Genomic DNA, 57671 nt, shown 5'->3' with positions numbered 1-57671 from the left:
GCGCGGCCAACGCGGCCTGCACCTCACCGAGTTCGATGCGGTAACCGCGGATCTTGACCTGATCATCGGCACGCCCGAGGTATTGGAGCTGCCCATCGGCACGCCAGCTCACCAAGTCACCGGTTCGGTACATGCGCGCACCGGATTCGCCGAACGGACAGGCCACGAAACGCGACGACGTCAGCCCCGACCGCCCGAGGTACCCACAGGCCACGCCCTCACCGGCGACGTACAGCTCGCCAACCACGCCAACCGGTACCGGTTGCAACCACTCATCGAGTACGAACAGCGCCGATGTCGGGACGGGTGCCCCGATGGGCGCGGCTCCGGACCCCGGTGCCAGTGGCGCACTCATCGATGCGTAGACGGTGATTTCGGTGGGCCCGTAGGCGTTGATGACCGTTCGCCCCGGTGCCCAGCGATCCACGACCTCGCCCGGGCAGGCCTCACCGCCCAGAAGCAACGCCACCGCTTCCAGTCCTTGCGGAGACAATGCCCCTGCTGCCGACGGGGTCTGGGTGAGCACATTGACGCGCTGGCTGAGCAGCAGCGCATGGAAGTCATCGGATGAACTCGCGACGGCCTCCGGCACCACCACCAGGCGTGCGCCGCCCAATAACGCGGCCCAGATCTCCCACACCGAGAAGTCGAACGCGTAGGAATGGCATTGCGTCCAGACCTGATTCGCGGGCAGGTGTTCCGGGGTCGACCGGGCCAGATGCGTCAGATTATGGTGGGTGACGGCCACTCCCTTGGGAACGCCGGTGGTTCCCGAGGTGTAAATAAGGTACGCGATGTTCTCGGGATCCGGATCCTGGATCACGTTGTGGCGCACACCGTTCAACCCCGAGTCAGCCATGTCGCCGACATCTCCGATCTCGACGATCGCCAACCCGTGGCCGTCCAGCCGCCCAGCAAGACCACTGGTGGTGATCGCGGCGACCGGGGCCGCATCGGACAACATGAATTCGATCCGGGTCGCGGGCACCACCGGGTCGATCGCGAGATACGCCGCACCGGTTTTCAGCACCGCCAGCATGGCGACGATTGCCTCCGCGGATCGTTCCAGCAGTAGGGCTACGCACCCTCCGGGACCTGCACCCAAGCCGATCAGCTTGTGCGCCAGCTGGTGTGCAGCACCGTCGAGTTCGCGATAGGTCAACGTCCGTTCGCCACAGCTGATCGCCACCGCATCGGGCGCACGCATCACCTGTTCGGCGAACAACGCAGGCACAGACACCGGCGTGGTCGCGCGCCGGCCGAGTATCGCTCGATTACCCATAGCGTCGAGGCGGGCGTGTTCCTCGGGATCAACCACGTCGATCGATGACAGTTTCCTATCGACGTCGGCGGTCATCGTCACCAATATCTGCTCGAAGCGGCCGATCAATCTTTCGATGCTTGCCGGGTCGAAGACGTCGGTACGGAATTCCACGGTCCCGTCGATCCCGGCCGGATCACCAGTGCGAGTTCGACGTTCGGCAAGGGAGAAGCTCAGGTCCATGCGAGCGGTCTGGGTTTCCGCGGCCATGGGGGCAACCTCCAGGTCACCGAGGGCGAGCCTAGGACCGGAGGAATTGCCGTCTTGTCCGGGGACGTTCTGCCAGCCCAGTGCCACCTGGATCAACGGGTGATGAGTCAGCGATCGAGTGGGATTGATCCGCTCGACAAGCACCTCGAAAGGCACATCCTGGTTTTCGTAGGCGGCCAGGCTGCGTACTCGCACCTGGGCAAGTAGCTCCGCGACCGTCGGGTCACCGGCCAGATCCAGCCGCAGCACCAAGGTGTTGACGAAGAATCCGATCAGCTCGTCAAGAGCGGAGTCACGGCGCCCTGCGATCGGGAATCCCACGGCCACATCGGTATTACCGCTGAGCTTGCCCAGCAGCACTCCCAGCGCAGCCTGCAGCACCATGAAGCTGGTCGCGTTGTGCTCGCGGGCCACCCGGGCAATCTGCTCCTGCAACGCTGCGGACCAGTCCAGTGCCATGGTGGCGCCGCGCTGGTCGGCAGCCGGCGGGTAGGGCCTGTCGGTCGGCAGCTCCACACGTTCGGGCATTCCCGCCAGCGCTTCCTGCCAATAGGTCAGCTGGGTCGCGATCCGGCTGTCACGGTCGTCGAGATCACCGAATTCGGCACGCTGCCACAGGGTGTAGTCGACGTACTGCACCGCCAGCGGTGCCCATCCGGGCGCCCGTCCCGCGCACCGGCTCACATAGGCCACGCCAAGATCGGCCACGAGCGGGGTGATCGACCAGGCGTCGGCGGCAATGTGGTGGACCACGGCCGCCAGCACATGTTCGTCGCCGGTGATCCGGAAAAGCCGTGCTTTCAAAGGTATTTCATTGGCCAGATCAAATGTGTGCCGCGCGGCCTCCCCGACCGCTTCCCGCACCTGCCCGGCCGTCCACCCAGTGGCATCGACCACATCCCACCCAACGTGGGCATGCTCGGCGGGCACGATCAGCTGCCGTGGCACACCGTCTGCGGCCTGGAACCGGGTGCGCAGGCTTTCATGACGGGCCACCACGTCGGCCAGCGCCGCGGCCAGCGCATCAACGTCCAAATCCCCGCTGATGCGAAGAGCTGTCGCCATGTTGTAGACCGGTGACGGTCCTTGAAGTTGGTCCAGGAACCACAATCTGGATTGCGCGAACGAGAGCGGGATCTCTGCCGGCCGCTCGCCGGCCACCAACGGGCTGAGCGTGGTGGATTCGCCGCCAAGACGAGGCGCCAACTGGGCCACCGTCGGTGCTTCGAACACCGTGCGCACCGACACAGCGGCATTCAGGTCCGCGTTCACCGCCGCGATCAGCCTCATCGCGGACAGCGAATCCCCACCCAGATCGAAGAACGAGTCATCAACCCCGACTCGCTCCACACCCAGCACCCGCGCGTAGATCCCCGCCAGGATCTCTTCGGTGAGGGTGCCCGGCGCGCGGTATCGATCAATGTCCTGATACTCAGGACTCGGCAACGCCCGCGTGTTGAGCTTGCCGTTCACGGTCATCGGCAACGCCGCCAATACCACGACCGCGGCGGGAACCATGTAGGCCGGCAATTGCTCGGCCAGCTGTGTGCGCAACTTGGCGGGGTTTGCCGTCCCGGTCACATAGCCCACCAGACGCTGATCGCCGGGACGATCCTCGCGGGCGATCACGGCCGCCTGCTCGACCCCGTCCAGCCCCGCCAATACCGTTTGGATTTCTGCGACTTCGATGCGATACCCGCGGATCTTGACTTGCTCATCGGCGCGCCCCACGTACTGCAACTGCCCGTCGGCGCCCCATCGCACCAGATCACCGGTGCGGTACATCCGGTGCCCGGACGTACCGTCATCGGCGAACGGGCACGCCACAAAGCGCGAGGCGGTCAAACCCGTGCGGCCCAGGTAACCGACACCCACGCCGTGGCCGGCGATGTACAACTCGCCAACTACGCTGGGTGGCACCGGACGCAACAGCCCATCCAGTACGAACATCGCCGCGCCCGAGACCGGGACGCCGATCGACGGCGCGCCCGACCCGCACGCTAGCGGCGCCGTCCTGGAGGCACAGATGGTGGTCTCGGTCGGCCCGTACGCGTTGACCATCAACCGTCCCGGCGCCCAGCGATCTACTACCTCGGCCGAGCACGCCTCACCCGCCACCAACAACGACACCGATCCCAAGGACTCGGGCGCCAGCATCGCCACCGCCGAGGGAGTTTGACTCAACGCACTGACCTGCTCGGCAACCAGCAGCGCGGTGAGCTCCTCGGGTGAATGCGCCGCCGACTCCGGCACCACCACCAACCGCCCCCCGTGCAGTAGCGACCCCCAGATCTCTTCGACCGAGGCATCAAACGCATACGAATGCCATTGCGCCCAAACCTGTCCCGCCAAGAAAGTGTCTGGTGTTCCCATCAGCCGCGTCACATTGTGGTGAGTGATCGCCACGCCCTTGGGTACGCCGGTCGTGCCGGACGTATAGATGATGTAGGCGATATCGTGCGGGCTCGGCAGCCCCAGGGTGGACTCGTTGGCAGGGGCCGTGACGTCCGCGGTATCGCTGACATCGATGACCGACAGGTCGTATCCGGCCGCCCGGCCGGCCAGACCTGCCGTGGTGATCGCCGCAGTCGGTGCGGCGTCGCCAATCATGAATTCAATCCGCGCATCGGGCAGCGCAGCGTCGATCGGCAGGTACGCGGCTCCGGTCTTCAGAACCGCGAGCATCGCCACAACGGCTTCCGGACAACGTTCCGACAGCAGCGCGACGCACGTTCCCGGCCGTACACCGTGCGCTGTGAGTCTGTGCGCCAATCGATCTGCGGTCTCATCTAGTTCCCGATACGTCATGTGACGACCGCTGAAGCTGATGGCGACCGCCTCGGGCGCCCGGGCGACCTGTTCGGCGAACAAGGACGGTATCGACACCGGGGCAGCCATCGGCCGGCTCAACACCGCCCGGTTACCCCATGTGTCTATGCGCGCGTGTTCTGCCGCATCGAGTACGTCGATGGTCGAAAGGCGCTGGGAGGTATCGGCAGTCATCGCCGTGACTATGCGCTGCCATCGCGCGATCAGCGTTTCGACGCTACCCACGTCGAATACATCGGTGCGGAATTCCACGGCACCGCCTATGCCCGCGGGCTCTCCGGCCCCGGTCCAGCGTTCCCCGAGAGAGAAGGTCAGGTCCATCCGGGCGGTCTGGGTTTCCACCGGCAACGGAGCAACCCGTAGATCGCCCAGGCGCAATCCATCGGCTGGACCCGTGTCCTGCCAGGGGAGGTTCTGCCAGGCCAGTGCCACTTGCACGAGCGGGTGATGGGTCAGGTTGCGGATCGGGTTGAGCCGCTCGACCAGAACTTCGAAGGGCACGTCCTGATGTTCGTAAGCGGCCAGACTGCGCTGGCGCACCTGTGCGAGTAGCTCTGCGACAGTCGGGTCGCCGGCCAGATCAACGCGCAACACCAAGTTGTTGACGAAGAAGCCGACCAACTCCTCCAATGCGGAGTCGCGACGCCCGGCGATCGGGAACCCAACGGCGACATCGGATGTCCCGCTGAGGTTGGCCAGCAGCACCGCGAGCGCGGCCTGCATCACCATGAAGCTGGTCGCACCATGCTCACCTGCCACCGCACGCACGCGCTGTTGCAATTCTGTCGGCCACTGCACCTCGACGGTGGACCCGCGCTGATCGGCGACCGGAGGATAGGGCCGATCGGTGGGCAGCGCTACGCGTTCAGGCAGACCGGCCAGCGCGTCTTCCCAGTAGGCCAGCTGCGCGGCGATGGGGCTTTCGCTGTCCTCGAGATCGCCCAGCTGCGCCCGCTGCCAGAGCGTGTAATCCACATATTGCACCGGCAAGGGCGCCCAGTCGGGAGCCTGGCCCCGGCACCGGCTGGCGTAGGCCACGCTCAAATCGCGTACCAACGGGGTCAGTGACCATCCGTCCGCGGCGATATGGTGCACCACCGCCACCAGCACATGCTCTTCCTCGGCGACACGGAAAAGTTGTGCGTACAAAGGTATTTCGGTTGCCAAATCGAAGCTGTGACACACAGCGGCAGCAATGGCCTCATCCAGGCGACTCGCCGGCCAGCTCATCGCGTCAACAACGGTCCAGCCGAAATCAACAGCGTCATCGGGCACCACGATCTGCCGAGGGGCTCCGTCGGGTGCCTCGAAACGGGTGCGCAGACTTTCGTGGCGGCCGATCAGGTCGGTCAGTGCCGCACCCAACGCATCGGTATCGAGCCGCCCATACAACCGCAGACCCACCGGCATGTTGTAGACCGGCGAGGGCCCCTGCAGTTGATCGACGAACCACAAACGGTTCTGCGCGAACGACAGGGGAATCACCGCGGGGCGCTCCCCCGCAACCAGCGGCTCCAGGCCGCCCGCACCCTCACCGACACGTGGCGCCAGTAGCGCCACGGTGGGTGCCTCGAACACCGCACGTGCCGAAAGGTCGGCATTCAGCGTTGCGTTGACGGCGGCGACCAGGCGCATCGTCGATACGGAATCCCCACCCAGATCGAAGAAGGAGTCATTGACTCCGACCCGCTCCACGTCCAGCACTCGGGCATAGATTCCCGCCAGAATCTCTTCGACCGCACCGACCGGCGCACGGTAATGGTCGACGTCCTGATAGTCCGGCGCCGGCAGTGCCCGAGCGTCGAGCTTGCCGTTCACCGTCATCGGCAGCGCGGCCAAGGCCACCACTGAGGCGGGAATCATATAGCCCGGCAGTCGTTCGGCCAATGCGGTACGCGCGGCGGCCGGGTCGGCACTGCCGGTGATGTACCCGACCAAACGCTTATCGCCGGGGCGGTCCTCGCGCGCGATCACCGCCGCGTTCTCGACTCCTTCCAATGCGGCCAGTGCCGACTGGATTTCGCCCAGCTCGATGCGATAGCCGCGAATCTTGACCTGCTCGTCGGCCCGACCGAGATAGTCCAGCTGCCCGTCGGCGCGCCACCGCACCAGATCACCGGTGCGGTACATACGCGTGCCCGGTTCGCCGAACGGACACGCCGTGAAACGCGATGCGGTCAAGCCTGAGCGGCGCCAATAGCCGATGCCCACTCCCGCGCCGGCCAGATACAACTCACCGACCACGCCTGCGGGTACCGGACGCAGCCACTCATCCAGTACAAAGAATGCCGCCCAGGCCGTCGGTGAGCCGATCGGTGGCGAGCCCAAACCGGGTGCTAATGGCGCGCTGGCGCACAACCACATCGTGGTCTCGGTAGGACCGTAGACGTTGACCATCACCCGCCCCGGGGCCCAACGGTCAACCAATTCCGGCGAGCAAGGCTCGGCCCCGATCACCAGCGCCGCCGCATCCAGACCATCGACCGACAGCATCGACACCGCAGACGGCGTCTGCGTCAGCACCGTGACCTGTTCGCGTACCAGTAGATCGTGGAAGTCCTGCGACGAGCGGGCAATTGCCTCGGGCACCACTACCAGACGGCCGCCGTGCAGGAGGGCACCCCAGATCTCCCACACCGAGAAGTCGAATGCGTACGAATGGAACTGTGTCCACACCTGCCCCGGCTCCAGCGGCACGCCGATCTGCAGCGAGTCGAACAACTGAGTCACGTTGCGCTGGGTCACCGCCACGCCCTTGGGTAAACCGGTGGTACCCGAGGTGTAGATGATGTGCGCCATGTCATCCGGTGCCGGCGGCGCCAACGCCGTGCTGGGCGCGGCGGCGACGGCCGGATCCTCCACGTCGACAACCGCCAGGCCATGACCGTTGAAGCGATCGACCAATGCGGTGGTGGTGACGGCTGCCATCGGGGCCGCGTCGGACAGCATGAACTCGACGCGCGCAGTCGGCAATGCCGGATCGATCGGCAAATAGGCCGCACCGGTCTTGAGCACAGCCAGAATCGCCACAACTGCCTCGGCCGAGCGGGGGAACATCAACGCCACTCGTTGGCCCGGGCCCACCCCGCACCCCATCAGCACATGCGCCAACCGGTTGGACGCATCGTCGAGTGCCCGATAGGTCAGCGAACGGTTTCCACAGACCAGCGCCACCGATTCTGGGGCGCGCGCCACGTGCGTGGCGAACAGTTCCGGTACCGATGCCGGCTCCGGCAGTCGGGTGAGCACTCCCCGATTACCCCACCGCTGCAAGCGATCACGCTCGGTCTCGTCGAGTATCTCTATCGCCGAGAGCGGCCGATGCGGGTACGCCGTCATCGCCGTCAATACCGACTCAATCCGCTTGACGAAGGTTTCGATGCCACACACGTCGAAAACCGTGGTGTCGTATTCGATCCGCAGGCGCAACTCGTCACCGGGTATCGCCTGCATGGTCAGTGGGTAGTCGGTGGATTCGTGGCTCGTGATCTCACTGATGGCGAATCCGTCGACACCCGACAACGCACCGGCATCCACCGGGTAGTTCTCGAACACGAACAAGGTGTCGAACAGTCGGTCCTGGTCGGCAATGCGATGGATATCGCTCAACGAAACATGTTGATGATCAAGTGTTTTAGCGTGCCATTGGTTCAGCTGATCGAGCAGACCCACGGTGGTCGTCGATGCGGTGATGTCCGCGCGCACCGGCACCGTATTGATCAACAGGCCGACCATCGATTCCGCGCCCACCACATCCGCGGGCCGCCCGGAAACCACAGAACCGAAGACGACGTCGTGCAGTCCAGTCAGCGAGGTGAGCAGCAGGGCCCATGCGCCCTGCAGCACGGTATTGACCGTGGTGCGCTGCGATCGCGCCAGCTCGCCCAGCGCCCGCGTGGTCTGCGCGGACAACTGATGCGTTCGCACACCACGCCGCCCCATATTCGACTTTTGTTGCGGTCCAACCAGCGTGGGGGTGGCGAAACCCTTCAGCACCTCACCCCAGGCCGTCGCGGCGGCGGCCATGTCACGGTCGGCCAGCCAGCCGACAAAACTCCGGAATGGCGTTGCCGCCGGTAGCCGTTGCCCCCGATAGCTGGCGAAGATCTCCTGCAACAGGATCGGCAGCGACCAGCCATCCAGCACGATGTGGTGATTGGTGAGCACAAACCGATGCCGATCAGCCGCGGTGCGAATCAAGGCCACCCGGAATGCCGGCGGATGAGACAGGTCGCAGACCGCGGCCCGCTCCGCGGCGCACAATCGTTGGATCTCGTCACCCATCTCGGTGCTGTTGAGTTCGGCACCCATATCGACATAGCGCCATCCCGCCGTCGGATCGGCGGGAATGATCTGTACGGGCTGCTCGAACTGTCCACAGAATCGAGCTGCCAGATGCGGATGGCGAACGGCCACCGTGTGCACCGCGTCGCGGAGCCGATCCGCGTCCAGCGGACCGTCAACCGTGATGTCGAGTTGCACCACGTAGAGGTCATCGTCGGGGCTACTTCCCGTTCCGCTGTGGAAGATCAGGCCCTGCTGTAATGCGGTCAGCGGCAGCACATCCGCGACGCGGTATTGCTGCTGCAGTTCATCGAGCTGCCGTTGACTCAGACGGGCAGGCGTGATGTCGGACGGGGTCAATCCGCCCCCGCCCATCTGCACGTGCGCGCAGATACCAGTCAGGGCGTCGAACCACAGTTGGCTCAAATGGCCGATCTGCGCGCGATCGAGTGCCGAGCCGGCCCAGGTCCAGTTGGCCTGCAGCGCAGGGCCCTCATCGGTCTCGACAGCCCCGGCGTTGAGCGACACGGTGTGCGTCAACGGCATCGGCGTGGCCGTCGCCGCAGTTATCGCCGACATGCCCTCGGCGGGAATCCGCCACAGATCATCGGACGACGCGGCCGCGCCGCCGCCCAATCGGCCGAGATAGTTGAACGCTACCGTCGGATCGGCCGTCTCGAGGTCAACGTCGGAATTCAGGTAGCGCAGCAGACCATAGGTCAACCCGTCTGGCTGAGCCCGAAGCTGTTCCTTGGCGTCCTTGATCACCGCACCCAAGACCGCGTTTCCGGCCGCCACGTCAGACCAGTCCACCCCCTGAAGCGCCAATGACACCGGGTATTTGGCGGTGAACCATCCCACGGTGCGTGACAGGTCGACTTCCGCGGCGAGCTCCTCATGCCGGCCGTGACCCTCGACGTCGATGCCGACCGGCATGGCGCCGGCCGAGAACTCGGCCAGCGCCAGCCCGAAGGCGATCAATAAAATGTCTTGTGGCCCAGCGTGAAATGCCGTGGGCACTTCACCGAGCAGCATGCGGGTGGTCTCGGTATCCAGCGATACCGAGAGTTGTCCCGCGGTCTCGTACGTATCCACCTCGGGTTGTACCGCAGGGAAGATCGCCGGGGCCGCCGAGACGTCCCGCCACGCCCGCGCCTGCCCGACGATCTCAGGACGATGCGCGTGCTCGGCCAATAACTCCGCCCACCGCTGAACTGACGTGCCTACTGCCGGCAGCACGATCGGTTGGCCGCCGCGATGCTGTGCCCACCCAATATTGATATCTTCCAACAACACTCGCCACGAAACACCGTCCACCACCAGGTGGTGCACGATCAGCACCAGCTGCGAGGTCGAGGCCACCCACAGTGCATTGAGCATTGCCCCGGCCGCCGGATCCAACCGTGACCGCGCCGCCACCAATTCCTCATCGGAAAGAGCGTCCACCGTCCGCAGGCACTCGGCGGCATCGACAGAACCCGGCTCAGGTGCCGTCAGCGACCACCCGCCCACGCCGTCATCCGTCGCACGCACCCGGAGCATGGCATGCCGATCCAGCAATGCCTGCAGCAAAATGACAGCATCGCGCTCGGAGGCGCCATCCGGTGCCTGTACCAAGACGGTCTGATTGAACTCACCGATCGGGCCGTCAATTTCCTTCAGCCACCGCATGATCGGAACAGGCAACACCGGTCCGATGCCCTCATCGAGCGGGCCGCGGGAACCTGCGGCCACTTCGACTATCCGTGCCAAACGAGCCACAGTCTGCTCGACGAACACATCCCGCGGTCGGCACACCAGGCCCGCGGCCCGGGCCCGGGCCACCACCTGCATGGAGAGAATGCTGTCGCCGCCCAGGTCAAAGAACGAGTCGTCCACGCCAACCCGTTCCATTCCAAGAACCTGTGCATAGATGTCGGCCAAGACCTCTTCCACGGCATCCGCGGGGGCCCGATAATGGTCGTGATCGTGATAGTCCGGAGCCGGGAGAGCTCGGGTGTCGAGCTTGCCGTTCACTGTCAACGGCATCACATCCAACCGGACCACGGCGGCGGGCACCATATAAGCGGGCAACCGCTCGGCTATCGCCGCTCGCAGCTCGCCGGAATCGGCTGTCCCGGTGATGTACCCGACCAAGCGCTTATCGCCAGGACGATCCTCACGCGCGATCACCACCGCCTGGTCGACCCCATCCAGGCCGGCCAAAGCTGCCTGCACTTCGGCAAGTTCGATGCGATGGCCGCGGATCTTCACCTGCTCATCGGCGCGGCCCAGGTAGTGGAGCTGTCCGTCGGGTCCCCAGCACACCAGATCCCCGGTGCGATACATCCGGGTGCCCGGTTTCCCGAACGGACAGGCCATGAATCGCGCCGATGTCAACGGCGCCCGGCCCACATAGCCATATCCCAAACCCGCTCCGGCGACATACAACTCGCCGATCACACCGGCAGGTACCGGGCGCAACCATTCATCGAGCACGAACAGCGCCGCCCCGGCGACCGGGGAGCCGATCGGCACTCCCTGCCCTGCGGTGAGCGGTGCGCTGATCGCCACGCACATCGTGGTTTCGGTAGGACCGTAGGCGTTGATCATCAGCCGTCCGGGAGCCCATTGATCGACCACCTCAGGCGGACAGGCCTCCCCGACCACGGCCAACGCCGCCATTTCGAGTCCCTCGCGCGGCAAAGCGCGTACCGCAGAGGGTGTTTGAGTGATAACCGTGACATGTTCGCGAACAAGCAAGGCATGGAGGTCGTCGGGCGAGCTCGTGACGTCCTCAGGAGCGATCACCACCCGCCCACCGCGAAGCAAAGCACCGAATATCTCCCACACCGAGACGTCGAAGGCCAGGGAATGGCTCTGCGACCACACTCCCGGGCGTGGTAGCCCCGCATCAAGAGAGTCCAGCAGTTGCGTCACGTTGTGATGGCTGAGGGCAACGCCCTTCGGCACACCAGTGGTGCCCGAGGTGTAAATCACATAGGCGATGTCGTCCGCGCCGGTCGCCGGCAACACGGCCTCCGGATCCACGTCGGTGCCGTGCGCACCGACGCCGTCCATAGTCATGACCGCCGGTCCACGTCCGTCAAGCCGGCCGGCAAGATCCGCGGTGGTCACGGTGGCGACGGGGCCTGCATCGGCAAGCACGAAGTCCAGTCGCGTATCGGGCACCGCCGGATCGATCGGCAGATACGCTGCCCCTGTTTTGAGAACGCCCAGGATCGCGACAATCGCCTCGGCCGATCGGTTGAACATCAGCGCGACGCGCTGCCCGGGCCGTGCGCCCCGATCTGTCAGGACGCGCGCCAACCGGTTCGCAGCGATATCGAGCTCGCCGTAGGTCCACGATTCCTCACCGCATGTCACAGCCACTGTCTCAGGAGCGCGTGTCACGTTCTCGGCGAAGAGCGCGGGAATCGACACCGGTCGGGATCCCGGCCGGATCAGCGTCGCATGGTTGCCGAGCCGGGACAGACGTGCCCGCTCGTCGTCATCGAGCAGATCCATCGAGGACAGCCGCGCCACCGGGTCCGCCGTCATCGCCGTCAGCACGCGTTGAAGCCGAGCGACAAGTGTCTGAATAGTGCGGGCCTCGAAGACATCCGTGCGGTATTCCACGGTGCCGCCGATTCCCGCCGGCTCACCGGTTTTCGTCCAACGTTCCGCTAGCGAGAAGTTCACATCCATTCTGGCCGTGTGAGTGTCCACCGGCATCTGGGCGACCCGCAGATCGCCAAGCACGGCCCCGGAGGCCGCATCATGTGCGTCGTGCCCGGCGAAGTTCTGCCACGCCAGCGCCACCTGGATCAACGGGTGGTGTGCCAAAGATCGGGTTGGATTCAGTCGGTCGACCAGAACCTCGAAGGGGACGTCCTGATTGTCGAAGGCCGCCAGGCTGCGTGCCCGCACCTGTGTCAGCACCTCGGAAACCGTCGGGTTTCCGGCCAGATCGACCCGCAGCACCAGGGTGTTGACGAAAAACCCGACAAGTTCATCGAGGGCCGGGTCACGTCGCCCGGCGATGGGGAAGCCTACCGCCACATCGGAATTCGCACTGAGTCTGGAGAGCAGAATCAGCAGCGCTGCTTGTACCACCATGAAGCTGGTCGCGTTGTGTTCAGCTGCCAACCGGGCAACCTGTCGCTGTAGCTCGACGGGCCAATCCACCGCCATGGTCGCGCCCCGCTGGTCGGTCGTCAGCGGGTACGGCCGGTCGGTGGGTAGCACGATGCGCTCCGGCATACCGGCCAACGCGTCCTGCCAGTACTTGAGCTGCCGTGCGATTCGGCTGTGGCTGTCCTGAAGGTCACCGAACTGCGCACGTTGCCACAGTGAGTAATCGGCATACTGCACCGAAAGCTCGGCCCAGCGCGGCGCCTCACCCGCACACCGGCTGGTGTAGGCCACACCCAGATCGGCTATCAACGGAGTGATGGACCAGCCATCGGCGGCGATATGATGTACCACCGCGACCAATGCGTGCTCGTTGTCGGACACACGGAAGAGCGCTGCTCTCAAGGGTATTTCGGAAGATAGGTCGAAAGCCTGCCGTGATACGGCGTCGATGGCCTCCTGCAACTGCCCGACCGTCCAATCGGCGGCGTCGACGACATGCCAGCACAATCGGGCGCTGCCCGGATCCAGTACCACCTGGTGCGGGATGCCATCGGGAGCTGCAAATAGGGTGCGCAGGCTCTCGTGGCGGGCCACCACGTCGACAAATGCCGCAGCCAACGCGTCGGCATCCAGTACTCCGTCAATCCGGAATGCTGCCGTCATGTTGTACATCGTTGAGGGACCCTGTAATTGATCCAGGAACCACAATCGTGACTGAGCGAACGACAATGGGATCACGGCGGGCCGCTGGCCCGCGACCAACGGTGCCAGCCGAACGTCTTCCCCACCGATGTGGGTGGCCAGCTGCGCCACGGTGGGTGCGTCGAACAAGGAGCGCACCGCGATACCGGTGTTCAGCGACGTGTTGATCGTGGCAACCAAACGCATCGCGGACAGCGAATCGCCACCCAAATCGAAGAACGAATCGTCCACTCCGACACGCTCGTGGCCAAGGACACGCGCGTAGATATCGGCCAAGATCTCCTCGGCCGGATTACTCGGGGCTCGGTAGCGATCATCGTCGACGTAGTCCGGTGCGGGCAGGGCGCGTCTGTCGAGCTTGCCGTTGACCGTAAGCGGCACCGTATCGATTGCCATTACCGAGGCCGGCACCATATAGCTGGGGAGCCGCTGCGCCAGCTGTTCGCGGATCACGCCCGGATCGGCTGTCCCGGTGACGTATCCGACGAGACGTAGAGCACCATGGCCGTCGGCATGCGCGATCGCCACAGCCTGCGTTACCCCATCGAGCGCGGCCAATGCGGCCTGGACTTCGCCGAGTTCGATGCGGTACCCACGAATTTTGACCTGCTCATCGGCACGCCCCAGATACCGCAACTGCCCATCGTCACCCCATTGCACCAGGTCTCCGGTGCGATACATGCGGGTACCGGGCTTACCGAATGGACAGGCGACGAACCGAGCCGACGTCAATCCGGCACGTCGCCAATATCCAACGCCCACACCACGACCGGCGACGTACAGCTCTCCGGCCACGCCCGGCAGCACCGGACGCAACCAGGCGTCCAGCACAAACAATGCCACTCCCGACACCGGCGCGCCGATCGGTACCGAAGACCCAGTAGTGAGCGGTGCGCTGATGGACGCGTACACCGTGGCCTCGGTGGGGCCGTAGGCGTTGATCATCACTCGCCCCGGCGCCCAGCGCTCTACCAGCTCGGGCGGGCAGGCCTCCCCCGCTACCACCAGCGCTGTCGATTCCAAACCTTCCGGCGAGATCATGCCTGCCGCCGACGGCGTCTGACTCAGAACGCTGACATCGTGCGCGACAAGCAGTTGATGAAATTCCTCGGGCGCTGCCGCAACCGATTCCGGCACCACAAGCAGGCGCGCGCCGTGCAGCAGTGCACCGAATATCTCCCACACCGAGACGTCGAAGCTGTACGAATGCCACTGTGCCCAAACGTGTCCAAGCTCCGACGGCAGGCCGTCGTGCAGCGAACCGAACAACCCCGGCACGTTCCGGTGTGCGATGGCAACGCCCTTGGGCGTTCCGGTGGTTCCCGAGGTGTAGATGATGTACGCGATGTCATCGGGCGCCGGGCCCGGCAGCGCGGTGCTGGGCTGCGCATCGACAGCGGGATCGTTGATATCGATGACGTCGAGCTCGCACCCGTCCAGGCGCGAACGACGGTCCGCGGTGGTGACCGCGAGGATCGGTACGGCGTCGGACACCATGAACTCGATGCGGGCCGCCGGTAGCGCGGGATCCACCGGTACGTATGCCGCACCGGTTTTCAGCACGGCCAGAATCGCGACAATGGCTTCGGTTGACCGGGAGAACACCAGCGCCACGGTCTCGCCCGGGCCGGCTCCCCGACCAGACAGCATGTGCGCGAGCCGGTTGGCAGCCTCATCCAGGTCCCGATAGGTCATCGACCGCCCGCCGCAGGACACTGCTACCGCGTCGGGCGTGCGAACAACCTGCTCGGCGAACAGCTCCGGAATCGGCTTCGGCGCCGTCGGTTCGATCAAACTCTCGCGGCTACTCCACTCGTCGAGGCGGGCGCGTGTGACCTCGTCCAGCAGATCGATCGACGACACCGGGAGCCCCGGGTCAGTGATCATCGCCGACAAAACTGTCGTGAGTCGCTCGAAGAGGGCCTCGACGGTCCCGAGGTCAAAGACGTCGGTGTCGTACTCGACGCGTAGGCCCAGTTCGATACCAGGCAGAGCCTGCACCGCGAGCGGGTAATGGTTGGATTCACGGAAGTCGAACCCGGAGATGGCCAGGCCGCCGATGTCCAGCCGCTCATTCGCATCGATCGGATAGTTCTCGAACACCATCAGGGTGTCGAATAGTTTGTCCTGGCCGCTGATGCGGTGGATGTCACTGAGCGCCAGGTGCTGATGCTCCAGGGTGTTGTTGTGGGCACTTTGCAACTGGTGCAACAACTCCACCGTGGTGGTGGTCGGGGCAAAGGTGGCCCGCACCGGCACGGTGTTGATCAGCAGACCCACCATCGATTCGGCACCGAGCACCTCGGCCGGACGACCCGAAACCGTCGTACCGAACGCGACATCAGCCTGACCGGTCAACGAGCTCAACAACAATGCCCACGCACCCTGCAACACGATGTTGACAGTGGTCTGATGCGAACGCGCCAACTCGCCGAGCGCCCCGGTGATCTCCTCGGACAACCGGAACGATTCAATGCCTCTCTGCCCCAAAATCTCTCGGCCTGGCGGCGCTACCAGCGTGGGGGAGTCGAAACCGGCCAACGCGGCGCGCCAGGCAGCGTGGGCCCCTTCGCGATCACGTTCGCACAGCCAGGCGACGAAGTCGCGATACGCCGGGGCCGCAGGCAGCCGCTTCCCGCCCAGTCCGGCGAAGATCTCCTGCATCAGCAGCGGCATCGACCAACCGTCAAGCACGATGTGGTGGGTCGTCAGCACGAACCGGTGCTGATCGTGCGCGATGCGGACGAGAGCGGCCCGCAGGGCGGATTGGTGCGCGAGGTCGCATACCGCCGCGCGTTCGGCTGTGCTGATCCGCCGGATCTGTTCGTCAACATCAACGCCGTTGGCATCCAGCTCGACGTACCGCCAGGGCACGACCGGATCGGTGGTGATGACCTGTACCGGCGGGTCGAACTGTTCGCAGAAGCGGGCTGCCAGGTGCGGATGCCGCGCGACGACCGATTGCACAGCATCACGGAGCCGTCCCGGGTCGAGTGGTCCGTCCATCGCAATGCTCAGTTGCATCGCGTACACGTCATCGGAACCCTTTGTGGCGCCGGCGTGATACAGCAATCCCCGTTGCAGCGGAGTCAGCGGGAGCACATCGGCGATGTGGTACTGCCGACTCAGTTCGTCGATCTGCCCTTGATTCAGCACCGCGGGGGCGATATCCGACGGGGTCAATCCGCCGCCGCCCCTTCGCACAAGCGCGCAGATCCCGGTCAACGCCTCAAACCACAGTGTGCTCAAACGGCTGACTTGTGTGCGATCGAGCACCGAGAGCGCCCACGTCCAGTCAGCGTTCAGATGCAGGCCGGTATCGGACTCGACGGTGACGGCATTGAGCTCCAGCGCATGACCCAGCGGGGTCGGCACCATGCCGGCGACACGGGTCAGCGACGACCCTTCAGGGCAGATCTGCCACCCTTCGCTTGTGCTACCGCTGACACGGCCCAGATAGTTGAACGCGACCGACGGGTCGGACGCCGCAAGATCCACGTCCGGGTTGAGGTAGCGCAGCAGACCGTAGGTCAGGCCGTCGGGCAGGGCCCGCAGTTGCTCCTTGGCTTCCTTGATCACCGCACCCAGCGCCGCCTCGCCTGCTACCACCGTGCGCCAGGACAATCCCGGTAGATCCAGTGACACCGGATACTTGGTGGTGAACCATCCCACGGTGCGTGACAGGTCGATGCTGCGATCAGCTGCCCCGCCCACATCGGCCAATTCCTCTTGGCGGCCATGGCCTTCCACATCAATGCCGATCGGCTCCGCGGTGCCCGCGAACTCGGCCAGCGCCAGTCCGAACGCGATCAACAAAATGTCTTGTGGCCCAGCGTGAAACGCGGTAGGCACTTCACCGAGCAGCATCCGGGTGGTTTCGGAATCCAGCGATACCGAAAGTTGTCCCGCAGTCTCGTAGGTATCCACCTCAGGTTGAACCGCCGGGAAGGTCGCTGGGGTCGCCGACACCTCCCGCCACCGCTGGGCCAGGTCCACGATGGGGGCGCTCCGCGCGGATCGGGACAGCAGATCTGCCCACCGCTGAAATGACGTCCCCGTAGGCGGCAGCACGACGGATTGCCCGCCCTGGTGTTGCACCCACGCAATATTGAGATCTTCCAACAGAATTCGCCAGGACACACCATCGACGGCGAGATGGTGAACGATCAACACCAGCTGGCTCGTGGATGCCACCCATAGCGCGCGCAGCATTACCCCGCCAGCCGGGTCCAGTAGCGACCTCGCCACCACCAGAGCCTCATCGGTCAGCCCGTCGATCGACTGCAGGCACTCGACGGCGTCAACCGAACCCGGTTCGGGCGCCGTCAGCGACCACCCGCCGATGCCGTCATCCGTCGCGCGCAGTCGGAGCATGGCGTGCCGATCCAGCAATGCCTGCAACAGCACAAGGACCGACGCCTCGGTAATACCGGCAGGAGCCTGCACCACCACGGTCTGGTTGAATTCACCTGTCGGTCCGTCAATCCCCTTCAGCCACCGCATGATCGGCGTCGCAATCACCAGCCCGAGGCCCTCATCAGCGGGCCCGTCCGCCCCGCCGGCCGTCCCGATCACCTCAGCCAGCCGGGCCACGGTCTGCTGCACGAAGATGTCGCGGGGGCGACACACCAGCCCCGCCACGCGCACCGCCGACGACACCTGCATCGCCAGGATGCTGTCGCCGCCCAGTTCGAAGAATGAGTCGTCCACGCCTACCCGCTCGAGACCGAGCACCTGGGCATAGATGCCCACCAAGATCTCTTCCACCGCGGTCGCCGGAGCACGGTACTGATCAACGGCATGATATTCCGGTGCGGGCAAGGCCTTCTTGTCGAGCTTGCCGTTGACCGTCAAGGGCAAGCTCGACAAAACCACGATCGCGGCGGGCACCATGTAGGACGGCAGCCGAACGGCCAAGGCCGCACGCAGCTCTGCAGGATCTCCGCTGCCGGTGACGTAGCCAACCAGCCGCTTGTCCCCCGCGCGATCTTCGCGAGCGATTACCGCCGCCTGTCCGACTCCGTCGAGAGTCGCCAATACCGACTGGATCTCGCCCAGCTCGATCCGATAGCCCCGGATCTTGACCTGCTCATCGGCACGCCCTAGATACTGCAGCTGACCGTCGGATCCCCAGCTCGCCAAGTCTCCGGTGCGATACATGCGCGTTCCGCGCCCGCCGAATGGGCAGGCCACGAATCGCGTTGACGTCAATGACTTCCGGCCCACATAGCCGTAGCCCAGGCCCGCACCGGCCACGTACAGCTCCCCGGCCGCGCCGGCGGGCACTGGGCGCAACCAATCATCGAGCACGAAGAACGCCAGATCGGCCAGTGGCACCCCGATCGGACTCACCGCACGTTCCAGATCGGCAGCGGTGATCTCGCGGAACGAGGCGTGCACCGTCGTTTCGGTGATCCCGTACATGTTGATCAGACGCGGTGCTCCCGGATGATCTGCCAACCACGTCCCGAGACGCTGCGGCTCCAGTGCCTCCCCGCCGAAGACCACCACCGCGAGACCAAGCTGCTGCCGTTCGGGCAACGCCGTATCGACAGCTTGCAGGGCGTAGAACGCGGACGGCGTCTGGCTCAGGATACTGACGCGCTCATGCGCGAGAAGTGCGTGGAACTCCTCAGGTGAGCGGGTCACGGCTTCCGGCACCACCACCAACCGGCCACCGTGGAGCAGGGCACCAAAAATCTCCCACACCGAATAGTCGAAGGCGAGCGAATGACACTGTGACCACGCCTGCCCGGGCACGAGCTCCACATCGGCGTCGATTGCCTCCAATAGCCGCGTCACATTGTGATGCGGAATGGCAACACCTTTCGGTGTACCGGTGGTGCCCGAGGTGTAGATCAGATAGGCGATATCGTCGGGGTTCGGCATCGCGGGCAACGCTGAGCTCGGCCGGGCATACACCGCACGGTCGTCGATGCCGACCACCGTCAGACCGTGCCCATCCAGCCGGTCCGCCAGATCAGCGGTGGTCACCGCGACCAACGGCGCGGCATCAGACAGGACAAACTGCAACCGCGCATCAGGCACCGACGGATCGATCGGCACATAAGCCGCACCGGTCTTGAGCACACCCATGATCGCCACCACGGCCTCAACCGACCGCGAGAACAACAACGCCACCCGCTGCCCCGCACCGACACCGTGAGCAATCAGCAAGTGAGCCAATCGGTTCGATGCCTCATCCAACCCGCGATAGGTCACCGCACTGTCACCGAAACTGACCGCGACCGCCTCCGGATCACGAACCACCTGCTCGGCGAACAACTCCGGAATCGACAGCGGCCGTGGTACCGGCCGAATCAGAGCCGCACGATTACTCCACACATCCAACGGGGGACACTCAGCCTCTTCGCGAACGTCGATTGTCGACAGCGACCGCCCTGGATCAACGGTCATCGCCGACAGCACGTGCTCGAACCGGTCCGCGAGGGCGCGGGCATCGCAGTCCGCGAACAGATCCCCCACACCCGACGTGCTGAGGAAGAGCTCTTCATCGTTCTTGATAAAGACAAGCCCGAACTGATCCACCAGGCCGGTGTGGGTCACGGTCCCCGATCCGGCGGCTCCGGCGAAGTCCGCCAAACGGGTGGTCGGAATGAAGTTGATGGCCGCGTGATTCGACGCTCGCTCACCCCGCTGGAATCCCGTCTTGTCCTCAAGGGCACGCAACGGAAATCGCTGATGCTGCAAAGCTTCCTGGATCCGCGTGTCGACATGCTCGCAAAAGCTGGCCACGGTAGTCGCCGGCGAGGTTGTCAATCTCAGCGGTACGACGCCGGAGCTCATGCCCGGCACGAACAGTGCCTCTGGGCGCACCCGTCGACTCACGGGGAAATCGAGTACCACCTCGGCACCACCGACCTCGCCATGCACCAATAGGGCGCACGCGGCGGTGATCACCGCTGCGCGGCGTACCTCCAACGCGTGCGAGAGCTCACGGGTCTTGGCCACGACGGAGGGATCCAACTGGATTGGCGCCGAGGGCTCATATTCGCGCGGCCGATTCGGGACTGCGGGCGCCACGCCATACCGCGATTCATTCTCGAGCGGTCCGCTGTTGGCCCAATAGACCTCGTCATCGATGTAGTCATCGGACGCTTCGTAGTCCGACTCGCAATCGACGAGACTCTTCAATGAGCCAAAGATCGGCGGAGGAATCGGCGAGTCCGTAGCGATCGCGGAGTAGACGGTTGCGATCCGATGGCACAGGAGGCCCATGCCGATTCCGTCTGTCGCGATGTGATGGCAGCACACAAAGAAGTAGAAATCGTCGGCCCGTGCCTGCATCAGCGCGAACCTGAACAACTGCCCGCTGAGTGGCATCGGCGCCCGTTGGATCGATGCCGCTATCCGATAGGCATCACCCATGGGATTCGAGGACCCCGTCAAGTCATGGTGAACCAGCTCAATGTGCGGACAGTCAACTACCGTCTGGAAAACATGACCATGACGTTCAGAAAAGACGGCCCGGAGTGGTTCGGCTTCGTGCACTACCTGACGCACGGCCCGCTCTAGCAGGCCGTGATCGATGGCGCCTTCGATTCGACCAAGCATGCCGAGGTGCCACTTGGCGCCAGCACGACCGGTTTCCTCGGCGAGCCATATGTCCAGCTGGCCCCGCGTGAGCGGGAGCGCCCCGGGATCACATTCCATTGGTCCCCACCCGCTGCTTATTGATCAACAGTCCGACCCTGTGCCACCCTCTCGCGCAGGCTTTTTGGCCGAATGTCGGCCCACTGCTGCTCGATGTTGTCCAGGCAAGCGGCGCGGTCCGCGGCGCCGAAAACCACTCGCCAACCAGCCGGAACATCGACAAAGGCCGGCCACAGACTGTGCTGTTCCTCATCGTTGACCAGCACGAAGAAGCTGGCATTGTCGTCGTCAAATGGATTGATGCTCAACAGTTCTCCCGAAACCATCCACACAGATAAGTGGAACCTGTTCTAAAACTAGCCGAGAAAACTGCGTCGATCCACGTTTTTAGAGAAATCTCCGATACTTGCTACTCGCCAGTTGGAATCGGCGGGCGCCTACCAGGATTGCCCAACCCGACCACCGCGACAGAGCCGAATTGGCTGCTAGTCGTGACCAAACCGGGCGTGAACAGCTAGCCACCCAAGCCGCGACACAGACAACGCCGGTTGTCTCACAGTTTGCTGTAAGGCGCGTGGCACGCACCGCGGGATACTCGACGAGGTATTGCGCGTGACCAGATTCCCTGGGCCGCAAGGTAGTCCACGCGAGGCACCCCGGAACCAAGATCGACATGCCCAACCACCGAAAGTGCCGCACGCCGGGCCCAACACTCGTACCGTTGACAGGCACCGTAGCGCCCCAGACCGAGTCATCATCCGAGACAGGCAAACTCGCGCCAGTCGCCGTCGGGGCCGTCGGCATATGAGCTGGAATACCGTCTAGTACTTAGGATCACGCACCGTGAGCAAAACTGCGAAAATCGCACTGCCACCCGGACCTCCGCTGCCCCTGGCGGTGCAGTCCATACTGATGGCGAGCTACGGCCTACGCTTTCTCGCCGGCTGCCAGCGCCGCTACGGAAACATGTTCACCTTGCGTATTCCATTGTCGGGCAAGGTTGTATACCTTGCGGATCCAGCCGACATCAAAACGGTGTACGCAGGCGACCCTCGGGTCTTCCATTCCGGCGAAGCACATTGGTTCTTCCGAGGCCTCCTCGGCGACAGTTCTCTGTTTGTCCTCGACGAGGACGAACACCATGATCAGCGCCGTCTCCTGATGCCCGCGTTCCATCGCGATGCCGTCGCACACCAGGCCGCACAGATGGCCGAGATCGCTGCCGCAAACATAGCCGAATGGCCGGTCGGCGAGGACTTTCCCGTTGCTCCCCGGACAACCGACATCACGCTCGAGGTGATCCTGCGAACTGTTATCGGCGCCTCCGATCCAGCGCGACTGGCTGCCCTGCGCAAGGTCGTGCCGCGTCTGCTCTACATGAAGCCGTGGGAGACACCGGCGATTACCAATCCGAGCCTTCGCCGCTATTGGCCATGGCGCGGGGTCGGCCGACGGATGGCGGAGACAGACACCCTGCTCTACGCGGAGATTGCCGAACGCCGCGCCGATCCGAACCTGGCCGAACGCACCGATGTGCTGGCCATGCTGGTCCGTGCCACCGATGACAACGGCCGCACCATGTCCGACGAAGAACTGCGTGACCACCTTCTGACGTCCATCGCGGCAGGACACGAGACCACAGCAACGGCCCTGTCCTGGGTGCTAGAGCGTCTCACCCGCTACCCCACCGCGCTTGCCAAGGCGGTGCAAGCAGCCGATGCCAGTGCCGAGGGAGATCCGGCAGGTGATGAGTACCTCGATGCGGTGGTGAAGGAGACCCTGCGGATCCGGCCGGTGATCTTCAGCTCGGGCAGAGTCCTCAAGGAACCCGTCGATGTGGGCGGTTATCGGCTACCGGCCGGCATCATGGTCGACCCGGCAATCGGACTTGTGCACGCGAGTGCCTCGGTATACCCCGATCCCGAACGATTTGACCCGGACCGGATGGTCGGCACCACATTGAGCCCGACCACCTGGCTGCCGTTCGGCGGCGGCAATCGTCGCTGCCTCGGTGCCACCTTCGCCATGGTGGAGATACGGATTGTGTTGCGTGAGATCCTGCGGCGCGTCGAGCTGAGCACCACCACCGCACCCGACGAAAAGCAACAGGCTAAGCACGTCACCTTCGTGCCGCATCGCGGCGGGTCCATCAGGGTTCGGGCGATCAGGACCTGCGGGCCGGCGGTGGCACCCACCTGCCCCGCCGGCGCCCACGGCGCCGGTCAGCTACGTGACCCACAACGGTAGGACGCGGCCAAGTCCTCCACGAGATCGGCCGTGGTCTCTACGCTTTCGGTGGGCTCGGTCATGCGGGCAGCCAGTTCACGGGCTCTGGCGACGCATTGCGGATCGAGGATCACGCGCAGATCTGACACCAAGGTTTTCTCCGTCGTGCCGGAAAAGCGCCGGGCGGTGCCCACTTTCAGTCGTTTGACACGTGCTCCCCACAGCGTCTGATCAAGGTCTGTGGAGAGGATCAACGTGGGTACCCCGGCACGAAAGCCCGCAGCGGTGGTGCCCGTCCCGCCGTGATGCACGACGGCGCGGCATTCGGGCAAGGCCGCCGAATAATTCATCGCGCTCACAATTTTGATGTTCCCGGAATAGGTGGTGCCACCGAAATCGGAGCCGGCAGCACACACCAAGGCCCGTTCCCCCAACTCCTCACAGGCCGCGCTGATCATCGCCAGTGTCTTCTCGGCGGACGCGACCGGCAAGCTACCGAAACCAAAGAAGATCGGTGGCGTCCCCGCGGAAATCCACGATGCCACCTCCGCATCGAAATCCGTTGGTAAGTCCAATGTCAACGCGCCCACAAAGGGCCGTCGGGGTGCGAATTCCGCCCATTCGGCCGCCAGCCCCGGAAAGCAGATCTCGTCGTAGGCCTGAATTTCCAGCGCGCCGCGCTCGGCGATCCGCCACGGAGAGGGTTGAGCGGCCTTCGGCAACGCCAGTTCACCGCGCTGTACGCGCTCGACCTTCTTGGCATTCTGCCAAGCCAGCCATTCCCCCGCTTTCATCGCGGAGCGGCCAAGCGGCGCGGGCAGCAACGGCACGAACTGGCCGTTCGAGCGCAACGGGAAGAAGTGCAGTGTGGCCAGCGGAATGTCGTAGTACTCCGCGACATTGCCCGCGGCGTCCTCGAAGTTGACACCGGTGAAAAGCAAGTCGGCGCCGTCGGCCAACGATGTCAACGTGGCGACGATGTCCTTCCAGCATTGAAGAAAAGGCTCGACCACTTCGCGCCGCTTCTTGATCAGATCCCTCATCTTCCAGAAGTTTCGGAAGAAGTGTGTCCAGAACTCGCGGTGCGCATCCAGCACATTCTGTAGATCCGGTCCATAGGGAGCCGCTGTAAGCCCGGCCGCCTCGACAAACCCGATCAGGTCCGGTGGGACGGCCATGCACACGTCATGCCCCCGGCGCATCAGCTCGCGCCCGACAGCCACGCATGGCTCGATATCCCCACGGGTCCCGTAGCTTGCCAACACAAACTTCATCGCGGGTACCTGCCTACTACGTCCGATATACGTCCTGCCATCAGCCAGCCCGCTTGAGGCGGGCGAAACTTTCCAGCAGATCGGCGGCAGCCACCGGACTTTCGGCCGGTTTGGTCATCCGAGTCGCGGCCTCATGGGCTCTGGCCACGCATTGCGGCTCCAAGATGCTGCGCAGGTCCGCGACCAAGGTCTTCTCGGTGGTCGCCGAAAAGCGGCGGGCGGTACCCACTTTCAGTCGCTTGACGCGCGCTCCCCACAATGTCTGGTCTAGGTCGGTGGACAGGACCAGGGTGGGAACTCCCGCGCGCAGACTGGCCGCGGTGGTACCCGCACCGCCATGGTGAACGACTGCCCTACAGGCGGGGAAGGCTGTCGAGTAATTCATCACGGCAACCACTTTGACATTCTCGAAATGAGGAACATGCCTGAAATCACTTCCGCCCGCGCACACCAGGGCGCGTTCGCCCAATTGGTCACAAGCGGCACTGATCATGGCGAGCGTCTTGTCTGCGGATTCGACCGGCATACTGCCAAAACCGAAGCAGATCGGCGGTTTTCCTGAGGCGATCCAGGAGGCCACCTCGTCATCGGAATCCGTTGGTAAGTCCAATGTCAGTGCTCCGACGAACGGCCTTCGGCCCCCGAACTGCGCCCATTCGGCCGCCAGCCCTGGCATACAGGCCTCGTCGTAGGCCTGGATTTCCAGCGACCCGCGCTCGGTGATCCGCCACGGCGAGGGTTTGGTGGCCTTGGGAAGGCCCAGTTCACGGCGCTGAGGGTCCTCAAGCTTCTTGAACAGCGGCCAGCCGAGCCACTCGGAAAACTTCATGATCGAGCGGCCCACCCGTGCCGGCATTCCCGGAACAAGCTGGCCGTTGGCGCGGATCGGGAACACGTGAAGCGTGGCGAACGGGAGGTCATAGAACTCCGCGACGTTACCTGCTGATTCTTCCCCGAGGACCCCCGTGAAGAGCAGATCGGCGTCCTTCGCCTGCGATCGCAACGTCGAACTGACGTCCTGCCAGCACTGCGTAAGAAACCGCCAGTCCTCGCGCAGCAGCTCCTTGAGGTCCCCGATCCGCCAGAAGTTCTTCCAGAAATTCCGCAGGAACCGCGCCCAGAAGTCGCGGTTCACGTCCTGCCACACCCGTACGTCAGGCCCGCAGGCAATCGCCGTGAGGCCTGCCGCCTCGGCGAAGGTGACAAGGTCCGGTGGCACCACCATGCGCACGTCATGTCCTCGACGCATCAGTTCGCGGCCGACAGCAACACCGGGCTCGACATCACCACGTGTTCCATAAAATGAGAGTACAAATTTCATTGCGGACCTCGGCCCTTCACTTCCCGGGTTGCTGCGGAATGAAAGTGGGAGCCTTGCCACGGCTCAACCGCCCGGCAGCATAACCCGGTATTCACGCTATTAACTTGAAATCCAAGAGATTTGGGCAGTACGTCCAGAATTCACGGTCATTTGACTCGGAGAACAAAGCCAGTCTGGTCACCGCGGTTCTGCTGATTGAGGTGTTTCGCCCGCTTCTCCCACTCCCAGATCTGCTTGGGGCGGAACATCGTAAGGATCTTGGGATCGGTCACCGGTACATCACCCCGATAAGCTTCACTCCCGGTGAATTGTCCAAAAGTTGAGTCGTCGAACGTTTGCGAGACTCGTAACCCGGCCCGTTCGGCCGCCAACGCCATACCGTGTCGTGAGGGTATGACCATGTGCCGAGGCGCATCAGCCTGCACCCAGTCAGCCCCGTACATGGACCATGCTTCCGACGAGGTGGTCGGCACCCTGGCCAGGCACATACCTCCGGCAGCGAGTTTCCGCGCCGCAACCTGAAGCGTGCCCACCGGGTCCGGCATGTGTTCGAGCGAATGGTTGAACATGATGAGATCGAATTCGCCTGTCACATCGGCCAAATACCGCTTCAGCAGCGGTATGCCTTCACGTGACTCACCGTCGGCGGCGATAAATGGATCTGCGCCGACCAAGCTGCCGAATCCGACTCTGGCCAGCCTGTCCAACAACGCGCCGCTTCCGCAACCGACGTCCAAGATCCGGGCATCACGTTCGGTTCCAAGCTGAGCAAGCATGCTGACCGCATCCCCGCCTAGCAACACACGGAAGATACCCTCGGGCACGGGCGCGGTCATAACAGATCCGAAAACCCTTCCGCCGCTTTGTAGTTTGAACCGATCTCGTTGGCTGACCAGCCATTCGAGGACTCGCGGCTGCCCCGCGCCGTTGTGGGAGTAGTAGGTCGCGGGGTAGTGCCGCATGAGCTCTTCGCCCTCGAGCACGGTCACGATCTGCAACGTGTCGCACGCGGCGCAACTGAAGTATTCGAACACCTCACGAGTCCCGAACATCATCTCGCGAATTTCTAGCGTTTGATGAGGACCCGTCGAATCGCACAGCCGGCATTCACTGGTAACCGCTGTCATTCAGATCTCCCCCGCGCTTGTGACTGTCCGCCACAGAACAACTTTCAAAGGAACCACAGACGACGAACCTACCGCGTAGTGTGTCCATACGTGTGGGGATCGGTGCTAGCGCTCGTAGTGCTGGTGGCCCTTAATCCCATCCGCCTCGGCATCACCCTTCTGGTGATCTCCCGCCCCCGGCCGGTGCATAACCTGCTCGTCTATTGGGCGGGGTGTCTCATCGGGTGCATCCCGGCAATGGTGCTTCCGTTGACGCTGTTACACGTCACACCGATGTTCAGATCATTCGCCGAGGGCGTGGCGGGCAGCCCCACCATTCGCCACATTCAGCTCGGCATGGGTCTGCTTGCGCTGTCTGTTGCCGCGCTGATCGCCGCGCGTCCGCTGCTTCGGAGGCGCGAACGCCAGTTGGCCACAGTCGGCGCCGCCGCTGCCGAGGAGCTCAATCCGCCGACGCCGAACCCCATCTCGCGGCTACTGGGCCGCACCGACGACGATACGGCGCCCGACGGCCGCTCCCCCATCAGACGGCTGCTCGCCCGGGCCGCCCAGGCATGGGAGAACGGGTCACTGTGGGTCGCGTTTGTGATCGGCTTGCTTCTGGGTGGAATCGAGCCGGACGCCGGCCTGTTCCTCATCGCGATCCTGGTGGCCTCGGGCGCCACCACGGCGACACAGATCGTCGTCGCCGTGGTCTTCGCAGTCGGGGTACTGGCGATCGTCGAACTCACCTTGATCAGCTACCTGGTGGCGCCTACGAAGACCCAAGCAGTGGTGCAGCGGATACACGATTGGGCGTTGGCTCACCGCCGGAAAATTCTGATAGCCATGTGCATAGTGGCTGGCGTATCACTCCTGATCCACGGCCTCGGCGGTATCTGACACCTCAACGCCAGGTGCCCACCCGAAATCTATTCGGGCACAATGGTTCGCCAAATCCGCGGTTGGTATTGCTGGCGTGTTTTGGTTGTGAATTCCCCCAAGAAAGCGCGCTCGCCTGGGTAGTGTTCGGGCCCGTGTGGGGTCTACTGCTCGCGATGGCGATCATGTTCGCAGTCAATCCGGTGCTACTCGCCATCATCGTGTTGATGATCTCCCGGCCGCAGCCGGTGCAGAATCTAGCGGCCTACTGGATCGGCAGTGTGATCGTGAGCCTCGCCGGTCTGCTGATACCGCTGACGGTGTTGCACATAGCGCCATCGTTTCGTTCCTTCGTCGAAGACATGGCCACGCCAGGCAGCAGCATCACCACTCGGCTCGTCAACCTCGCCATGGGCCTTCTCATGCTGTCGATCGCCACCCTGCTTGTGGTGCGCGTGCTGCGTGAACGTTCGCGCGTTCCGGTATCGGCCGGAAACGTCCCGGCGGAAGCCCACGACGCTGACCGACCGACTCCCATCACGTCGCCGTTCGGTGTCCCCAGTGACACGGCCGCAGAGGGTGGTTCGATCTTCAGGCGACTACTACGTCACCTCCAAAACGCCTGGGAGGAAGGCGCCTTGTGGGTGGCGTTTGTATTCGGCCTGTGCGGGCTGCCGCCACCGATGTTGGTGATCTTCGTACTGACTCCCGTCGTCGCCTCGGGCGCCCCGATCGGCACTCAGGTCATCGCGGTCATCTCATTTGTCTTCGGGATGTTTACGGTGGTCGAACTCACCCTGATCAGTTACCTCGTCGCACCAGCGAAAACCCTTGCAGTACTGCAACCGATGCACGACTGGGCACTGGCTCACCGCCGACAGATGCTGATCACCATTTTCTCGGTGGCCGGGGTTATCCAGGTAGTCAACGGTATTGCCTGAGCGAGCGGCTCCACAGGACCGGTTCGGCTCAGGCCCACGTCCCGCGGCGCCCATTGGCCGTCGCCATGACCTCGTAGATCAGCTTCATCATCGACGGGCGGGTACGGCGGCTGAGCTTTTGGAATCTCTGGTAATCCTCGATCATCGCCCGGAAACCGCGCTCGCTTACTCGATACGCCTCTAGGACGCGATCAAGTTCTGACGAGTCCCAGGGATCGTCTCTCGCTGCCGCGCAGAGTGTTTCATAGACCGCAGACATCCAGTCGGTGCCGAAGGGCTCTGTTACCGGGCCCGAGTACTTCTGGCGCCGAAGATCGGATTCCAAGAAGTCCTCGATGGCAACTTCATCCCTATTGTCCAGGTTGACCCCGAGCGTCACCGAAATCCGCTTCATCTCCCTGCGCCAATCCTCGAGGAGATTGGTGTATCCGACGAATACACGTGGTACGTCCCGGGTGCGGGCCTCGGCCAACAGATTGAACTTGAGCCACAACGCGCTCGAAAACTCCGGAGAGGCAGCCGCCTGGGCCGCAACCGACGCAATCACCTCCATGGGATGGCGCACCGCTACCGTCGCCGCTACCTCGAATCCAGACAATCGTGCTGCCTCAAACCACATGTCGGACAGCAGATTTATCCTCGGGTCCTTGATGATCACCACCGGCGCCGACGGCAAGGTCGTCAGATACGCCTGAATCTCGCCGATACACGTGGCCCGCTCGTCAGCGTCGAACGCCTCTTCATCCTGCAGGCGTAGCGTCGTGTCGAATCTGGAGCTACCGTTGCGATGCAGAATTCGCTCGTTGAGCACGATCGCCTTGCGCGGCTCCCAATATCCACGTGGATTGGCCGGATTGGCTCCTGCGAGCGCGGCAGGAAGGGCACCGCCGCATAATGACAGAACACGGGTGATCGCAGAGGTACCCGACCTGGCCATACCCATGACGAACAGAATGACCGGTCGAGGCTGTCCATCCGAGCTCATGAGCCCAACCTCAGGCCCGATGTCGTATTGAGCGGAGAGGCGCCGCGCCGCACCATGAGATCCTCCAGCGATAGACAGCCCGGTTCTGATGGGGACATCCGACCAGAACGAGTTTCGAGGCGTAATTGACTGTCGCACATTGAATCATGCACTCGTGGCACATATGACGACATCCAGATTGATTTCTGTAAGTGGTAACGGCGGTAATAGGGATCGACTTTCCGGCCTCTCAGGCCGATTGCCGCGGTCGACTGGCCACGACCACCGTCGGCCCCAGCCCCCGTCGACTCCGGAATTCGACGGTGATGGCTGGATCGGCATGATGCGCCAGCGCACGCAGCGCCGACGGGCTGTAGGCCCGAAGAGAACTGATGAACCCGTCATGCTGCAGCGGCGAAACACCAACGAGCGGCAGTGCTACCGCCAAGAGCGCGATATGCAAAGGCACCGGCGGCCTGGGTAAATCGACAATCAGCAGCTTCCGTGCCGCCCTGGTCCCGGCCGCGAACACCCGGGCGGCAAGCTCAGGCGGCAGATGGTGCAGCGACAACGCGAATACCGCGAGGTCGTAATGCCCTTCCGGGGAATCGATTTCGGTGGCATCCATTTCTCGAACCGTTGCGCGCGGGTGGCTGCCAATTTCACTGGCTGCAGCGGCTGCCACAAAGCTGGGATCGATATCGGTCACCGTCACCTGGGCAGTGGCATGCATTTCCAACAGCTTGTGTGACAACCCCCCGAGACCTGCGCCCAGTTCGAGGATCTTCGGGCAGTCCACATCGGACACCTCGCGCAGTGCCATCCGCGCACATTTCTCGTGGATTCCGATGCGTCGCCGCCGCCCGGCACGGTCGAGTGAATGCATGACCTTGCGCTTGAGATCGTCGACGTCGTCACGGTCCAGATACTCCAGCCGACTGGTCTGCAATCGCCGGTCTAGCCAGGAAGCGTCCGGGCCTCCCCGAGGCATCCTGGAAATATCGCGGGCACTGTTCTCCACGTAGAACATCATGGATCACCGCGGCACTGCCCGGTGTATCTGTCGCGAAATCAAATGCGGTGCAGGGCAGAAAAAGTGCAATATTTATCCAGTAATAGCGCCGCACGCCGCGGCAAAGATTTGGGGCCGCCCGTCAGTCAGATTGCAGGCCGTCATCATGGATCAGATTTTGCCACAACATCTCCATGGAGCGGCTAGGCTCCGGACCTATTCGGTTCATGTGAGTTCGGCCGAGCAGCCGACAGAAATGCTTTGCAACTGGGCCATGCGTATCTCCAAATCCATTGCCGCTCACAGTGTGAAACAGTCGACGCATGGTCGATAGCGAAGGAGTCTGATCGGTGCCAGGGCAGATGCGTCGTATGCGCGAATCCTTGAGCAGCTGGCGCGGATCCAAAAACTCTGCACAGCTGGACAATCGGCTCGCGTTGGCGGATGAGGCGCTACTGGCCGAACATCATGCCGCCGGTATGAATGTGATCATTCAAGTTACCTGGCTGTACGGGCACACGATCGATCTCGACGCGTTGCAGCGTTTTCGCCACAGCCTGGGGCAGGGCTTGCTGGGCCGTCGTATCGAACGCCCGGCACTGCCGATCGCCCGGCATCGCTGGGTGGTGGACCCCGGACCACCCGAGATCGACATCGCGCAGCACTCCCGTCCGCGTTCGGAATTCAGCGACTGGGTAGATGAACGCTCACAGCTGCGCATCGACCCGGAATCGGGGCCCGGCTGGCATCTCGGTGTCCTTCCTCTGGACGACGGTATGACTGCCATCAGCTTGGTGCTGTCCCACAACCTGATCGACGGCCTTGGCCTCGCACTGGTCATAGTCGAAGCGGTCCTGGGCAGGACGCGTGACCTCGGATACCCGGTACCGTTGTCTCGCAAGCGACTGCGCGCGCTGGGGCAGGACGCGCGGCAGACGGCGCGGGACGTACCCCACGTCGCGCGAGCGCTTGTCGCAGCGGTGAAGCTGGGCCGAAAGCAGGCCCGCGACAAGGGCGCGTCGGGCCGGGTGCCGGCACCGCCACCAACAACCCCGGGTACGGATGTCCCCGATGACGTTGTACTGGTACCGGCCATCACCATTTATGTCGGATTGGATGATTGGGATGCTCGTGCGGACGCCCTCGCCGGCGCGAGTCACACACTCGCCGCTGCCTTCGCTGCTCGATTCGGCGAGCGTATCGGGCGGCGAAGCGCCGATAACGGGACGGTCACCCTGCAGATTCCCATCAGCGACCGTACGGAGGACGACACCCGTGCGATGGCGCTGTCTTATGCCCGCGTCAGCATCGATCCGACCTCGCTCACCACAGACCTGCGCGATGTTCGGGCCGCCATCAAGCAGACCCTGAAGACCTTGAAGGAGACGCCGGACGAGACGAAGCAGCTCCTATGGCTGCCGTCGTTTGCGCCGGAGCGGACGCTGAAGCGGATGGTCTCCAGGATGCCCGCTGACCCCGACCAATCCGTATTTTGTTCTTACCTTGGTGATCTCCACACGCTGATCGGCTGGCCCGCCGGTACCCTCGCCGACTTCCAGAACGCACGTGCGACCGGACAACACGAGAGACGCCGGTTGCTCGAGCGGACCGGGGGCCGAGTGTTCATTCTGTCCGGCCGCCTGAACGGCAAGATCTTCATCAGTGTCGGCGCCTACCAACCGGGCGCAACAAATACCAAAAAGACGTTGCGCGAACTGGCCGAACTGACACTGTCCGACTTCGGCCTGACCGGCGAGATCCACTGACCAATCCGTCCGTCCCCCTGTTGTTGGGCACCAAAGCATCTGATGCCCAACAACAGTCAGAAGTTGTGGCAGGTCCTGTAGGCCTGTTCCATCACGCCAAGATACGGCTGGAACGCTGGAGCATTGGCCACGTCTTGGGCGGTCTGCGCCCGCTTGTCCGGGCCGGCAGCAAGGAACTCGCGTAGGCCGCGCTGCAGTATCGGCGATTGAGAGAACGCCTTACCGAATTGCGGGTCCTGCGCATTGAGGGCGGCGACCACCTGCGGATAGCTGCACGTTGTGTTGATGGCCGAATCCAAATCGGGGTCCGCGGCGCCGATCCCGGCACCGGCGGTCAGCGACAGAGCCAGTCCCCCCAGCCCGACGGACAGTCCGGTTAGCGACAGACGAAACATGTACGTACTTCCCTTCTTATCAATATTTTTCGGGTAATTCGGTCCTCGTGACAAGTCAGGCATCTTGCAGCACCATCGGCCGGGCATCCGGCAGCTCCCGTGGTGTTCCGGTGGGGCGCCGGATTATCCGTTGCGGCCACCAGAACCACCGCCCCAGTAACGCCGCGATCGCCGGTGTCATGAACGCGCGCACCACCAACGTGTCGAACAACAAGCCGATACCGATGGTGGAACCCACCTGTCCGATCACGCGGAGGTCGCTGACCACCATGGACAACATGGTGAACGCAAACACCAGACCCGCAGACGTGACCACCTTGCCGGTCCCACCCATGGCCCGAATGATGCCCGTGTTGATCCCCGCGCCTATCTCTTCCTTCATCCGTGACACCAACAGCAGGTTGTAGTCAGATCCCACCGCCAACAAGATGATCACCGACATGGCAAGTACCAGCCAGTGCAATTCGACACCGAGGATGTTCTGCCAGATCAGCACCGAGAGGCCGAAGGCCGCACCCAGGGAAAGCGCCACCGTCCCAACGATAACCAGCGCCGCAACGAAGCTTCGCGTCATGATCAGCATGATGCCGAAGATCAGGCACAGCGCCGCAACGCCGGCGATCAACAGGTCGTACGCGGAACCATCCCGTAGGTCCTTGAATGTCGCCGCGGTCCCCGCGAGATGAATCTTGGCGTTCTCCAGCGGCGTCACCTTGAGCGCTTCCTCGGCGGCCGAACGTACGGCGTCCACCCGCGAGAGGCTCTCCGGTGTCCCCGGGTCGCCGCGATAGGTAAGGATCAACCGGACTGCCTTTCCATCCGGTGAAAAGAACAGAGACATCGCACGTTTGAAGTCCTCGTTCTCGAACACCTCTGGAGGCAGATAGAACGAGTCGTCATTTTGGGCGCCGTCGTAGATCCTTCCCATCTCACTGGCATTGGCTGCCGTCTGGTCGATGAGGGAAAAGATCCCCGACATGGTGCTGTGCATCGTCAACATCATGGCGCGCATCGACTTCATGGTCGAGATCATCGGAGGGAACAGCGCGATCAGCTCTCGCTGGTACCCGTTCATTTCCTCCACGCGTTCGAGGATCCGATGAGTTCGCTCGCTGAGCAGGTCGGTGCCGTCAAGCGCCTGAAAGACGGATCTGACCGCGAAGCAGACCGGGATGGTCTCGCAGTGTTTCTCCCAGTACAGGTAGTTCCGCAGTGGCTTGAAGAAATCGTCGAAATTGGCGATGTAATCGCGCAGGCGATCAACGGTCGCTGTCAGCTCCCGATTCATGACAACGGTCTCGTTGGTGATATCGGATATGTTGCTCATCAACTCATAGGTGTGCTGCATCTGGTTGATCATCTTCGTCATGTCTTCGGCCTGCTTCAGCATGTCGTCCACGCGTTCTTTTCCGAACGGCAGGATTTGCAGCATGCCGGCACTTTGCAAGCTGATTTGGAACGGGATGGACGTCCGCTCTATCGGGCTACCCTCTGGCCGGGTAATGCTCTGCACCATGGAGATACCCGGCACGGCGAAGAGGCCTTTGGCCAACTTGTGCAGAACCACGAAGTCTGCCGGATTGCGCATGTCGTGGTCTGCCTCGAGAACCATGACGTCGGGGGTCATTCGCGACTCGGGGAAGTGCCGCTGCGCCGCCGCGTACCCCACGTTGGCGGGAATGTCCTGGGGCACATACAGTCTGTCGTCATAGCTGGTCTGGTAACCCGGAAGTGCCAGCAGCCCAATCAGTCCGACCGCGCACGCCGCGGCCAGGATAGGAGCCGGCCATCGCACAATCGCCGTGCCGACCCACCGCCACCGCCGGACCAGGATCTTTCGTTTGGGCTCAAACAATCCGAAACGACTGCCCACGGCGATCACTGCCGGGACCAACGTGACTGCGACGGCAACCGCCACTGCCATGCCGACCGCAGCAGGCACACCCATCGTCTGGAAGTAGGGCAGGCGGGTAAAACTGAGGCAGAAGATCGCTCCGGCAATGGTCAGCCCGGAGGCCACGACGACCTTCGCCACACTGCCATAGGTGGTGTAGAAGGCGGTCTCGCGGTCTTCACCGGATTGGCGCGCTTCCTGATATCGCCCGGTGAAGAATATGCCGTAGTCCGTTCCGACTGCGATGCCGAGCGATACCAACAGATTGACCGAGAAGGTCGAAAGTCCAATGACCCCATGATCACCCAAAAGTGCGACGATGCCTCGGGCCGCCTGCACCTGTATTCCTACCATGATCAGCAGCAGAATCACCGTGACGACCGAGCGGTACACAAAGAGCAACATCGTGAAGATGACCACGAGCGTGACAACGGTGATCTTGATGATCGATGAGTTGCCGGCATCGTTCATGTCCGTCACCAACGGCGCCGGACCCGTGACGTAGGCTTTGACGCCAAGCGGGGGCGATACCCGGTCCACAATGCCGCGGACTGCTTCCACGGATTTGTTCGCCAGGGCTTGGCCTTGATTGCCCGAGAGATTGAGTTGGACATACACACTCTTACCGTCGGAGCTCTGCACACCTGTCGCGGTGAGAGGATCGCCCCAATAATCTTGGACGTGCTGCACATGCGTCGTGTCAGCCCTCAGTTGACGAATCAAATTGTCGTAGTACGCGTGCGCATCGTCACCGAGGGGTTGCTCGCCTTCCAAGACGACCATCGCCACGCTGTCGGAATTGGATTCCCCGAATACCTCACCCATCCGCTGCATCGCCCGAAACGATGGCGCCGCTTGGGGAACCAGGGACACCGAGCTTTCCCTCCCGACGTGCTCCAGAGAAGGAACAGCGAATGTCACGAGGGCGATGACCGCCAGCCAGCCAAGAATGATCGGCACCGACAGCCGGCGGATCAACCCGGCGAGCAGCGGCGGATGGTCGACCATCCGATGGATACTCATGTGGCCCTTACCCAAAGGCAGACAAAGACATTCATCGCTACTAGCGCTCTTCCTTCTGGAAAAGGAAGCTCACCAACGGGCGAGGCCCGGCCGGGGCCCGGAATGTCCTGACGGGACGCTGAAGCACCCGTTGCGGCCACCAGAACCACCGCCCCAGTAACGCCGCGATCGCCGGTGTCATGAACGCGCGCACCACCAACGTGTCGAACAACAAGCCGATACCAATGGTGGAACCCAGCTGCCCGATGGTAACGAGGTCGCTGACCACCATGGACAACATGGTGAACGCAAACACCAGACCCGCCGAGGTGACCACCTTGCCGGTCCCACCCATGGCCCGAATGATGCCCGTGTTGATCCCGGCGCCCAGCTCTTCCTTCATCCGTGACACCAACAGCAGGTTGTAGTCAGATCCCACGGCCAACAAGATGATCACCGACATCGCGAGCACGACCCAGTTCAGTGGAATGCCCAGAATACTTTGCCAGATCAGCACCGAGAGGCCGAAGGCCGCACCCAGCGAAAGCGCCACTGTGCCAACGATAACCAGCGCCGCAACGAAGCTTCGCGTCATGATCAGCATGATGCCGAAGATCAGGCACAGCGCCGCGGTCGCTGCGATCAAGAGATCGTATTTGGAGCCGTCGACGATGTCTTTCACAGATGCCGCGGTACCGGTCATATAGATCTTGGCATTGCGAAGGGGGGTGCCCTTGAGCGCTTCCGCAGCCGCCGTCTCTATCGGCTGAACCAGCGACATGCCCTCGCGCGTGGCGGGATCGCCCCGCTGCGAGATGAGTAGCCGGGCCGCCTTCCCGTCCGGAGACATGAAGATATTCATCATGCGTTTGAAGTCTTCGTTCTCGAATACCTCTGGAGGCAGATAGAACGAGTCGTCGTTCTGGGCGGCGTCAAAGGCCTTTCCCATGGCAGTCGAGTTGTTCGTCGTCTGCTCCATTTGATCGAAGATCCCGGACATGGTGCTGTGCATGGACAGCATCATTTTCCGCGTAGATTCCATCGTCTCGATCATCACCGGAAACTGCTCGGCCATTTGCGGCAGGAGTTGATCCAGCTTGTCAAGGTTGGCGACCAGATCGCTCAGCTTGTCGGAGACCTCATCGACGCCATCGAGCGTGTCGAAAACCGAACGGATGGCCTGACATACCGGAATGTCGTAACAGTGCTTTTCCCAATAGAGGTAGTTGCGAATCGGCCTGATGAAGTCATCGAAGTCCATGACGTGATCACGCAGATCATTCATGATGTCTTCGAGCTCATGTGTGGTCGTGACCATGTCGTGGGTCGTACCGACCATCTGCTCGGTCAACGCCTGCATGCGCTTCATGATGGCTATCGTCTTCAGCATGTCGTCGGCCTGAACCAGTAGGTCGTCCATACGATTCCGCTGAAACGGCATCAGATGCGATTGGCTCGCGCTGCTCATACTGAGCATGTACGGAATGGTGGTGTGCTTAAGCGGTTCACCTCCGGGCCGCGTGACCGCCTGGACCCGTGAAACGCCGGGGACAGCCTGAACTCCTCGAGTCAGTTTGTTCAGCACCAGAAAATCCACGGGATTGCGCATATCGTGATCGGCTTCGACCAGAAGAATGTCGGGCGCCATCATCAATGATTGCGGGAAATGTCTTGCAGCGGCCGCATATCCGACGTTGGCGGGGATGTCTTGAGGGATGTACTTCTGGTCGTTGTAGCTCGGCTGGTAGACCGGCAGCGTCAACAGTCCGACTAGCGCCACTGCGCATGTAGCGACGAGGATCGGTGCCGGCCAACGCACGATCGCGGTGCCGATCTGTCGCCATCGGCGAACCATGACCTTCCGTTTGGGCTCGAACAACCCGAAACGACTGCCCACGGCGATCACTGCCGGGACCAGCGTGATGGCGACGGCCACCGCGACGACCATACCCACGGCAGTGGCGACACCCAGAGTTTGATAGACGGGTAGCCGCGTGAAGTGCAAGCAGAGAACGGCTCCGGCAATGGTCAGACCCGAACCCAACACCACCTTGGCCACGCTGCGAAAGGTGGTGTAAAAAGCGGTTTCTCGGTCCTCGCCGGCCTGACGCGCCTCCTGGTACCGCCCGGTGAAGAATATGCCGTAGTCCGTTCCGGCAGCGATAGCAAGCGCTACAAGCAGATTGACGACGAATGTGGTGATACCGATAACCCCGAGGTTGCCCAGGAAAGCCACGAATCCACGGGCCACCGTCAGCTCGATGCCCACAACCACCAGCATGAGGATGACGGAAACGAGCGATCGGTAGACCAAGAGCAGCATGGTGAAGATCACCGCGAGGCTCAGCCCGGTGACCAGCAGGACGGTCCTATTGCCCGCGGGCCCCAGATCCGCGGCGAAGGCCGCCGGGCCTGTGACGTAGGCCTTCACTCCCGGCGGGGCCTGTGTTTTGTCGACGATGCCGCGAACCGCCTCCACGGATTGGTTCGCCGAAGCTCCGTGTCGGGGATCGGTAAGGGCCACTTGCACATACGTGGCCTTGCCGTCGAGGCTTTGCGCAGCGGCCTGCGTCATCTGATCGCCCCAGAAGTCCTGCACATGCTGCACGTGGGCCGTATCGGCTTTCAGCCGGCGGATCAAGTCGTCGTAGTACCGGTGCGTGTCGTCTTTGAGGGGTTGCTGCCCCTCCACCACAATCATCGCCACGACACTGGAATTTGACTCGTCGAACAGCTTGCCCATCCGCTGCGTAGCCTGAAACGAGGGCGCCGCATCGGGGTTCATTGCCACCGCGTGGTCCTTCTCGACCTGCTCGAGTGAGGGAACGCTGATGCTCAAGATGACAGCGATCGCCAACCAGCCCAGGATGATGGGCACCGACAGGCGGCGGATCATCCGCGCCACGAACGGCGGGCGGCTGAGCGCCGGCAATGGCTCCGTGGGGGGTTCGCTGTGGGCGCTCATGCGGCCTTCAGCATGCAGAAGGTCAAAGCGCTTACGCCGTAGCGGATCTTCTCGTCTTTGACCTTGTCACCCACGAGGATGCGGCATCCGATGCTGTCGGTGTCACCCTGTGCGGTGATGTTTCCCATCGCGGTGGCCTCGGTGATCGGGAACTCCACAGACCAGGGAAGCGCGGCTGACCTGATGACCTGTGGTTCGGCATCTGCGTCGAAATAACTGATCGTCGCGACCGTGCCCGGAGGGCCGAACACCTCATAGATGAGGTACTTGGGGTCATGAGGCCGCTTCTCTTCACGCTCGGCGGTGGCGTATTCGGGGCGACGCTCATTGCCGAAGACACCATGCAACCGCGAGACGGTGAATCCGCCTGCAACTCCCACCACCACGAGCACCAACGGAATCCACACACGCTTCAAGAGCCTGAAAATCTCGAGTTCCTCCGACTGTCTTCCGTGCTCGGCAGCACGTCAGCTGCGCAAACATGTATCTCCAGATCGGATGTGAACACGACGGATAACCGAACTTCGAATGCGGGGCACCCAGGCTCGGTCGTATGCGAAGCACCGCCAACGTGCGGCACGCCTCGTCGCGCGCGACCCGATTACCGACGAGTAAACCACGTCGATGCGCCATGTACGACACAATCGGCAATCTTGGTCCGCCCCGGTCTGGCAACGCCGAATGCCTTGATATCAACCAAATTTGGGAATGGAATACTCGTTCAGAAATAGCTCTTGGTGCCTCATGCCCCCTGCAGCGGGCTACTCCTCAGTCCCCACCGAATCCGGATCCATCTCCGGCTGAACCCACCGGAAGCCGTACTTGCTGCGGTCCATAAACCGGCGTTCGTAGATCCCGGCAATCTGCTTGCCCTCCACTTCACCGGTGAGCACCAGCCGATCCGGGCCGGGCTGACCGATGTGAAGAACCTGTTGCGGTGCATTGGATTTACGCTTACGCAACTCGATCTGGTCACCGTTGATCTCCAACATCCACCGCGAGGTGCGGCCGTCGGGCGTCTGAGCAACGAACGCCTCCACACCGAATTCCTCCACCTTGTTGCGATAGGTGATGGCCACGTTGGACCACGGCGCGGGGTTGACCTGGTTCACAGTTGCCTGACGTCCATCAATGGTGAATGATGTTGCACGCCAAACACCGTCGAGACTCGAGGTCGGCGTCTTGTACGTCGAGTACACAAGCACACTCAGAGACGCGGCCTGCGCCGTCAAGGCTGCCGCCAGACCGAACTTGAGTACGATGCCCGTCTTCAGTAACCATCGCCGGTCGGAACCAAGAGCCGGCCACAGCCGCACCGGTTGTGTGCCGCTGCGATTGAGGACAACCCGCACGAGGTTGGGCCATAGCGGAGCGGTGACAGCCACTGCGATCAAGAACAGTTCTCCCGAGACCTGTTTGACCGGAACGTCGTAGGTCATGTTGAGCAGGAAAACCTGAGCCATGGCGAAGACGGATCCCAGGGCGCCCAGCACCCAGGTGCGATTCCACAACAACAGCAACCCGGCCACCAGTTCCACGAGCCCGGTGGCTATCGAATACGGCTCCGAGGCGCCCATGAAGCCCCACAACGTCTTGAATAAGCTTGTGTCACCGACTAATTGCAGCTGTTGATCGGGCAGGGCCATGTACCCCATCTGCGTAGGAATCGCCTTGGCCATTCCGTAGATGATCATCGACAGGGCCAGACCGTACCGAGCGAATACCCATAGCGAGGCCGCCAGACGCCGGTAGTTCCGCCGACGACGGTCCAGCGCCGTCCATATCGCGGTGATCACCAGCGCGATGACAATCCAACCAAGGTGGTAGCACCACAACCACACCAGGTCGCCTCCGGACGACGGGGTGAGTTCGATACCGCGTCCGCGGGTGAGCAAGCTTCCGATCTGCGCTGTCAGCCATAGAACCGGCTCGAACAGATCGAACAACCCGAGGTTGTCGTACACCGACAGCAGCAGGATCCCGCCACCGATCGTCAGCAGCAGCCGAAATCCGAGCTTCTGCAGCCAGGTCCATCGCACCGGGGTCTGCGCGCCATCATCCTCGGAGGTGCCGGAATGCTCGGGCGCAATGGTTGCCATGCTCGCGAGCCTAGCCGCCGCGCGGGCGAATCCGCCTCCGGGAAAACCCTGAGTCACATCCTGATTCGCGGGTTACCTATCCCCTAGGGCATCTCGCATCCAGCGCAGGACACTGGGCATCGCCCAACCGGCGGCGATCAGATGTTCGCCGGGTACAGGCAGGTAATCCACCGTCGCACCGTCTGCGCGCCAGCTCTCGACCAACTCGGTGACGCCCTCTTCAGGGATGAACTGATCACCCATGAACCGGTGCCGCGAACCGTGATAGAGCAAGGTCGGCATGCTCGGTGCCGTCGCACCCGGCTTGTTCGCGGCGATCACACTCCGCGCGATGTCCGAGTCGAAAGGTGCCGGGATGGCGGCCAAGACGTCGAGGTTGATCCGCGCCACCCCGGCCGCCGCCAGTGCCGGTTGCGGCAGATCCTTGATAAGAGTCGACATGTAGAACGCGAAATCCCCGAAAAGTTCGATCATGCTGGGGTATTCGCGCGCCTGTCCGATAATGGCCGCGGCGAAGAGCCCAGAACCTAAGGCGCCGTTCATAGTCCGGTACAGCAGGGCGTAGTCCGTTGGTGTCCCACCCGCGACGGCCCCATTGAATCTCAGCTCCGGCGCGTAAGTCGGTTGCTCCTGCGCCGCCCACACCGTAGCGATGGCACCGCCGCTGTACCCGTCCATCACCATCGGTGACTCAACGAGATCGCCTCGTATTCTTCGCATTCCGCGTACCGAGTCCAGCACCGCGTGGGCGGCCATGACGCCCGCCGAGTATGCCATCCGTGGACCCTCATGGTCGGGTACGAGGACGGCATAGTTTCGGGCCAGTAGCAGCGGCATCAACGGCGGCACGTCGATGTACATGCCGCGTTCCAACCGGTAGGAAGGCGCAGCCTTGAGACCCAGCGAGTTGATCGGCTGATTGCGTACCACCACAGGCCGCGCACCCGGGCCCCGCCATGGGCGGTTGGGCTCGATCAGCGTGGCCGTCACGGGAACGGCACTACCCGCAGTATCGGTCGAGCGCACCATGAATCGTCGGATGGTGACCCCCGGGAACGCCACACGCGGCCGCATGTATTGCTGGCGGACAACGTCTCCATTCACCCGGCCTTCGAGATCGCCGGGGTCGGCGTAGAAGCCACGGCCCAGGATCGGGGTCGGCAGGATGGCGGCATACCGGTCAGCACGCTGCTCATCGGTCAACCTACGCGCGGCCCACATGTTCAGCCGCCGCAGCACCGCGGGGCTACGCAGTGCGGCAGCCGAGCCGGCAATCCCGGCCACCATAGTCCCCGCACCCGTGAGTGCCGCTCCCGCCAGAACAGTGCCGGGCCTCTTTGCCATGGCCGAAAGCCTAACCGTTAACCACGCGGTGCTCCCCGGTCAGCGTCGGCCGCTTGGCGACGAGATCGGCTGGCGTGCCCTAGCTTTTGCCTGAACCGGACACGCCGATGAACACAGTGAGCCAACGAACGCGAGCACTTCTTGGCCGCCCCTAGATTCAGTGATTAGGTGGAGCGGTATTGGCGTAACACGTCGGCAGTCAATCGAGGAATGTCTACGCCGAATCGTTCGCGCTCATCGCGTTCAAGTGTCTGCGTGACACGATGCGCTCCCACCTGAAACAAATCTTCGACTGCGAGCACATAACGTTTGATCAGTCCTGTTCGGAGCCCAGCAAGCAGGGCATCTCCATCGGCACTGAACGTGATCCTCTGCGCATCTGCCATTCGGAGCGACTTAGTCCGCCGGTGTTCTTGCACACTCCATATCCGTGTGATGCCATCATCAAACAACGCAGCAATGAGATCCCCTCCCGGTGAGTACGCGCTGTCTAAAAGTCCGCTCATGAATGGGCCAGCCAGCCGCGCAAGGTACAAACCGTTCCAGTCAACAATCGATAGCCCTCCGCTGTCCGTGAAAACCACGTAGCGGCATCGGGGATCGAAGTGAAAGCTTCCCACAACAGCGGAATTTATTCGATCCAGGAGCTCCAGTCTCTGTCCATCTCGGTCCCAAAGTTCCAGCGCATCTGGGTACACGGATTTCGTTAGTATTCGTTCGCCGTCGTCCGATATCGCGACGCGGTAGACCTTGTAGCCGGCGGCGGGCAGTCTAGCGATCTGATTGCCTTCCCAGTTCCATAAGCCGACCTCATTTCGGACCGCCGTAGCGATGAATTCCCCTCTCGGGTCAGCAGCCACGTCGAACGTTGCATCTGGAGAGCCGCGATCCGTCACGAACGTCGTTTGAAGTTCACCGTCAAGGCCCCATATCCATACGGCCCCATTCTCACAAGCAACGGCAACCTGGCTTCCGTTGAGCCGGAAAACCGCACCAACCACTTTCCTACCGGGGTCGACGCGCCGCGGGTCCGGACCACGTACATCCATCGTCTGACCCTTGTATACCGACCATAACGTGGCTTTTTCCTCACTTATGTGCACCACGTGCTGGCCATCGGGGGCTATCACCTGCTTGTCGAACACCCTGTCACTGAATTTGAGATGGGATGGCGATTCTGCATAACAGTGCGGATCTGAACTGTTCGTAATTCTCCACAGCCGTCCCACTCCGCATTTATCAACCAGAAGGGCATACGACCGTTTCCCGTCAGGAGCATGGTACAAAGCACGTATTGCTCCACCAATGACAATTGATCCTGCCGCGGGCGACCATGCTGTCGCCGCGAGGCCATCCTCGCTAAAGACCCATCCCCTAAACGTTGTGAGAGAAGCAATTTCGCGACTATGCCTGGGAAGTGCGTACTCCGGCTGGATCTCTAAACGCCAGAGCAGCACCTTGCCTAAGCGATCTACGCTGAGCAATATCGATGGGTCAGCTGGGTGAAATGCCACAATGTAGACGTCGCTCCGATGGCCATGCAATGCGATGGCTCCGTCTGCGGAGTTCCAGTGCCAAGCTTGGACGGTGCGGCCACTATTTCCGAGGGCCAGCAGCGCGCCATCAGAAGAAAAGTCCCCCGATAACGCGCCTCTATATTGGGCCTGACGAAGTGATCCCAGCTTCGCCCCAGTCGATGACCAAACCTCCACTACTGAACCAGTTCTTGGGGTGGTTGCGAAGTAGCCCTGGCACGAGTCCACCGCAAGAATGCCCAGGTCCATGTCCCCCGGCTCTGCGACACGAAAGACAGCCTTCCTCGCCCCCGTCAGGTCCCAGGTCGTACCTTTACCGTCCACTGCCCCAGCGACAATCGTTCCATCCGAAAGGACGTACGCCTCCCACGTGCGCCCGTTTTCCAGCTCACAAACGGGCGAGCCGTCCGATGTCCAAACTCGTGCAACGAAGTCACCAATGGTTACTACGAATGCTCCACTTGCGTCGAGGACGACTTTGAATGTGTCTGGAGGAAACCTAAATGCATGTGCAACCGTCATCACATGCGACCCGTCAGGAATGCTCACGATCCAGCCCCGGTCGCCGTCGTATACGAGGCACGATCCATGGTCCGAGAATAAAATACCCGACCTTGAGCCAAGCCTCTGTGAATCACGCTGGTGCGCAACGTCATACAGCAGGAGGTGATGCAGAATACTGCCGCTGGAATCTCGCAGGCACAGTTCACCGTCGCGGAATGTGACGACTGCACCGTCTGCCGGGCGGGCCGCGACAATCAAGTCACCACTGCCGGGTATGAAGATGGTTGTTGGGTAGAAGTTGTCAATGCTCCCCAATTTGATCTCGCCACGCCGGTTTGCAATAAATATCGTTCCGGCATCCACAAAGCCAGCGGAAATAGCGTTCGGATACGCAGCGTAGTCCTGCGGACGAATAACCTCGACCACCGCTGGTAACAAATCGAGAGCTTCTCTGAACACCGACTCAGCCAATTCGTTCTGGTCGCGCAGCAGGGCCTCCCACGCGACCAGAAGGGCGATAGCAGGCTCCGCCGCGACAATCTGGCGCGCCTCTGACGCAAGTCTCAGCGACTCAGCGGCCTCTCGTGCCTCTTCCCGGTCCGCAGCCAGCAGAAACCTGAGTGCCTCCGGACCAGTGAGCATCTTCTGAAACCGCCAAAGTACTGAACCGGGCAGTCTTGAAACCAGCGCGTCGATGTCGTCGCGCCACCAGCACTCCATCGAATCCAGCCCGAACTCCTCGGCGTAGGTATCGAGCCTGGCAGCTAGCTTGTCGATCGTGCCGGCGCCGTGGCTATTCGGGCCCGTTGCTGCCGCCGCAGAACCACCGACCGAAGTCATCAATACATAACGAGTTGCGCCAGCGTTGACCCACGCTCTGATGTTGGCCGACTCACTCGCCACCGCCTTGGCAAGCCAGGTGACCGGGTTCTTCGCCGGATTCTTGGTCCACTTCACCTGATACACAACTTGGCCGTTGGCTATCTTCCGAGTGATATCTCGGCCGCCGTCACGCTGCCCGACCGGGTAGCACGTAACCCTGTCGAACTTGCCAGCTATCACAACCTGGCACAGCTTCTGGAACTCCTCGTCGCTGAGGTTCTCATAGCAATACGAACCGACAGGTGTCGGAAGCGCACGCGACGAGGACTCATTCACGTTTCGATTGTCGCTGACGGGACCGACAGCGTGGCTAGAACCGTGATCCGAACATCCGCACCGCCAATCGGCTAGATCAGGCCCAGCAGGCTGATATCGGAGGCGTACTTGAGGATCAAATCCTTGGTGACGTGCGGGATCTCACCGCTATCGCCGACCTTCGCCTCGCGCACGGCTCCACTGAATTCAGCTGTCGGCAGTGCACTTCCGTCAATCGCCGGCTGCGGCTTCTCGTACATCTTGAGAAGGGGCAGCACCGACTGCTGGCGCTGCTGCTCGGGCAATCCCTTGAGCGCCAACTCGAACCGGGCGAGCCACTGGCCGTAGTCGTCGATGCGCGCGATCTTGTAGCCGGCCTCGATCAACCAGTCCACGAACGTATCCATCGAGACGCCGTCGTGGTGCGGATTGAACACGTCGAAGCTGCGGTAGCCGTCAGTCACGTTCACACCGCCGATCGCCGTGATGGACGCGGCGGTGAAATCACCAGGCACACCGTCGTAGTGCGCCCGCTGACGGTTGCCGTCGGCATCCAGTTCGTAGAAGCTGGCCGGTGCGACACCGGTGAGCAGCAGACTCTGGATGCTCCGAGTGAATACGTCCGTGACGTTGAGCTGGCCATGGTAGTCACTGTGCGCCAGGATCATGTCGGAGCGGAACACTCGCACCGGAAGCCCGGCCAAGTCGTGAGCTTCCCGCAGCAGCACCTCACCGGCCCACTTCGAGTTGCCATATCCGTTGGCGTAGCCGTCGTTGATCTGGCGCTGCGCCGACATCACGCGGACATCCGAATCTTCCTCGAACTCCGTCACCGGAATCTGGTCGGCGATGCCGACCGTCGACAGGTAGGTGACCGGCTTGAGCCGCTCGGAGATCGCCAGTTTGATGATCTCGGCGGTACCTGCCACGTTCGGGCCGAACAACTGGTTGTAGGGCAACACGTGGTTCACCAATGCACCGGAGTGCACGATCAAGTCCACCTCACCGGCGAGCTTCTGCCAAACATCTTGGGACAGACCCAAATCCTGATCGCCGAAATCACCGGCGATCACTTCCAGGCCCGCTTCCGCCAGCTGACGGTAGTGCGCCGAGAGCTTCGGGTCGCCCGATTCGTACACGGCATCCAACCGTGCGCGAGCCGCTTGCGCATCGGTGCCGCGGATGAGCGCGTACACCTTTCCACCGTTGGGGGCCAGTCGCTCCAGCCAGTCAAGCACCAACCAGCGTCCTAGCCAGCCATTACCGCCGGTCACCAGCACGGTCTTGACGTCGGCGGTGGCGGGCTGAATGTTCTTGGCCGCCTTCAACAACGACTCGTCCAGGAACTTGTCGAGGGTGAGCTCTGCGGCGTTGATGACCGTCGCGTCCCGGCCATGGACCGATGCGAACGTCGGCTGCGTCGCAGCACCGGTCCGCTGCGCCTCGATATGCCGGGCGATCGCGGCGAGATCGTTGGCGACGCTGTTGATGACACCGACCGGAACATCCACCTCGAAGATGTCTCTCAGCAGCTCGGAGTACGACAGCGCCGACAGCGAGTCGCCGCCGAGGTCGATGAACCGCACATCGGGAGCCAAGTCGGACGACGACGCACCCAGCAGCGCGGCCGCCGCATCGGTCACCGTCTCCAGCACCGGGCGGCTCGCGGCCTCCCGCGCCAGCTGGCGCAGTCGCTCGTTCTGGCTTTCCGCCAGCTCGACGTACAGGGCCTCCAGCCGCTCGCCGTAGTGATCCTTCAGCTTGGGGCGCAGCAGCTTTCGCGCGTCCGACAGCAGTCCTGATTCGACCGTGAACGGCACCGTCTCCACGATGAAGTCCCGCGGGATCTCGTAGGACTGCAGTTCCGCGTCCTTGGCGACCTGCTGCAACGAGTCCTGAATCAACGGCTTGAGCGCATCCGGTGAATCCGTATACCGCTCAAGGGCTTCCGGAGTCGGCACCACGACGGCCAGCAGGAACGAGCGCTCACTGTTTCCGTACACGAAGATCTGCCGCACCAGCGGGCTGCCGGTGTATGCGGCTTCCAGTTTCGAGACCGCGACGAACTCGCCCTGGGCGAGCTTGAGGACGTTCTTGACCCGGTCGAGGTACTTGAGGTGATCCGGCCCGAGCTCGGCAACCACGTCACCGGTCTTGTAGTACCCGTCCTCGTCGAAGACGTCGGCCGTGGTTTCGGGGCGCTTGTAATAACCGGGGAACATCGTCTCGGACTTCAACCGCAGCTCACCACGGGGATGCGGGGAATCAGTGGTGAAGTACCCGAGTTCGGGAACATCAACCAGCTTGTAGTCGGTGACCGGCGGGCGCTGCAGCACTCCGTCCCGCCACACACCACCTGCCTCGGTGGATCCGTACCCGTCGCGCAGCGGTACCTGGAGCAGCGACTCCATGAACTCCGTCATCTCCGGAGACAATGGCGCCGAACCTGATCCGGCACTCAGCACGCGTCCACCGAAGTCCTCGTCGCGGATACGGACCTTGATTCGCTCCGCGACCTCGGCATTGCTCTCACCCGGAGCGAGGGACCGGTCCAGTTCCGCCTGATAGCGCTGGAAGACCATCTCGACCACACGGGGCACAAAGAGCACTTCCGAGGGACGGATGAGCGCGATGTCTTCGAAGAATGTCGAAAGATCGCTCGAGGCGATGTAGTAGGCCGATCCTCCGCCCGAGAGGGTCCCCATGAGGGTGAGTCGGCCTGCCAGGTGGCTCATCGGCATGAAGTTCACGCCTACCGACGGAATGACGTCGTCGGTGAGCCACTTCTTCTGCCACAAGTTGGCGACGAGCCACTGCGGGTACATCGCGCCCTTGGGCGTACCCGTGCTGCCGGAGGTGTAGATGAGCAGGCGCAGGGCGTCGGGATCCGCACTGGGCAGGGGCGCAGCGGGCAGCTCTCGTCCCCGCGCGAGGGCCTCGCCCAACGTCTCGATGGCAATCGTCCGGCCGGCATCCTGCAGCCGGGTACGCACGGCCTCAAGCGCCGCACGGTGGCTGTCGACCTCAGGGTGGTAATCGAAGACCGACAGCAGTCGCACCGACGGCGTCGCAAGTACCGAATCCACTGCGGCGTCCAGGTACTCGACGCTGGCGGCAAAGACCGCCGGCCGCGTCTCCTCAAGGATCGCGTTGCGCTGCGGCAGCGAGGCTCCCGTCTGCAACGGCACCGAGACGGTGCCCAGGCGCAGTCCGGCGACATCAAGGGCGGCGAAGTCGGTGCTGGTGAAGCCGAGCTGGGCGACAAAGTCGCCATCGCGAATCCCGCCTTCGTACCAGGCGGCAGCGATTGCCTCGGCACGATTCCACAGCTCGCGATAGGAGATGGTGGTGTACTCGGGCTTGAGCGCGATCTCGGTTGCCCCACCGTCGGCGGTCACGAACGTGAAGGCGCGCTGTCCAAGGGCCGGGCGGTCGCCGTAACCCTCCAGCAGTCGCCTGATCACTTCGACCAGCGGCAGGTCGGGCTCATTGACGGCCTCGGTCACCGCATCGTCAGGAAGCAGCGCCGCCAGTTGCGGATCGCTGGACACCACCTGTTCGATGCGTCGTTTCACCTGCTCTTCGAGATCCGTTGTCGGGACAGCTGCTGCGGAGATCGTTTCAGTCATGCCTACATACCTCGGAAGAATCGGCGTTAACGGTAAGAGTGGGGGCGTCGCTGCCCACTCGGTAAAAGTACATACCTAAGCTAACTATTCCCTGTGGGCGCAATTTGATCACCCCCGGCCGAACAGATGTTTCTGCTGGTCGGCGCCCCACATTGTCCGCATGCGCAGCCACTCGCGTGAGCAGCGTCACTACGGCAACGCTTGGGGTGCGTGCTCGCGCGCGGCCGCCAACAGCTGCCGCCGCGAAGGATTCACCAAAGGATGACCCGCAACACTGACGGTCGGCACCGTCTCATTGCCGTCCGCTACGGAACGCACGTACGCGGCCGCCTCCGGAGATTCCCAGATGTTCACCTCGCGGTAGCGCAGCCGGGTGAAGCGCAGCTGCGTACGCAGCTTGATGCAAAAGGGGCAGCCCGACCGCCAGTAGACGACGACCTCATCCGGGGCCGGGAGCGGATCCGTCATGGCTTCATGTCTACACGCGCTTGCCCGCGGTTGCCCCCGGCTTGAGTGTGTGGATGTCCTCGACGGCGATGACCACCGCACAGCGCGGATGTTTCATCCCGCGCTCCTGCGCGAAGGCCACGGCATCCTCGAACGCCGGGCCCGACTCATGAATCTGGGCCGAGCCGACGAATCGGTACCCGTCCAGCGCCTCGCGGTCAATCACAGCGACGGAAACCTTTGATCCGGCACGGATGTTGGCCAGGGTCTGCCCACCGGTGTTCTCGTTGAATATCAGGGACCGATCATCGCGGACCCTCAGGGAGCGTTTCGGACCGATGTTGGGCGTCATGCCGTCTGTCACGGTCGCCAGGATCGCCAGCTGAGAACCGAGCATCCGTTTCATCTCATCGGTGAGCGTAGACATTGCGTACGAGACCTCCTGGAATGGTTGTACCGGAACAAGATTCGGTATCGGGGGCGGCGGCGTGCAGGCCCGGGCGCTATCAAGTAGCCGATCCGTATCGCCGGCCGGAGACGCACGCATCAACACCGAGAGCAGGTGCAACAGGCCCTCCGAAACCACGAGCGGGCGCTGACTGGTCCGCAGGATATGCGCCGCGGACACCTTGTCTCCCAGGGCGAGCGCTTGCGCTATCGCAACCGTCTCGCACCACGACGCATGCAGGACCCCCAGTCCCTGCTCATGATTTCGGGTCACCGAACTATATTATTCGTCTATCCTAATTACGTCCAGTGTTACCTGCCGTGCGGCGCCCGAATCAGCCCGCGTCGCCGTACTCGTCGAACCAGTAGGCGAGCTTGCCGCGCCTACTCACCGCGCGAATCCGCGACTCGGTCAGCGCCCTAGTCTTACTGGTGGTGACGATCATCAGCTCGTCGTCCGACTCGATCCGGGTGTCCGGCAGCGGAACGAAAGTGTTGCCCTGCCTGATGATCAACGTGACAACGGCCGGGTCAGGCAGCCGCAACTCCAGGATGGTGACATTGCGCAGCCGAGATCCCGGTTGAACCTTCATGGTGAGCAACTCGGCATCCAGGACATCCAAAGGGGCTGCCTCGACCTGGATTTCACGGGTGGCCTCCCGGGAGATCAATCCCAGTAGATGCGCGACAGGCCGCAGGCTCGGACCCTGCACCAGAGTGAACACCACCACCAGCACAAAAACGATGTTGAGTAGGCGATAGCTGTCGGGTACGCCCTCCACGATCGGGAAGGTGGCCAACACCACGGGGACGGCGCCACGCAGTCCGGCCCACGAGAGAAATGCCCGTTCTCGCCATGGGATACCAAATCCGACAAGTGATCCCACCACTGAGAGCGGGCGGGCCACCAACAGCAAGACCAGCCCCACCACGATCGCGGGAACCAAGTCATCGAGCAGCTCGCTGGGATTGACCAGCAACCCAAGGAGGACGAAAAGACCGATCTGCGCCAGCCAGCCCAGCCCCTCGGCGAATGATCGGGTAGCAGATCGGTGCGGCAGACCAGAATTGGCGAGCACCACCGCGGCCAGGTACGCGGCGATGAAACCACTGGCGTGCACCGTGCCCGAGGCCGCGAACGCGACCAGCCCGATGCCGAAGGTCGCGATCGGATACAGCCCGGAGGCGGGCAGAGCGACACGGCGCAGCGCCATCGCCCCCAGGAAGCCACACAGTAGACCGATCGCAGAACCGGCCAGCAGTTCGTACACGATCTGGACCGCGGCACTCTTCGGCTCGAAGACGAAGGGCACGACGCTGAACATCAGCACCAGGATCACGGCGGGTGCATCGTTGAATCCGGACTCCGCCTCCAACAGTCCGGCGACTCGACGCGGTAGCGGCAAAACCCGCAACACCGAGAACACCGCGGCGGCATCGGTGGACGACACGATGGCGCCGAGCAGCAGAGCCAGCTGCCAATCCATCCGCAACAGCACATGCGCGCCGACCGCGGTCACCACGGTGCTGATCACCACACCGACTGTGGCCATCGCGCCGGCAGGCGCGAGCACCTTGCGGACATCGGCAAACCGGGTGGTCAAACCGCCCTCGACGAGGATCACCGCGAGCGCCGCGGTACATACATTCCTGGCCAGCTCTACATTGTCGAACTCGAGACCGAGCCCGTCTTCACCCAGAACGACCCCGACCAGGAGGAAGAACAGGAGGCTGGGGAATCCGATCCGCGTCGCGACCCTGGTGCCGACAATGCTGGCGAGCAACACGAGCCCACCGATGAGCAAGTCCAGGTACAGCTGGTGCAGGCTCACTTCGTTCCCGTCGGTTGACTCTGATTAATAGGGCACGATAGCGGGGTGGCGGATCAGAAGATGCGAGTCGCGATCGCCGGCGCGGGCAAGGTGGGCCGTTCCGTCGCACGTGAACTGCTCGACTACGGCCACAAGATTCTGCTGATCGAACAAGAGCGCAGTAACTTCGAGCCGCAGGCCGTGCCTGGGGCGGACTGGCTCAACGCCGACGCGTGCGAGCTGGACACTCTCGAGGAAGCGGGTATCGAAACCTGCGACGTCGTGGTTGCCGCCACCGGGGACGACAAGGCCAACCTTGTCGTGGGACTGCTGGCCAAGAGCGAGTTCGGCGTACCCCGCGTGGTCGCCCGCATCAATGACATCCGTAACCAGTGGCTGTTCGGTCAGGCCTGGGGTGTCGATGTCGCGGTGTCCACGCCCGGTGCCATGGTGGCGGGTATCGAGGGCGCTATCGACATCGGCCGCCTGGTACGCCTCATGGAACTGCGCCAGGGCCGCGCCGATCTGACAAAACTGACTCTGCCGCAAGACAATCCCTTGGTGGGACGGAGCGTGGCAGCCCTGGACTTGCCACCCAACACCGCACTGGTCACCGTGGTCCGACGCGGAACAGTGGTGACGCCCACCCCCGGGGATGTGTTGGAGGCGGGCGACGAGATGCTGTTCATCGCCAATAACGAGGTCGAGCATGCGATCCGGGCCGCGATCCACGGAGCCGGGGTGTCACCCGAGCGCTAGCGCGCTACAGGCTCAGCAGCGCCAGTTCCTCGCGAGCACGCCGTTCGACCAGCAGCGGAACGTAATCGCGCAGCGGGCTGTCATCGAAGCGGGAGTGTTCGGCACGAACCACCGCCTCCACCACGTCGCGGGTCAGGCCTGGATGTCGACCGTGCAATTGCTCCACAAGGTCACTGATCCCTGTCTGCTCACTGAGTACCGCCACGGGGTCAAAATTTGCACTACGTTTACAGTTTCGTCAACCACGAGAACGGCACCGCTCATGGCCCGCCAAGCACGCGGCAACCAAGTTTGTACACTTCGGTGACAAGCACGACGGAGGGTGGATGCAACGGTGCAGGTCGCCTGTAATTCGTTGATCGCCTGTATTTTTGGTGATCCCCGCGCTAGCTTCGTAGCAGTCGCATGAGCACCGCCACAGTCGTCGGCAGCGGGCCCAACGGTCTGGCCGCAGCAATTACTCTCGCCCGTGCGGGGATCTCGGTGACTGTGTTGGAGGCCACTGATCGCCCCGGTGGCGGATGCCGTTCCTCGGAGCTCTTGACTCCCGGCCTCATCCATGACGACTGTGCGGCCACCCACCCGATGGCCATCGGTTCCCCGTTCTTGAAGAGTCTCGACTTGGCCCGCCACGGCGTTCACTGGCTGTTACCCGAAGTCGACTGCGTTCATCCACTCGACGATGGCACCGCTGGCCTTCTCTACCGGTCAGTCGACGAGACGGCTACAGAATTGGGCAGCGACGGTGCCCCTTGGCGCGCACTGTTCGGCTATCCGTCGAGGCATTTCGACACCCTCGCCGAGGACATCACGGCACCGCTGCTGCGCGTACCGCGTCACCCGATACAGATGGCCAGGTTCGGGCTGCCGGCGGTACTGCCCGCGTCCGCCATCGCACGACTGTTACGCACCCAGCCCGGCCGTGCACTGTTCGGCGGTGTCGCCGCACATGCCTTTCGCCCCCTGCACTACCCGATGACAGCAGCCGTCGGCGTCGGAATCATGACCGCCGGACACCGATACGGATGGCCCGTGGTCTCAGGCGGCACCGGTTCACTTGTCCGGGCGCTGGTCGACACACTCACCGAGTTGGGCGGAACACTTCACACCGGGGTTCGCATCGACCGCGCCAGCCAACTACCCGACGCAGATCTGACTCTTCTTGATCTCGAACCGGGATCTGTTGCAAAGATCCTCGACGATCGGCTACCACCAGGAGTTCTGCGCTCACTCAAGCATTTTCGACATGGCCCCGGCGCCTTCAAGGTTGACTTCGCGATTGAGGGCGGCGTCCCGTGGACCAACCCCAACGCTCACCGCGCCGGCACCGTGCATCTCGGTGGCTCCTACGACGAGATCGCATCCACCGAGCGTCAAATCCATCGCGGCATCATGCCCGACCGCCCCTTCGTGCTCGTCGGGCAACAGTATCTTGCCGATCCTCGGCGTTCCGCCGGTAACATCCATCCGCTCTGGACATACGCCCACGTGCCATTCGGTTACACCGGGGACGCCACCGAGGCGATCATCTGCCAAATCGAACGGTTCGCGCCCGGTTTCCGGGAGTGCGTGGTCGGCACGGCAGTACGCTCCACAACAGAAATGTCCGTGTACAACGCCAATTACGTGGGTGGGGACATCATGACTGGCGCGAAGGACATCCGGCAGCTGGTGTTCGGTCCCCGCATCAGCCTGGCCCCATACAGCCTCGGTGTACCGGGAATGTTCATCTGTTCTGCAGCCGCCCCGCCGGGGCCCGGCGCACACGGTATGTGTGGTGTACATGCCGCGAACGCCGCACTCCTACATCTTCGGTGACGCTCTTACTCGCGGAGGTGTCGGCATGCCAAGGCGCCTCGCATCAACATCGAATTCTGTTGCTGTGCACACCGTTAACGGATCGCGCCGCGAGGGGCCGGGTGCGCGGCTTCAACGGCCAAATCCCTCCCCCAAAGCAGAGCCTCGGGGTATAGTTGACGTCGTAAACAAAATGAGAGGTGTGAGTGTCATGATCATCCTGGGACTCATCCTGTTGGCCGCCGGATACTTCCTTGATATCGGCCTGCTGTGGACCGCCGGAGTCGTTCTCATGGTCGTCGGCTTGATCCTCATGGTCGCGGGCCGCATGGGACACGCCGTCGGTGGCCGTCGCCACTACTACTGACCTCGCTCACAGAAATGGCAGGAGGACACCATGCGTTACGCAGGAATGCTTTTGGCCATCTGGTTGATCATCGGGGCGATCGCCGTTGCCCAACGCGGATACTTCACCAGCAGCCCACAAACCTGCGCCAGCGCAGGGACCATCGCGCTGACCGTCGTCGCCGGTCCTCTCAACTACGCCGGCCTCAATCCGGTAGTCACCCAATGCAATATCCCCCAACCCAGCCCCTGACCCGAGGCCAGACGACTCAGGAGGGATTGGATCGGATCGCGGCACCGACGCGAACCAGGACATCCAGCTGAGCCGGGTTGAATAGATCCAACAGGGCTTGGGCCACGGTGCGCTCGGCAAAGCGCTGACCGCGAGGAGCATCCGCGGTCGAGTTCAGCATGCCGGGATGATCGGCATACAACCGATGGGCCTGCAGCGACATTCGCTCGGCGAGGTTGGCACGTGTCTGCTCGTCGGCATCGGCGGACAGGTTCTCGAGCTCACGATCGAGCTCTCGGTCCTGCTGATCCAGGAACATCCCCACGAAGGCCTGCAGTCCGACCGGGCCCAGCACCCTGGACATCACAAAGGCGAGCGAACGATCCGTGTCCGACAGCTCCACATTCACTGCAGCGGCGCCGAATTCGGCCGGAAGATCCGCCGCGACCTCACTGGACAGTATCTGCCCCAGCTCCCTGCGCACATTGTGTAGCCGTTCGATGGTGGCGGCCAACTCCGCATCTAGTGCGCGCAATGCCTCCTGCGGATCTTCGTTGGTCTCGTCCATATCCGCGATCTGCTTCAAGGAGAGACCCAAACCGGTGAGGCGTTTGATCTGCAGGACCCGAACCAGGTGTGCGACGCCGTAACTCTTGTAACCATTGGACCGGCGTTCGGGCTCACCCAGCACACCAATGTCGTGATAGTGACGCACCGTGCGCAGGCTGGTGCCGGCAAGTTCGGCAAGCTCCCGGGTGCTCCAGCCCACCGTCACTCCTTCAGCCCGCACTGACATGCCGCCACTTGACACTATGCCGCCACGGCACAGTCAACACCCGAAACCCGCACCCGATCAGCCATTACCCGGCCCTGTCGGCAGTCCGGTTTGCCACACATTCATATTAGGGTACCCGAAGAATCAATAAAGGTGGCTACTAGCTGGCAATTTTGTGATTTCAGGCGTGTCACGCAGGGGTATCAATCTGTTGCTGGAAGTGTGCGACGGTGTTAGCTTGTGTCTGCGACCTGATCGGCAGGGAACACTCATGTCCCTGCCAGACCTGAGAGAGGATGCCGTGCACAGCACCGCGAGTACGCCCGCCCTGGTCGGCGGACTACGGCGTCAACTCCTCCGGTCGGTGTGCATCACCGCCTTGTTCATGGCGCCGGCGCTGATCACACGAATCGGCGGTTTGCACCCGAATCCGGTCATCTCACTCGTGATCTATGGCGCCGCGGTAGTGGCCGCCAGTTTCGTTTTGGCATGGGCCGCTGAGGCCGCGCAGATTGACGTCTCCGGTGGCCTGGCGATCGCAGTCTTGGCCTTGATCGCGGTACTGCCCGAGTATGCGGTCGACCTCTACTACGCCTACATCTCCGGCCAGGTTCCGGAGTACAGCCAATACGCCGCGGCGAACATGACTGGGTCAAATCGTTTGTTGATGGGACTCGGTTGGCCCGTCGTCGTTCTCATCGCACTTGCGGTGGCCCGCAAGACATCCGGCCGCCCTGTCAATCTGCTGTCGCTGGAGCAGTCCAACCGCATCGAGCTTGGCTTCCTGTTGGTGGCCGGTGTGGTGGCGTTCATCATCCCGGCCAGCGGCCAGATTCACCTCGTGCTCGGTATCGCGCTACTGGCGTGGTTCGGGTTCTACCTGTTCACCATCAGCCGGGGCGAGGCCGAGGAACCTGATCTGGTGGGCACGGCTGCGGCCATTGGGATGCTGCCCAAGCAGATGCGGCGCAGCACGGTCATCACGATGTTCGTCCTCGCCGCCTCCATCATCCTGTTGTGCGCCGAGCCCTTTGCCAACAGCCTGGTAAGCGCCGGAACACAATTGGGCATAGACCAGTTCCTGCTGGTGCAGTGGCTCGCACCGCTGGCATCTGAAGCACCCGAATTCATCATTGCCGCGATTTTCGCCGCCCGAGGCAAGGGAACCGCAGCCATCGCGACGCTGATCTCGTCCAAGGTCAACCAGTGGACACTGTTGATCGGGTCGCTGCCGATCGCACATCTGGCAGGCGGCGGGGGATTCTCGTTGGTCCTGGACGCTCGTCAGGTTGAGGAAACCCTGCTGACCGCAACACAAACCATGATGGGCGTGGCACTGATCCTCGCGTTACGGTTCCACCGCGCGACCGCGTGGGCGCTACTGGCACTCTTTGTGATCCAGTTCCCCATCACCTCAACCCATGGTCGGCTCATCCTGTGCGGTGTCTACGGCGTACTGGCGATCGCCGGTTTGATCGTCAACCGTCACCACGTCATCGCGACAATTCGATCACCGTTTCGCAGGTCAGCGACACTGCAGTTGACCGTGCCGTAGCGGCATGGTTTCTCCTGGTGTCAGTCGACACCGAGAGGAACACATATGGGGCTGCCCCGGCTCATCACCGTCGAAGAATTCTTCGATCCGCCCGTCCGCGCATCCGCATCGATTTCACCCGACGGAAGCACGATCGCATATCTGGCCCCGCGGAAGAACCGCCTCAATGTGTGGGTTCAGAGTGTCGATTCGGAGGAAACGCGGTGCGTCACCTACGACGAAACGCGAAGCGTCACCGGTTTTTTCTGGGCAGACGATCCACGCTGGCTGCTTTACGTGCAGGATTCCGGCGGCGACGAGAACTGGCACCTGTATCGCGTGGACTTGAACCACCCCGACGCGCCGGCGGTGGATCTGACACCGTACCCCGGAGTGCGACTGCTGGGCCTGGAACGACCACACGGTCGCCCCGGCAAGGTGTACATCCAACT

The 57671-nt window shown here is 62.8% G+C and carries 30 protein-coding genes (2 of these 30 running past the window's edge); 10 read left to right on the top strand and 20 right to left on the bottom strand.

The window, feature by feature from the left end:
* Both B4393_RS07725 and B4393_RS07720 read right to left on the bottom strand, forming a co-directional pair.
* Nucleotides 1-21136: the 5' portion of a non-ribosomal peptide synthetase gene (locus B4393_RS07725; RefSeq protein WP_078333629.1), read on the bottom strand. Its footprint begins 3203 nt before the window's first position; the window shows 21136 of its 24339 coding nt (coding positions 1-21136); it begins with the start codon at nt 21134-21136; its stop codon lies beyond the left edge, outside the window.
* Between the two features lie 17 nt (nt 21137-21153).
* Nucleotides 21154-21384 (bottom strand): MbtH family protein, encoded by a 231-nt coding sequence (locus B4393_RS07720; RefSeq protein ID WP_078333964.1) that lies wholly within the window; start codon nt 21382-21384, stop codon nt 21154-21156.
* Nucleotides 21385-21919: 535 nt separating this feature from the next.
* Here B4393_RS07720 and B4393_RS07715 point away from each other — a divergent pair.
* Nucleotides 21920-23323, top strand: a complete 1404-nt coding sequence (locus B4393_RS07715; RefSeq protein WP_078333628.1) for a cytochrome P450 — start codon at nt 21920-21922, stop codon at nt 23321-23323.
* Here B4393_RS07715 and B4393_RS07710 read toward each other — a convergent pair.
* The 3 genes from B4393_RS07710 to B4393_RS07700 form a co-directional block, all read right to left on the bottom strand.
* A complete protein-coding gene (locus B4393_RS07710) occupies nt 23299-24576 on the bottom strand; it encodes a glycosyltransferase (RefSeq protein ID WP_078333627.1) in 1278 nt (425 codons plus the stop codon). The genes B4393_RS07715 and B4393_RS07710 overlap by 25 nt on opposite strands.
* 40 nt (nt 24577-24616) lie before the next feature.
* On the bottom strand, nt 24617-25897 hold the full coding sequence (locus B4393_RS07705) for a glycosyltransferase (RefSeq protein WP_078333626.1): 1281 nt from the start codon (nt 25895-25897) through the stop codon (nt 24617-24619).
* Between the two features lie 146 nt (nt 25898-26043).
* Nucleotides 26044-27024, bottom strand: a complete 981-nt coding sequence (locus tag B4393_RS07700) for a class I SAM-dependent methyltransferase (protein WP_078333625.1) — start codon at nt 27022-27024, stop codon at nt 26044-26046.
* Between the two features lie 90 nt (nt 27025-27114).
* On the opposite strand from B4393_RS07700, the gene B4393_RS07695 reads away from it, so the two are divergent.
* Together B4393_RS07695 and B4393_RS07690 are read left to right on the top strand one after the other, a co-directional pair.
* Nucleotides 27115-27906, top strand: coding sequence for a GAP family protein (locus B4393_RS07695; RefSeq protein ID WP_078333624.1), 792 nt, complete (start codon nt 27115-27117; stop codon nt 27904-27906).
* A 134-nt stretch (nt 27907-28040) separates the two neighbouring features.
* Nucleotides 28041-28826, top strand: a complete 786-nt coding sequence (locus B4393_RS07690; protein WP_078333963.1) for a GAP family protein — start codon at nt 28041-28043, stop codon at nt 28824-28826.
* Nucleotides 28827-28854: 28 nt separating this feature from the next.
* Here the strand turns inward: B4393_RS07690 and B4393_RS07685 are convergent, their stop codons facing one another.
* Together B4393_RS07685 and B4393_RS07680 are read right to left on the bottom strand one after the other, a co-directional pair.
* Complete coding sequence (locus B4393_RS07685; RefSeq protein WP_078333623.1) at nt 28855-29811, bottom strand: sulfotransferase family protein; 957 nt, start codon at nt 29809-29811, stop codon at nt 28855-28857.
* 229 nt (nt 29812-30040) lie between these two features.
* Complete coding sequence (locus B4393_RS07680; RefSeq protein ID WP_078333962.1) at nt 30041-30820, bottom strand: class I SAM-dependent methyltransferase; 780 nt, start codon at nt 30818-30820, stop codon at nt 30041-30043.
* 332 nt (nt 30821-31152) lie between these two features.
* Between B4393_RS07680 and B4393_RS07675 the strand changes: the two genes are divergently transcribed.
* Nucleotides 31153-32568, top strand: a complete 1416-nt coding sequence (locus B4393_RS07675) for a condensation domain-containing protein (RefSeq protein ID WP_078333622.1) — start codon at nt 31153-31155, stop codon at nt 32566-32568.
* Nucleotides 32569-32624: 56 nt separating this feature from the next.
* On the opposite strand, the gene B4393_RS07670 is transcribed toward B4393_RS07675, so the two are convergent.
* The 11 genes from B4393_RS07670 to B4393_RS07620 all read right to left on the bottom strand — a co-directional run bounded on the left by B4393_RS07670 (nt 32625) and on the right by B4393_RS07620 (nt 51798).
* Nucleotides 32625-32963 (bottom strand): hemophore-related protein, encoded by a 339-nt coding sequence (locus B4393_RS07670; protein WP_078333621.1) that lies wholly within the window; start codon nt 32961-32963, stop codon nt 32625-32627.
* A gap of 55 nt (nt 32964-33018) precedes the next feature.
* A complete protein-coding gene (locus B4393_RS07665; protein WP_078333620.1) occupies nt 33019-35880 on the bottom strand; it encodes an MMPL/RND family transporter in 2862 nt (953 codons plus the stop codon).
* A gap of 40 nt (nt 35881-35920) precedes the next feature.
* The gene (locus B4393_RS07660) at nt 35921-38824 is read right to left on the bottom strand and encodes an MMPL/RND family transporter (protein WP_109558192.1); all 2904 of its coding nucleotides are present in this window, start codon (nt 38822-38824) and stop codon (nt 35921-35923) included.
* A complete protein-coding gene (locus B4393_RS07655) occupies nt 38821-39231 on the bottom strand; it encodes an MmpS family transport accessory protein (RefSeq protein WP_078280950.1) in 411 nt (136 codons plus the stop codon). Before B4393_RS07655 ends, B4393_RS07660 begins: the two co-directional genes overlap by 4 nt.
* Before the next feature lie 354 nt (nt 39232-39585).
* Nucleotides 39586-40923 carry a hypothetical protein gene (locus tag B4393_RS07650; protein ID WP_078333619.1) on the bottom strand — a complete coding sequence of 446 codons (1338 nt, stop codon included), beginning with the start codon at nt 40921-40923 and terminating at the stop codon, nt 39586-39588.
* A gap of 72 nt (nt 40924-40995) precedes the next feature.
* Complete coding sequence (locus B4393_RS07645; RefSeq protein WP_078333618.1) at nt 40996-42267, bottom strand: lipase family protein; 1272 nt, start codon at nt 42265-42267, stop codon at nt 40996-40998.
* Between the two features lie 164 nt (nt 42268-42431).
* Nucleotides 42432-45464 carry a WD40 repeat domain-containing protein gene (locus B4393_RS07640; protein WP_078333617.1) on the bottom strand — a complete coding sequence of 1011 codons (3033 nt, stop codon included), beginning with the start codon at nt 45462-45464 and terminating at the stop codon, nt 42432-42434.
* Between the two features lie 71 nt (nt 45465-45535).
* Entirely contained in the window at nt 45536-49072 is a 3537-nt protein-coding gene (gene car / locus B4393_RS07635; RefSeq protein ID WP_078333616.1) for a carboxylic acid reductase, read from the bottom strand.
* Nucleotides 49073-49261: 189 nt separating this feature from the next.
* Nucleotides 49262-49540 (bottom strand): glutaredoxin domain-containing protein, encoded by a 279-nt coding sequence (locus B4393_RS07630; protein ID WP_078333615.1) that lies wholly within the window; start codon nt 49538-49540, stop codon nt 49262-49264.
* A gap of 10 nt (nt 49541-49550) precedes the next feature.
* Nucleotides 49551-49946 (bottom strand): pyridoxamine 5'-phosphate oxidase family protein, encoded by a 396-nt coding sequence (locus B4393_RS27775; protein WP_078333960.1) that lies wholly within the window; start codon nt 49944-49946, stop codon nt 49551-49553.
* 355 nt (nt 49947-50301) lie between these two features.
* The gene (locus tag B4393_RS07620; protein WP_078333614.1) at nt 50302-51798 is read right to left on the bottom strand and encodes a potassium/proton antiporter; all 1497 of its coding nucleotides are present in this window, start codon (nt 51796-51798) and stop codon (nt 50302-50304) included.
* Between the two features lie 60 nt (nt 51799-51858).
* Here B4393_RS07620 and B4393_RS07615 point away from each other — a divergent pair, with 60 nt between their 5' ends.
* Complete coding sequence (locus B4393_RS07615) at nt 51859-52536, top strand: potassium channel family protein (protein WP_078333959.1); 678 nt, start codon at nt 51859-51861, stop codon at nt 52534-52536.
* A gap of 4 nt (nt 52537-52540) precedes the next feature.
* Here the strand turns inward: B4393_RS07615 and B4393_RS07610 are convergent, their stop codons facing one another.
* Nucleotides 52541-52741: a three-helix bundle dimerization domain-containing protein gene (locus B4393_RS07610; protein WP_078333613.1), complete on the bottom strand. Its 201-nt coding sequence runs from the start codon at nt 52739-52741 to the stop codon at nt 52541-52543.
* 200 nt (nt 52742-52941) lie between these two features.
* On the opposite strand from B4393_RS07610, the gene B4393_RS07605 reads away from it, so the two are divergent.
* From B4393_RS07605 to B4393_RS07600, 3 genes are all read left to right on the top strand, one after another.
* The gene (locus tag B4393_RS07605; RefSeq protein ID WP_078333612.1) at nt 52942-54354 is read left to right on the top strand and encodes a phytoene desaturase family protein; all 1413 of its coding nucleotides are present in this window, start codon (nt 52942-52944) and stop codon (nt 54352-54354) included.
* 190 nt (nt 54355-54544) lie between these two features.
* Nucleotides 54545-54700 carry a DUF6131 family protein gene (locus B4393_RS27155; RefSeq protein WP_109420701.1) on the top strand — a complete coding sequence of 52 codons (156 nt, stop codon included), beginning with the start codon at nt 54545-54547 and terminating at the stop codon, nt 54698-54700.
* Nucleotides 54701-54730: 30 nt separating this feature from the next.
* Nucleotides 54731-54931, top strand: a complete 201-nt coding sequence (locus tag B4393_RS07600; protein WP_070937831.1) for a hypothetical protein — start codon at nt 54731-54733, stop codon at nt 54929-54931.
* Between the two features lie 16 nt (nt 54932-54947).
* On the opposite strand, the gene B4393_RS07595 is transcribed toward B4393_RS07600, so the two are convergent.
* Nucleotides 54948-55706 (bottom strand): MerR family transcriptional regulator, encoded by a 759-nt coding sequence (locus tag B4393_RS07595; RefSeq protein WP_078333611.1) that lies wholly within the window; start codon nt 55704-55706, stop codon nt 54948-54950.
* A gap of 280 nt (nt 55707-55986) precedes the next feature.
* Between B4393_RS07595 and B4393_RS07590 the strand changes: the two genes are divergently transcribed.
* Complete coding sequence (locus tag B4393_RS07590) at nt 55987-57240, top strand: sodium:proton exchanger (protein WP_078333958.1); 1254 nt, start codon at nt 55987-55989, stop codon at nt 57238-57240.
* A gap of 45 nt (nt 57241-57285) precedes the next feature.
* Nucleotides 57286-57671: the beginning of a S9 family peptidase gene (locus B4393_RS07585; protein WP_078333610.1), read on the top strand. Its footprint extends 1483 nt past the window's final position; only the first 386 of its 1869 coding nucleotides appear in the window; it begins with the start codon at nt 57286-57288; the stop codon falls past the right edge of the window.

This window comes from Mycobacteroides franklinii, from assembly GCF_002013895.1.
Lineage (GTDB): Bacteria > Actinomycetota > Actinomycetes > Mycobacteriales > Mycobacteriaceae > Mycobacterium > Mycobacterium franklinii.
Note: the sequence above shows the minus strand (reverse complement) of the source record. Positions and strands in the feature narration are given on the sequence as shown.

Bases quoted from the DNA above. Each gene is read 5' to 3' on its own strand.
- B4393_RS07600 (WP_070937831.1), top strand. From the start codon at position 54,731: ATGCGTTACGCAGGAATGCTTTTGGCCATCTGGTTGATCATCGGGGCG.
- B4393_RS07615 (WP_078333959.1), top strand. From the start codon at position 51,859: ATGCGAGTCGCGATCGCCGGCGCGGGCAAGGTGGGCCGTTCCGTCGCA.
- B4393_RS07595 (WP_078333611.1), bottom strand. From the start codon at position 55,706: ATGTCAGTGCGGGCTGAAGGAGTGACGGTGGGCTGGAGCACCCGGGAG.
- car (WP_078333616.1), bottom strand. From the start codon at position 49,072: ATGACTGAAACGATCTCCGCAGCAGCTGTCCCGACAACGGATCTCGAA.
- B4393_RS07705 (WP_078333626.1), bottom strand. From the start codon at position 25,897: ATGAAATTTGTACTCTCATTTTATGGAACACGTGGTGATGTCGAGCCC.
- B4393_RS07660 (WP_109558192.1), bottom strand. From the start codon at position 38,824: ATGAGCGCCCACAGCGAACCCCCCACGGAGCCATTGCCGGCGCTCAGC.
- B4393_RS27775 (WP_078333960.1), bottom strand. From the start codon at position 49,946: ATGTCTACGCTCACCGATGAGATGAAACGGATGCTCGGTTCTCAGCTG.
- B4393_RS27155 (WP_109420701.1), top strand. From the start codon at position 54,545: ATGATCATCCTGGGACTCATCCTGTTGGCCGCCGGATACTTCCTTGAT.
- B4393_RS07685 (WP_078333623.1), bottom strand. From the start codon at position 29,811: ATGAGCTCGGATGGACAGCCTCGACCGGTCATTCTGTTCGTCATGGGT.
- B4393_RS07665 (WP_078333620.1), bottom strand. From the start codon at position 35,880: ATGAGTATCCATCGGATGGTCGACCATCCGCCGCTGCTCGCCGGGTTG.
- B4393_RS07710 (WP_078333627.1), bottom strand. From the start codon at position 24,576: ATGAAGTTTGTGTTGGCAAGCTACGGGACCCGTGGGGATATCGAGCCA.
- B4393_RS07605 (WP_078333612.1), top strand. From the start codon at position 52,942: ATGAGCACCGCCACAGTCGTCGGCAGCGGGCCCAACGGTCTGGCCGCA.
- B4393_RS07700 (WP_078333625.1), bottom strand. From the start codon at position 27,024: ATGACAGCGGTTACCAGTGAATGCCGGCTGTGCGATTCGACGGGTCCT.
- B4393_RS07650 (WP_078333619.1), bottom strand. From the start codon at position 40,923: ATGGCAACCATTGCGCCCGAGCATTCCGGCACCTCCGAGGATGATGGC.
- B4393_RS07630 (WP_078333615.1), bottom strand. From the start codon at position 49,540: ATGACGGATCCGCTCCCGGCCCCGGATGAGGTCGTCGTCTACTGGCGG.
- B4393_RS07670 (WP_078333621.1), bottom strand. From the start codon at position 32,963: ATGTTTCGTCTGTCGCTAACCGGACTGTCCGTCGGGCTGGGGGGACTG.
- B4393_RS07680 (WP_078333962.1), bottom strand. From the start codon at position 30,820: ATGTTCTACGTGGAGAACAGTGCCCGCGATATTTCCAGGATGCCTCGG.
- B4393_RS07645 (WP_078333618.1), bottom strand. From the start codon at position 42,267: ATGGCAAAGAGGCCCGGCACTGTTCTGGCGGGAGCGGCACTCACGGGT.